This window comes from Streptomyces sp. NPDC041784 (genome assembly GCF_055591025.1).
This window is the reverse complement of the sequence record NZ_JBVJAB010000002.1, coordinates 59,963-117,633: the sequence shown is the minus strand read 5'-3', so window position 1 is coordinate 117,633 and position 57,671 is coordinate 59,963. Positions and strand designations below refer to the sequence as shown.

Genomic DNA, 57,671 nt, shown 5'->3' with positions numbered 1-57,671 from the left:
AGCGCCTGGAGCGGGCCGCCAACGACATCGAGAAGGAACTGGGCGAGCGCCTGGCCGAACTGGAGAAGCAGGGCAAGCTCCTGGAGGCCCAGCGGCTGCGGATGCGCACCACGTACGACCTGGAGATGCTCCGCCAGATCGGCTCCTGCTCCGGCGTCGAGAACTACTCGATGCACTTCGACGGCCGCCTCCCCGGCTCCCCGCCGAACACCCTGCTCGACTACTTCCCGGACGACTTCCTGCTCGTCATCGACGAGTCCCATGTCACCGTCCCGCAGATCGGCGCCATGTACGAGGGCGACGCCTCCCGCAAGCGCACCCTCGTCGACCACGGCTTCCGCCTGCCCTCCGCCCTCGACAACCGGCCCCTGAAATGGGAGGAGTTCCAGGAGCGCATCGGGCAGACCGTCTACCTGTCGGCGACACCCGGCAAGTACGAGCTCTCCCGCGGGGACGGCGTCGTCGAGCAGATCATTCGTCCCACCGGCCTCATCGACCCGGAGGTCGTCGTCAAGCCCACCGAGGGCCAGATCGACGACCTGGTGCACGAGATCCGTCTCCGGGTGGAGAAGGACGAGCGCGTCCTGGTCACCACGCTCACCAAGAAGATGGCCGAGGACCTCACGGACTACTTCCTGGAACTGGGCATCCACGTGCGCTATCTGCACAGCGACGTCGACACCCTGCGCCGCATCGAGCTGCTGCGCGAACTGCGCGCCGGCGAGTTCGACGTGCTGGTCGGCATCAACCTCCTGCGGGAGGGCCTCGACCTGCCCGAGGTGTCCCTGGTGGCGATCCTCGATGCCGACAAGGAGGGCTTCCTGCGCTCCGGCACCTCGCTGATCCAGACCATCGGCCGAGCCGCGCGCAATGTCTCCGGCCAGGTCCACATGTACGCCGACAAGATCACCCCGGGTATGGAGCGGGCCATCGAGGAGACCAACCGCCGCCGCGAGAAGCAGGTCGCCTACAACACGGCGAACGGCATCGACCCGCAGCCGCTCCGCAAGAAGATCAACGACATCGTCGCCCAGATCGCCCGCGAGGAGGTCGACACCGAGCAGCTGCTCGGCAGCGGCTACCGCGCGAAGAAGGACGGCCGGGGCACCAAGGCCCCGGTGCCGTCGCTCGGCGACAAGGCGGCCAAGGGAGCGAAATCCGCCAAGTCCGCCAAGGGGAAGGCCAAGGAGACGGTTCCGACTGACCGCCCCGCGGCCCAACTCGCCGAACAGATCGAGGAGATGACGGAGCGCATGCGGGCCGCCGCCGCCGATCTCCAGTTCGAGGTTGCCGCCCGGCTGCGTGACGAGGTCTCCGAGATGAAGAAGGAACTGCGTCAGATGAAGGAGGCGGGTCTGGCCTGACGGCCCGGCCCGGACGGATGCTGTGCCAGGGCTCCGCACGCGCTGTGTTGCAAGACCGACACAAATTGCGGGCCTGGGTACGGCACTGTCAGTGCCCTTGCGTAGGGTTTTGGACAACCGCGGGCGCCGCGGCAACAGGGGACAGTTCGAGAGGGGAATCAGCGCGTGACCGTCAACATGACCAAGGGTCAGGCCATCAGTCTGCAGAAGAGCGACGGCGGCAGCCTGACCGCGGTGCGCATGGGTCTCGGCTGGCAGGCGGCCCCCCGGCGCGGCCTGTTCGGCTCCCGCACCCGCGAGATCGACCTCGACGCCTCCGCCGTGCTCTTCGCGGACAAGCAGCCGGTCGACGTCGTCTTCTTCCGCCACCTGGTGAGCGACGACGGCTCGGTCCGCCACACCGGTGACAACCTGGTCGGCGGTGTCGGTCAGGGCGGCGACGACGAGGCGATCCTCGTCGACCTCGCGCGCGTCCCGGTCCACATCGACCAGATCGTCTTCACCGTGAACTCCTTCACGGGCCAGACGTTCCAGGAGGTGCAGAACGCGTTCTGCCGTCTGGTCGACGAGACCAACGGCCAGGAACTGGCGCGCTACACGCTCGCCGGCGGCGGCGCCTACACCGCCCAGATCATGGCCAAGGTGCACCGGGTCGGCACGGGCTGGAACATGACGGCCCTCGGCACCCCGGCCAACGGCCGTACCTTCCAGGACCTGATGCCGGCGATCCTGCCGGCGCTCTGAGGCGGCCGGGCGCACGCCACTCGACAACACCACACGCGACACAGGGGGACGACAGGCGATGACGGCCGAGCTGGTGCGGGGGCAGAACCACCCGCTCTCCCAGACCCGCCTCGAGATCAGGGTCTCGGCCGCCACGCCGATCGTGGCCGCGGCGACACTCAGCGACGAGAGCGGCAGGGCGCAGAGCGTCGAGTGGGTCGCCCACCCGGGCGCGCCCACTCTGCCGGGCCTGGAGGTCTCCCGGCAGGCCGCCGCGGACCACCGCCTCGCGGTGGACCTGGACGCCGTGTCCGCGGCCGTGCACCGCGTCAGCGTCCTGCTCGCCCTGCCCCTGGGTGTCGGCGGGCCGGTCTGCTTCGGCTCGGCCGCCGTCCCCTTCGTCGCGGTCACCGGCCTCGACGGCACCGAGGTCGCCAGCTACACGATCACCGGTCTGGACGCCGAGTCGGCCGTGGTCGCGCTGGAGCTGTACCGCCGTCAGGGCGCCTGGAAGGTGCGGGCCGTCGGCCAGGGCTACGCGGGCGGTCTCGCGGAGCTGCTCACCGACCAGGGCCTGCCGCAGGCGCATCAGCTCGCGACCGCCATCAACGAGGCCGTCGTCGAGGGCCTGGCCCGCTCGGTACCGGCCCCTCCGCCGCGCACCCCCGAGGGTGACCGCTCCCGGCAGACGGCCACCTCGGCCCTCGGCCCGGACCAGAGCGGCTCGCCGTTCGGCACCCAGGGCGCCTCAGGTCCGTACGCGGGCGCGCAGGGCGCCACCAGCCCCTACGGCGGTTCCCAGAGCCCGCAGGGCCCCGCGGGCCCGGACGGCGCCACCTCGGCCGCGGACCCGTCCGCCACCCAGCCGACGTCACCGGCCGCGCCCACCTCCGGCGGCCCGATCGACTACAGCCATCCGCGCCGGCAGAACGCGGCCCCGCCGCCGCCCCCGCCCACCGCACCCCCGGCCCAGCCGGGGCAGCCCGCCAGGCCCGTCGCCGGGGACGCGACCGGCTGGTCCATGGAGGAGCGGCTCTACAACCAGGTCTGGGGCATGTTCGAGGACCTGGCGCGCACCACGGCCGCCTACCGCAGCGCGGTGGACTTCGCCGACACGCGTCTGGAGAAGGAGCTGGACCAGGTCCTGTCCGACCCGCGCAGCCGTATCGGCGGCCAGGGCGACGCCGCGCGGGAGACCGCCCAGGCCAAGCACGTTCAGCTCGTCGACCAGGCCCGCGAGGCCCTGGAGCGCGACCTCGCCCAGCTCACGGCCGAGGTCGACGTCGTCGAACCGGCGCTGCCCGTGGCGTACGCCCGCTGGGACAACCCGGCCTGGCACGCCTACCGGGTGCCCATGGAGATGCCCATGGCGCTGCGCCTCGGGGACCTCCAGCTGCCCGAGAGCGATCCGCTGCGCATCCCGATGCTGGTCCGGCTCCCGCTCGAACGCGGTCTGTGGATCGACAGCGGGCGTACGGCCGCGTCCGACGGGTCGTTCGCGGACTCCCACGAGTTGCGGCACCTCGCCATGGAGTCGGCCGTGGCGCACACCGCCCGGCTGCTGGCCGTGCATCCGGCGGACGAGTTCACCGTCCATGTCATCGACCCGGCCGGTTCCGGCGCGCAGGCGCTCGCGCCGCTGGTGCGGACCGGCGTGCTCGCGGCCCCGCCCGCCGCCGGCGCCGCCGGTGTGGCGGACGTCCTGGCGCGGCTCACCCAGCGCGTCGACCTGGTGCAGATGGCGGTGCGCGGCGGCGCGGCCGACGCGCTCCCGCCCGGCTTCGACATCTCCCAGCAGCTCCTGGTCGTCAACGACTTCCCGCACGGCTTCGACGACCGCGCGGTGAACCAGCTGCGCTATCTCGCGGACGAGGGCCCGGCCGTCGGCGTCCACCTGATGATGGTGGCCGACCGGGAGGACTCCAGCGCCTACGGGCCGTTGCTCGACCCGCTGTGGCGCGGCCTGCTGCGGCTGACGCCGGTGCCCGACGACCACCTCGCCGACCCCTGGGTGGGGCACGCCTGGACGTTCGAACCGGCGCTCGTGCCGCCCGGCAGCCAGGTGCTCCAGCAGGTGCTCGCCCAGGTGGCCGCGGCCCGCGCCAAGTACAGGTAAAGCGCCCTGACCAGGTAATTTGATCCACCCTTTGCCAATCTCTTTACTGTTCCTTGGTGATTGGGGTATTGTCTTCCGTGCGGAGGGGAGTACTCCCTGACTGCGGCGTTCCCGTCAATACGGATCAGGCCAGATCCCGGGACGTCGGCCCATCACATGTGGGTGGAAGAGACCTCCGGCAGCGACGACGCTGACTTATGCCGTTACGTACTGCCGGAGGCGCAGTGGATGTTTCCCTGACCCTGTGGGTCCTGACCATCGTGGGCCTTGCCGCCCTGATCGCGGTCGACTTCTTCATCGGCCGCAAGCCGCACGACGTGTCCATCAAGGAAGCGGGCATCTGGACGGTCGTCTGGATCGCCCTGGCCGGGCTCTTCGGTCTCGGTTTGCTCGTCTTCGGCGGCGGCCAGCCCGCCGGCGAGTTCTTCGCGGGCTTCATCACCGAGAAGTCGCTGAGCGTCGACAACCTCTTCGTCTTCGTCCTGATCATGGCGAAGTTCGCGGTCCCGTCGCAGTACCAGCAGCGGGTCCTGCTCGTCGGCGTCCTCATAGCCCTGGTCCTGCGAGCGATCTTCATCGCCGCGGGCGCCGCGATCCTCGCCAACTTCGCCTGGGTCTTCTACCTCTTCGGCGCCTTCCTGATCTGGACCGCCTGGAAGCTCATCCAGGAGGCCCGGGCCGACGAGGAGGACGAGGAGTTCGAGGAGAACAAGCTGCTCAAGGCCGCCGAGCGCAGGTTCGGTGTCGCCGACCGCTACCACGGCACCAAGCTGTGGATCGAGCAGAACGGCAAGCGGGTCATGACCCCGATGCTGGTCGTGATGCTCGCGATCGGCACCACCGATGTGCTCTTCGCCCTCGACTCGATCCCCGCGATCTTCGGCCTCACGCAGGACCCGTACATCGTCTTCACGGCCAACGCGTTCGCCCTCATGGGCCTGAGGCAGCTGTACTTCCTCATCGGCGGCCTGCTGAAGAAGCTGGTCCACCTCAGCTACGGTCTGTCGGTCATCCTGGGCTTCATCGGCGTCAAGCTGGTGCTGCACGCCCTGCACGAGTCGGGCGTCCATGTCCCGGAGATCAGCATCCCCGTCTCCCTCGGCGTGATCTGCGCCGTGCTGATCGTGACCACGATCACCAGCCTGCGCGCCTCGAAGAAGCAGGCGGCGGCCGAGGCGGCGCAGTCCGCGAGTGAAGGCGCTCCGAAGGACAGCATCGGGGCCTGACCACGGACGACGTAGGAACAACCACCCCCGGGAGCGGTGCGCGGCTGATTGCCGGGCGCCGCTCCCGGTGCTTCCTTGGGTGCGGGGCGTTTCCAGCGCGGAACGCCACGACAGGGTGGAGGCAGTCGTGGGTGCATCGACGAAGTTCGTGCAGATCATCGAGTTCGAGACCGACCGCATCGAGGAGATGCGGGCCCTGGCCGACGACACGGACCAGCGGCTCTCGGACCGCTCCGGCGGCCCCTCGTACCGACTGGTCCTGAAGGACCGCAATCAGCCGAACCGCTACCTCGTACTCGTCGAGTTCGCCTCCTACGAGGAGGCCATGCGCAACAGCGAGGACCCCGAGACGAGCAAGTTCGCCGAGCAGATGGCCGTCCTCTGCACCAGGCCGCCGGTCTTCACCGACTGCGACGTCGAGGACACGACCACCTTCGGGTAACAGCCGCACGGCCGGAGTGCGAAGGCCATACGGCTCTGCGACGATCGCTCCCATGATCGCTCGGCTCAGGTCGCTCACCACCCGGTGGACGTCCCTCGTGCCGGTGCTCGCGGTCGTCCTGCTGGCTCTGACCTGGGGCCGAGACCTGCCAGGAGTGGTCGTCGCGCTGGCGACGCTGGTCCTCGCCGGAGCCGTACTGGCCGCCGTGCACCACGCGGAGGTCGTCGCCCACCGGGTCGGCGAACCCTTCGGCTCTCTCGTCCTCGCGATCGCCGTGACGATCATCGAGGTCGCCCTGATCGTCACCCTGATGGTGGACGGCGGCGACAAGACCTCGACGCTGGCACGGGACACAGTCTTCGCCGCCGTGATGATCACCTGCAACGGCATCGTCGGCCTGTGCCTCCTGGTCGCCTCCCTGCGCCACGGCACGGCGATCTTCAACCCCGAAGGCACCGGCGCCGCCCTGGCCACGGTCGCGACCCTGGCCACGCTCAGCCTGGTCCTGCCGACCTTCACGACCACCAAACCCGGCCCGGAGTTCTCCACCGTCCAGCTCACCTTCGCCGCGGTGTCCTCGCTGATCCTGTACGGACTGTTCGTGGCGACCCAGACCGTCCGGCACCGCGACTACTTCCTGCCGATCACCCGGGAGGGCGAGGTCATCACCGCGGACAGCCACGCCGACGCCCCGTCCGCCCGGACCGCCCAGGTCAGCCTCGGACTGCTCGGCCTGGCCCTGATCGGCGTGGTCGGCCTCGCCAAGGGGGTCTCGCCCACGATCGAGGACGGCGTGGAGGCGGCCGGCCTGCACCAGGCTGTCGTCGGCGTGGTCATCGCGCTCCTCGTGCTGCTCCCCGAGACGATCGCCGCCCTGCGCTCCGCCCGCCGCGACCGCGTACAGACCAGCCTCAACCTCGCCCTCGGCTCCGCGATGGCCAGCATCGGCCTGACCGTCCCCGCCGTCGCCCTGGCCTCCGTCTGGCTCTCCGGCCCGCTCGTCCTCGGCCTCGGCCCCACGCACATGGTCCTGCTCGCGCTCACCGTCGTGGTCAGCTCCCTGACGGTGGTGCCCGGACGGGCCACACCGTTGCAGGGCGGCGTCCACCTCGTGCTGTTCGCGGCGTACCTGGAGCTGGCGATCAACCCTTAGCGGCCGAAGAACAATCCACGACCTTTGGTGATCACTTCCCGGCCGTCGGCGATCATTCCCCGGCGTCGGACGGTCACTCCCCGGCGGTCGCCGGTCCCTCCATGACCGGCCGCACGGCCACCACCGGCACCGGTCGCGTCTCCGGCAGCAGGGCGAAACACCCCAGGCTGAGCAACGCGATCACGGTCAGGTACACGCCCACGCCCCACGGGACCCGCCCCGACTGCTCCGCGAGCGCCGTCGCCACGATCGGCGTGAGCGCGCCCCCGAGAACACCACCGAGGTTGTAGCCGACCGACGCGCCCGTGCAGCGCACCCGCGGCTCGTACAGCTCCGGCAGATAGGCCGCGATCACACCGAACATGGTGACGAACGAGATCAGCGCTCCGATCAGGCCCAGGAACATCGGCAGCGGCGCGCCCGTCGACAACAGCGCGACCATCGGGCACATCCACAGCGCCGCCGCAGCGCATCCGGCGAGGCACATCGGCCGCCGTCCGTAGCGGTCGCCGAGCATCGCCGCCACGGGTGTCAGCGCGCCCTTCACCACCACCGCGGACATGATGCAGGCCAGCATGACGGTCCGGCTCACCCCGAGCCGCTCGGTCGCGTACGCCAGGGACCAGGTCGTCACGGTGTAGAAGACGGCGTACCCGACCGCCAGCGCGCCGGCGGTCAGCAGGACCAGCCGCCAGTGGTCGCGCACGACCTCGGCGAGCGGCACGCGCGCGTGGTCGCCGATCTCCAGGAACCGCGGGCTCTCGGGGAGCGACGACCTGAGCCACAGCCCGAGCACGGCCAGCACCCCGGCCGCCCAGAACGGCACCCGCCACCCCCACTGCGCGAACTGCGCCTCGGTCAGCGTCGCCGACAGGACCAGCACCACCCCGTTGGCGAGCACGAAGCCCACCGCGGGCCCGACCTGGGGGAAGCTCGACCACAGCCCGCGCCGCCCGGCCGGCGCGTGCTCGACGGTGAGCAGCACCGCGCCGCCCCACTCCCCGCCGAGCCCCAGGCCCTGAAGGAAGCGCAGCGCGAGCAGCAGCAGGGGAGCGGCCGCCCCGATCGTGTCGTACGTCGGCACACAGCCGACGGCGACCGTCGACGCGCCGGTCAGCAGCAGGGAGACGACGAGGACCGGTCGGCGTCCGTGCCGGTCCCCGATGTGCCCGAAGAGCATCGACCCCAGCGGCCGCGCCACGAAGCCCACGCCGAACGTCCCGAACGCGGCCAGCGTTCCCGCCAGCGGCGAGAACGTCGGGAAGAACAGCGGCCCGAGGATCAGCGCGGCCGCGGTCCCGTAGACGAAGAAGTCATAGAACTCGATGGCCGTCCCGGCGAGGGAGGCGGCCGCGAGCCGCGGCATGGAGGGCGCCTTTACGGTGCGTACGTCGTGCATGCAGCGTCAACTACCCACGGTGACAGCCGGTTACGGGGGGCGCGCGGAGTGACGGGCGGGGTCAGTAGGTGACCGTGATGCGCCGCGCGGGGCCGTCGACGCGGACCGTCCCGCCGTACGGGATGACGAACTGCGGGTCCGTGTGGCCGAAGTCCACGTCGAAGACGGCCAGCGTGTCGGGGGCGTACTGCGCCAGCGCGCGCTCCACCGCCGCGCGCTGCTCGACGGCGTACCGGGCGGCCTCCTCCGGGCTGTTGGGGTGCTCGAAGGACCAGGTCTTGGCACGGCCCATCAGCAGCGCCGGGAAGCGCCGCAGCAGCCCGCGCTCACCCATGTTGCGCAGGATCCGGTAGACCTCCGTGGCGCTCGGCAGCTCCTCCGAGGTCTCCAGGAACAGCACGCCGCCGTCGTACACCGACGGGTCGCGCGCGATCTCGCGGTCGGCCATCAGCAGCCAGGAGAGGATCTCCAGGTTGCCGCCCCAACTGCGGCCCTCCACCACGCGGTCGGCGCCCCGCCAGGTCCAGCCGCCGCCCGGCCGGGTCTCCGGCTCCGCCTCGAAGGTCGCCGGGTCGGCCCAGTCGCGGTCGACGTCGTTCCAGTGCTCCACGGGCCGCAGTTCGTAGGGGCCCGAGGTGAACAGCGCGGCCCGCAGGGAGTGGGCGGTGAGCCGGTCCATGGCCACGGGCCGCCCGAGCTGGATCATCACGCTCGCGCCGTGGTAGCCGACGATCCCCGTGGTGTGGAGGAAGGCGAGCAGGTTGGTGTTGTCGCTCGTCCCGAAGAACGGCTTGGGGTGGGCCCGGATCAACTCCCGGTCCAGCAGCGGCAGCACGGTGATCTGGTCCTCGCCGCCGATCGACGCGATGACCGCCTTGACGTCCGGGTCGGCGAACGCCGCGTGGATGTCGTCCGCCCGCGCCTCGGGAGTCGCTCCCATCCTGCGCGTCGTCGGGTACTCGACGGGCTCCAGGCCGAAGTCCTTGCGCAGCCGTCGCAGACCGAGTTCGAACGGGTGCGGGAAGAGCCCGGGCAGGCCCGAGGAGGGCGAGAGGACGGCTATGCGGTCGCCGGGTGACGGCTTGGGCGGGTACACGGGCGTGGTCATGCCCGGAGGGTACGGGCTCTCGCCCCGCGGTTTCACCGTGATAAACCGGGTCCGAGCAGCGGTCCCGGACGGGCCGCCCCGACGGACCGGAGGAACCGTGCCCCGCACCCTGGCCAACGCCCCGATCATGATCCTGAACGGCCCCAACCTGAACCTCCTGGGCCAGCGGCAGCCGGAGATCTACGGGTCCGACACACTCGCCGACGTCGAGGCGATGTGCGTGAAGGCGGCGGCCGCGCACGGCGGCACGGTGGACTTCCGGCAGTCCAACCACGAGGGCCAACTGGTCGACTGGATCCACGAGGCACGCCTGAACCACTGCGGCATCGTGATCAACCCCGGCGCCTACTCGCACACCTCGGTCGCGATCCTGGACGCCCTCAACACCTGCGACGGCCTGCCGGTCGTCGAGGTCCACATCTCCAACATCCACCGGCGCGAGTCCTTCCGGCACCACTCCTACGTCTCCCTGCGCGCCGACGGGGTCATCGCGGGCTGCGGGGTGCAGGGGTACGTGTTCGGCGTGGAGCGGGTGGCGGCGCTGGCGGGCGCGGCCCAGGCCGACGCGTAAGCACCGGCCTCCAGGCGAACGCCCCTTACACCGCTCTCTGTACGTCGGGTTACAGACGCCCGGCCTCCACGATCCGCCGCAGGAAGCGCCGCGTGCGCTCCTGCCGCGGATCACCGAAGACCTGCTCGGCGGTGCCGCGCTCCAGCACGACCCCTCCGTCCAGAAAACAGACCTGGTCGGCGACCTCGCGCGCGAAGCCCATTTCGTGCGTGGCCAGCACCATGGTCATCCCGTCGTCCTTCAGGTCGCGCACGACGTTCAGGACCTCGCCCACCAGCTCCGGGTCGAGGGCCGCGGTGATCTCGTCGAGCAGCAGCAGCCGGGGACGTACGGCGAGGGCGCGCACGATCGCCACACGCTGCTGCTGGCCGCCGCTCAGCCGGTCGGGATACTCGCCGCCCTTCCCGCCGAGTCCGAGCCGCTCCAGCAGCTCCCTGGCCCGCCCCTCGGCCTCCGCACGGGCGACACCGTGCACCCGGCGCGGCGCGAGCGTGATGTTGTCCAGCACGGTCATGTGCGGGAACAGGTTGTACGCCTGGAAGACCACGCCGATACGGCGCCGTACCGCGTCCTGGTCCACACGCGGGTCGGTGATCTCCTCGGCGTCCAGCCAGATCGCGCCGTCGTCGATGTCCTCCAGGAGGTTGGCGCAGCGCAGCAGCGTGGACTTGCCGGAGCCGGAGGCGCCGATCAGCGCGGTCACGGTGTGCGGGGCGACCTCCAGGTCGACGTCCCGCAGCACGACCGAGCCGCCGAAGGTCTTGCGGACGGACTCCATCCGCAGCACCGGCGCGTCGCTCATGTCGTTCCTCCTTGCGCCCGCTGACGGTCCATCCGGGCCGTCACCCAGTCCGTGAAGCGGGTCATCGGAATGGTCAGCGCGACGAAGACCAGCCCCGCCACGATGTACGGCGTGTAGTTCAGGCTGCGGCCCACGATGATGTCCGCCGCGCGGACGGCGTCGATCGCGCCGCCGATCGACACCAGGCCGGTGTCCTTCTGGAGGGACACCAGGTCGTTCAGCAGCGGCGGCACCTGGCGGCGCACGGCCTGGGGCAGCACCACGTACCGCAGCGCCTGCCGGTTGGACAGGCCCAGGGAGCGGGCCGCGGCGCGCTGCGAGGGGTGCACGGACTCGATGCCGGCGCGGAACACCTCGGCGACGTACGCCGAGTACGTCAGAGTCAGCGCCGTACCGCCCAGCAGGACCGGATCCACCGTCACGCCCTGGAGCCGCAGCGCCGGGACGCCCAGCACCACGATCATCAGGTTGATGATCAGCGGCAGCCCCCGGAAGAAGTCCGTGTAGGCCGCCGCGAGCACCCGCAGCGGGAAGAAGACGGGACCGCGCAGGGTGCGGGCCACGGCGATCAGCATGCCGAGGACCAGCACGGCGGCGCCGCAGATCAGCAGCAGCCGGACGTTCAGCCAGAGCCCCTCCAGGACCTTGGGGAACGCCTCGCGCGCGTACTGCCCGTTGAAGAACGTCTCCTTGGTGCGCGGCCAGCCGGGCGCACCGACCACGACCAGGTAGAGGACGACTGCCGTGACCAGCGTCGAGAGCGCGGCGATCGCCGTCGCGCGGCGCGCCCGCGTGCGCTTGTAGCGCTCGCGCTCCAGCCGCCGCCGCGACGGCACGTACGCGTCACCGGGGCCGGCTCCGGACGCGTCGCCCTTGTCGTCCGCGCCTTCGTGGCCCGACTCCTCCTTGGTGAGGGTCACTTGAGTACCGGGGCGTCGACGGCGTCGGAGAGCCACTGCTGCTCGATCTTCGCCAGGGTGCCGTTCTCGCGGAGGGTGTCCACGGCGTCCGTCACGCACGGGGTGAGCGCGCTGCCCTTGTCGAGGACGAGTCCGAACTGCTCCGGCGCAGCGCCCTGGTTCTCGAACTGGCCGACGATCGTCGCGTCGGTCACCTCGGCCGCGGTGATGTAGAAGGCGGTCGGCAGATCGACCACGACGGCGTCGACCTGACCGTTCTTCAGCGCGGACTTGGCTTGGTCGTTCTTGGCGTAGACAGCCGCGTTCTGCGTCGGCTTCACCACGTCGTCGATGTAGTCGAGGCTCGTCGTGCCGACCTGGGCGCCCAGCTTGAGGCCCTTGAGGTCCGCGGCGCTCGTCGCCTTCGCGGCCTTCGAGTCCTTCAACGCGATGACGGCCTGGCGCACGTCGTAGTAGCCGGACGAGAAGTCGACGGCCTTCTTGCGCTCGTCGCTGATCGACACCTGGTTGATGTCGAAGTCGAAGGTCTTCTCCCCCGGCGCGAAGGCCTTGTTGAACGGCTCGCTCTGCCAGACGACGGCGCTCTTGTCGTACCCGAGCTGCTCCGCCACGGCGTACGCGACAGCCGACTCGAAGCCCTCGCCGTTGGACGGCTTGTCGTCCTTGAACCACGGCTCGTACGCGGGCTGGTCGGTGGCGATCGTCAGCTTGCCGGCGGTCTCGGTGGCCAACTCGCCCTTGGCGCAGGCCGTTCCGGCCGACGCGGAGGACGGGGCGGACGCGTCGGCCTCGGGCTGCGGAGCGCAGCCGACCGCGGTCGCGAGGAGGGCGACGGTGGCGCCGGCGACGGCGCGGCGCAGAACACGGGGGGCGAGGTGCATGGCGGGAGAGTGGCAGCGAAATCCCTGTTTGTCGAGGTCACACCATCAGGTGTCCGCATAGTGGGAGCGGGTGTTGCAGTCTCGTGAACAGGGGCGAGAAGTCTTGCCTGGGCCGCCGGCCGAGGGCGGGGATCGAAGACCGGCGGCCCATTCCGCGCCGGAGCCGTCATCCCGCGCGGGGCTGCCACCAGTTGACCGCGCAACCAGGTGTGTGGGGAGCGCGCGCGAGGGGCCGGAGTGTGCGCGCGATTCACACGGGGCGCGCGTTGGGCAACGCGCGCCCCCTGTGTGTCGGCAAGGCGCGCCCCCTGTACGGAGAAACACCCCGGCCGTGCGGAGACCTCACCACCCGCGCGCGTGCCACTCCGGAAGGTGCGGCCGCTCCGCGCCCAGCGTGGTGTCGTCGCCGTGCCCCGGGTAGACCCAGGTCTCGTCCGGCAGCGCGCCGAAGATCTTCGTCTCGACGTCGTGGAGCAGACTGGCGAACGCCTCGGGGTCCTTCCACGTGTTGCCCACGCCGCCCGGGAAGAGGCAGTCGCCGGTGAACACGTGCGGGTGCCCGTGCGGGTCGTCGTAGATGAGCGCGATCGAGCCCGGCGTGTGTCCGACCAGATGGCGCGCGGTCAGCTCCACGTTGCCCACCCGGATCACGTCGCCGTCGTCGACCGGCACGTCGGTCGCCACGGGGATGCCCGCCGCGTCCTCCCGGCCGGCGTACGTCCGCGCGCCCGTGGCCGCCACGACCTCGGCCAGCGCCTGCCAGTGGTCGCCATGCTGGTGCGTGGTGACCACGGACGCGATGCCGTCGTCGCCGATCATGCCGAGCAGTGCCCCGGCGTCGTTGGCCGCGTCGATCAGCAGCTGCTCGTCCGTGGCCCGGCAGCGCAGCAGGTAGGCGTTGTTGTTCATCGGGCCGACCGCGATCTTGGTGATCATCAGGTCCTTGAGCTCGTGCACGTCCGCAGGGCCGCCGACGGTCACCTCTCCGCTGTACGTCATGACGGCCAGCCTATAGCGGTGGAAGGGCCGGGAGCGGCCCGCCGACGACGATCAGGCCGGATCCGTCCCGGCGCCCGGCGAGCCACCCCAGGAGGTCGGCGGGGGAGCCCGTGACGGTCACCTCGGGACCCTCGGACGAGCGGCCGGTGTGCCACACGCGCGTGCCGTCCGTCAGACGGGTCGGTGCCACCTCGGGATGCCCGGTGAACCGCTCCGCGAGGAACGCGGTCTCCCGCTCGGTGAACTCCGCCGGCAGGTCCTCCAGCTCGTAGCCGATCCCGAGGTCCACATGGTGCAGCTCGACCTCCACCCAGCGTCGGAACGGCACCCGGGCCGCGGTGTCGGTGATGCCGTTGCGCAGCTCCACCGTGCGGGACCAGTCGGCGGGCACGGCCCCCGCGCGCTGGAAGCGGGCCGCGCTCTCCCGGACGTCCGTGAGCTGGACCTCCAGGGGGCGCGGGGCGTCCCGCTCGATGTCGGCGTCCCGGACGTGCGGGTCGGCGTACATGGGACGGCCCTCGAGGACGTTCACGAGGGCGTCCGCGTTGCGGGCGATGTGGGCGAGGACGTGGCCGCGGCTCCAGCCGGGCAGACGTGACGGCTCGGCCACCGACGCGTCGTCCGCTTTCGCGACTGCGGTGAGCAGTCGCTCGGTCGCGTCACGTACAGACACCAGGTCATGAGCGTGATCAATCATGGTGCTGACCCTAGTCCTGCCACACCTTCGGGTGAAGGTGGCGGACCGCGGCCCAAAATCGAATGCACGTGCTATATGGTCGGTGACGGCGTCGGGCATGCTGGATGTCCGGGGATTGTTGTCAACCAATGAATCCGACCGGCGTTGTCAGTGGCTCCCCCTAGTCTGAGAAAGACGGGGGCCCCGCCCCTGTCACTTCTCTCAAGAAAGGTGCGGACCGGCGTGGCCGACCGTCTCATCGTCCGTGGCGCGCGCGAGCACAACCTCAAGAATGTCTCGCTCGATCTGCCGCGCGACTCGCTCATCGTCTTCACGGGCCTGTCGGGGTCGGGCAAGTCCTCGCTGGCCTTCGACACGATCTTCGCCGAGGGGCAGCGGCGCTACGTGGAGTCGCTCTCCTCGTACGCCCGCCAGTTCCTCGGCCAGATGGACAAGCCGGATGTCGACTTCATCGAGGGCCTCTCCCCGGCCGTCTCGATCGACCAGAAGTCGACCTCGCGCAACCCGCGCTCGACGGTCGGCACCATCACCGAGGTCTACGACTACCTGCGTCTGCTCTTCGCGCGCATCGGCAAGCCGCACTGTCCCGAGTGCCGCCGCCCGATCACGCGCCAGTCGCCGCAGGCCATCGTCGACCGGGTCCTGGAGCTTCCCGAGGGCAGCCGCTTCCAGGTGCTGTCGCCGCTCGTGCGCGAGCGCAAGGGCGAGTTCGTCGACCTGTTCGCCGACCTCCAGACCAAGGGCTACTCCCGCGCGCGGGTGGACGGCGAGACCGTCCAGCTCTCCAACCCGCCCACCCTGAAGAAGCAGGAGAAGCACACCATCGAGGTGGTCGTCGACCGCCTCACGGTGAAGGAGTCCGCCAAGCGCCGGCTCACCGACTCCGTGGAGACCGCCCTCGGCCTGTCCGGCGGCATGGTCGTGCTCGACTTCGTCGACCTCCCCGAGGACGACCCCGAGCGCGAGCGCATGTACTCCGAGCACCTGTACTGCCCGTACGACGACCTGTCCTTCGAGGAGCTGGAGCCCCGCTCCTTCTCCTTCAACTCGCCCTTCGGCGCCTGCCCCGAGTGCACCGGCATCGGCACGCGCATGGAGGTCGACCCCGAGCTGATCGTCCCGGACGAGGACAAGTCGCTCGACGAGGGCGCCATCCACCCCTGGTCCCACGGCCACACCAAGGACTACTTCGGCCGGCTCATCGGCGCCCTCGCGGAGGCACTGGGATTTAGGACGGACATCCCCTTCGCCGGCCTGCCGCAGCGCGCCAAGAAGGCCCTGCTGCACGGCCACAAGACGCAGATCGAGGTCCGCTACCGCAACCGGTACGGCCGCGAGCGGGTCTACACGACCCCCTTCGAGGGCGCCGTCCCGTTCGTGAAGCGCCGGCACAGCGAGGCCGAGAGCGACGCCAGCCGCGAGCGCTTCGAGGGCTACATGCGCGAGGTGCCCTGCCCCACCTGCGAGGGCACGCGCCTGAAGCCGATCGTCCTCGCGGTCACGATCATGGACAAGTCCATCGCCGAGGTCGCCGCGATGTCCATCAGCGACTGCGCGGACTTCCTGGGCGAGCTGAAGCTCACCGCCCGCGACAAGAAGATCGCCGAGCGGGTGCTCAAGGAGGTCAACGAGCGGCTGCGGTTCCTGGTCGACGTCGGCCTGGACTACCTCTCCCTCAACCGCGCGTCCGGCACGCTCTCCGGCGGCGAGGCCCAGCGCATCCGCCTGGCCACCCAGATCGGCTCCGGCCTCGTCGGCGTCCTGTACGTCCTCGACGAGCCGTCCATCGGCCTGCACCAGCGCGACAACCACCGGCTGATCGAGACCCTGGTCCGGCTGCGGGACATGGGCAACACGCTCATCGTCGTCGAGCACGACGAGGACACCATCAAGGTCGCCGACTGGGTCGTCGACATCGGCCCCGGCGCGGGCGAGCACGGCGGCAAGGTCGTACACAGCGGCTCCCTGAAGGAACTGCTCGCCAACACCGAGTCGCAGACCGGCCAGTACCTGTCCGGCAAGAAGTCCATCCCGTTGCCCGACATCCGGCGCCCGCTCGACCCGTCCCGCCGGCTCACGGTGCACGGCGCCCGCGAGAACAACCTCCAGGACATCGACGTGTCCTTCCCGCTGGGCGTGTTCACTGCGGTCACGGGCGTGTCCGGCTCCGGCAAGTCCACGCTGGTCAACGACATCCTGTACACGCACCTGGCGCGCGAGCTGAACGGCGCGCGGAGCGTGCCCGGGCGGCACACGCGCGTGGACGGCGACGACCTCGTCGACAAGGTCGTGCACGTCGACCAGTCGCCCATCGGCCGCACCCCCCGCTCCAACCCGGCCACGTACACCGGCGTCTTCGACCATGTCCGCAAGCTGTTCGCCGAGACCACCGAGGCGAAGGTCCGCGGCTACCTGCCCGGCCGCTTCTCCTTCAACGTCAAGGGCGGCCGCTGCGAGAACTGCGCGGGCGACGGCACGATCAAGATCGAGATGAACTTCCTCCCGGACGTCTACGTCCCGTGCGAGGTCTGCCACGGTGCCCGCTACAACCGGGAGACCCTGGAGGTCCACTACAAGGGCAAGTCCATCGCCGATGTGCTGAACATGCCGATCGAGGAGGCCACGGAGTTCTTCGAGGCCGTCCCCGCGATCGCCCGCCACCTCAACACCCTCAAGGACGTCGGCCTCGGCTACGTCCGGCTCGGCCAGTCCGCGACCACCCTCTCCGGCGGTGAGGCCCAGCGCGTGAAGCTCGCCAGCGAGCTCCAGCGCCGCTCCACCGGCCGCACGGTCTACGTCCTGGACGAGCCGACCACGGGTCTGCACTTCGAGGACATCAGCAAGCTGCTGACGGTCCTCGCCGGCCTGGTCGACAAGGGCAACACGGTCATCGTCATCGAGCACAACCTCGACGTGATCAAGACCGCCGACTGGATCGTCGACATGGGTCCCGAGGGCGGCGCGGGCGGCGGTCTCGTGGTCGCCGAGGGCACGCCGGAGGAGGTCGCCGGGGTCTCGACCAGCCACACCGGCAAGTTCCTGCGGGAGATCCTCGACGCCGACCGGATCAGCGACGCGGCGCCGGTGAAGGCCCCGCGCAGGACGCCGGCGAAGAAGACGGTCGCGGCCCGGACGGCGGCGAAGAAGACGGCGACCGCCAAGACGACCACCGCCAACAACACGGCGACCGGCAAGGCCGCGGGTGCGACGGCGAAGGCCACGCCGGCCAAGAAGACGACCCGGGGCCGCAAGGCCACCTGACCGTCCGCGGCACAGGCTGCCGGACACGCTCGGAAAACAAACGGCGCCCCGTGGGAACTCCCCGCGGGGCGCCGTCCGTTGTCAGATCAGCCGCCGCGATTCCGTGGCCCGCCGAACGGCAGGCCGACCGAACCTTGACAACAGCACAGGAGAAGCAGGCGCAGAAGTCGGCCCGACGGCCGCTACAGATCGGCGAGTTCGGCCGCGTACGGCGGTTCCGCCCCCGCGCGGGAGCAGGTGATCGCCGCCGCGCGCGCGGCGAACCGCAGCAGGCCCTCCCAGTCGGCGGGCCCCATGTCCTCGACCGCCCCCGGGGACAGCGCGTCCCGCACCGAAAGACCGTGCAGCAGAGCGGCGTTGACCGTATCGCCGGCGCCGATGGTGTCCACGACGTCCACCTCCTCGCCCGGCATCACATGGACACCCCCGCCCCGCGTGAACGCGGTCAGCCCGTCGCCGCCCTGGGTGATCACCACGGCGGAGGGACCGGCGGACAGCCACTCCTGCGGGGAACCCCCCAGCCACTCCGCGTCCTCCTGGGACAGCTTCAGCAGGGACACCGAGGGCAGCCAGCCCTTGAAGCGCGCCCGGTAGGCGTCGGCGTCGGGGATCAGCCCGGGCCGGATGTTCGGGTCGAGAGCGGTGAACAGTCCCTGCGCCGCCGCGGTCCGCATCAGCTCCTCGTACGCGCTCGCGCCCGGCTCCAGGACCAGCGAGCAGGTACCGAAGGACACCGCGCGGGTGCCGGCCGGCAGCGCGGGCGGGGCCGTGAACAGCCGGTCGGCGCTGCCGTCGACGTAGAAGGAGTAGGCGGCCGAGCCGTTGCCGTCCACGGTGGCGACCGCGAGGGTGGTCGGTTCGGGGCCGCGCCGCACCGCGGACACGTCCACGCCCGCCGCACGCAGCCCGTCGAGCAGGGCCTCACCGAAGGCGTCGGACGAGATACGGGAGCAGAAGGCCGTGGGGGAGCCGAGGCGGCCGAGGGCGACGGCCGTGTTGTAGGGCCCGCCGCCCAGCGTGGGCCGCAGGGGAGCGAGGGCACCCGAGCCCTGCGGTACCAGGTCGATCAGGGCCTCACCGGCGACGACGATCACGGGGTGGTTCCTTTCGCGGACAGCGTGGACGGAGTGGCGGACGCCGTGGTGGAGGTGGCGGACGCGGAGGGGCCTGCCGGGCAGCCGCAGGAGGCGCGGTGGACGAAGGAGCAGGGGAGCCGCACGGTCCGGGCCGGCCGGTCCGGCGCGGCGAGACGGTCGAGGAGCAGCCGGACGGCGTGGGCGCCGATCTCCCGGCCGGGCTGGGCGATCGCGGTGAGACGGGGCGAGAACAGGTCCGCCCAGGCGAAGTCGTCGAAGCAGCACAGCGCGATGTCCTCGGGCACCGACAGACCGCGCTCACGCAGGGCGCGCAACGCGCCGATGGTCATCGCGTTGTTGGCTGTGACGATCGCGGTGGGCGGGACGGCCAGGGACAGCAGGGCCGCGGTGGCCCGTTCCGCGCCGGCCGACTCGGAGTCTCCGTGCACCAGGAGACGCTCGTCCTCGGGGAGCCCGGCGGCGGCGAGTCCCCGCCCGTAGCCGGTGACGCGCTCCTCGGTGGTGCTCAGACCGGGCAGCCCCGCGACCAGGGCGATACGGCGGTGGCCGAGGGCGGCGAGATGGGTCACCAGGTCGGCCGTCGGTGCGGTGTTCTCGGCACAGACCTGGTCGAAGCGAGTAGTGCCGTCCGCCGGGGTGTCCACGAGCCGGTCGAGAAAGACCGTGGGGACGGAGTGCCGGGTGAGGTAGGAGAGCAGCCCGCGCGGGTCGGCGGAGGGAGCGACGATCATGCCGTCCACCCGGCGTTCGTGGAGGAGCTGGACGACCTTGCGCTCGTGCTCGGGGTCGTCGTGCGGGTCGGCGATCAGCAGGCTGTGACCCGCCTCCAGGGCACCGGCCTCGACGCCCTGGAGGATCTCCGTGAAGTACGGGTTGCCGACCGTCGGCACGGCGAGCCCGATGGAGCGGGTGCGGGAGGTCACCAGGGAGCGGGCGAGGGTGTTGGGCGTGTAGCCGAGCGCGTCCATGGCGTCGAGGACGGCCCGGCGGGTGTCGGGCAGTACCGGGCGGGTGTCGTTCAGTACGTGGGACACGGTGGCCACGGACACGCCCGCGTGCCGGGCGACGTCGGCCATGGTCGTCATCGCGTCCCTCCCTCGGGCGGCCCGCCGGAAACGGAAACCTGGCCCGGAAGCTCCGGAACCTGGCCAGGAAGCTATCGCATCCGACGGCACGCGTAAACGCTTGCGCAAGCGTTTACGCGCACCGCCGGGCTGCCCCAGGTCCGGCCGGACCAGCCGGACCAGCCGGACCAGCGGGACGCAGGGTCACCCCGAGACGCGCACACCCCCGCGCGCAGGCGCCGAGGCAGGTCAGGGACGACGCCCCGTCACTCCCAATCCCACCCGATGCCCACCATCCCCGACCGCACCCGGGGCTCGACAAGGTGGACCGAGCGGTGGTGGTCGCTGAGGGGGAGTTCCTGGCGGCCGCCACGGGGGGCGGCCGGTGAGTGCTGGGTGAAGCGGTGGCAGCGCAGGGGCAGCGCGCCTGCGTCGAAGCGGATCTGGAGGGCGTACTGGCCGCCCGCCGCGCCGAAGCCGCGGACGTACTCACAGGAGGCGCCGGCGGTGCCGTCCTCGACGGCGTAACGGAACAGGAAGGTGTCGCCGGCCCGCAGCCGGGTGTCGAAGAGCAGCTCGGCCACGAGGACCCCGGTGCCGTGGTGCCGGCGGATCCGGCCCGCGCGGCAGTTCTCCAGGGCGTGCACGGTCATCCGTCCGGGTGCGCAGCCGGGGTCGCCGTGGTGGACGGCCACGAAGCGGTCGACGCCGTCGCGGTGGGCGCGCACGATGTGCTGGGACTCGCGCCCCAGCAGCTCGCGACGGGCGCCGATCCGGACCCGCTCGTGGTGGCCCAGGGTGTGCAGTCCGTCGTCGGGAGGGCACTCCAGTTCGGCGTGCAGCCGTTCGAGGGCGTCGGTGGCCTCCAGGAGCGAGCGGTAGGAGCGGCTCGCAGGCTGCCCGGGAGTGTCCCCGTCCGGCGCGGCGGTGTCCGCGAGCAGCCGGATCAGGGACTCGTCCGGCAGGTGCAGGATCTCCTCCAGCGCGCGGACGGCGCGCAGCGACTCGGGGCGCTGGGGCCGCCGGGCGCCCTGCTGCCAGTAACTCAGGCTCGTGACACCGACTTTGACCCCGTGACGTGACAGATGGTGCTGGACACGCTGGAGGGGCAGTCCACGGGCGGCGATCGCGGCACGCAGCGCGACATGGAACGGTCCGCCCCGCAGGACCGTGTCCAGTTCCGCGACGACGACATCGTCGGCGGCGTCCGCGTGCTGTGTGGCGTGCGGCATGCAGGGGCCTCTCTGTGAATGCTCGCGACGGCTGGTCGGACCGTCGCGTGGTTGTCGGGGCCTCCCCGGTGACGCCGGGCCTCCTTCACATCCGAACGGCGTCGTTCATGGCCCCGAGCTCCCCCGCATTGAAGCGTGTTGACCAAGTCCCGACAACACCTGATGCCCGAGTGGCACATGCGCTCGGCCGGTGTGCCAGGCTCGCCCCCGTGAGGGAGATCTGGACGCTCCGGGAGGGCTCGGCGCCCGTGACGGCCGAGGGCGTCGCAGGCCTGCTGCGGGAGCGGATCTCGGCCGGCAGCCGGGAAACGTGGCTGGCCGGCTCCACGGGCCGCCTGCTGGCCGTGGTGAGCAACACCGAGCGCGCCATGGTGATGCTGCTCGACGGCGAGGGCGATCCGGGGGCGCACGCCGTGGACCCCGGCGCCGAGGGCGACAGCGGAGGCTACGTCCTCGCGAACGGGCAGTGCGACTCCTACCCGGACGCGGACACCGTGCCGCTCGCCGAGGCCCTGCGCATCGTGGGCCGGATCCTCGCCACCGGGGCCCCGCCCGCCGACGCCGCATGGTCGGTCGACCGGTGAGCCCCGAGGCGGGCGCGATCCGGATCCCTGTTCCGAATCCGCCGGCCCGAATCCGCCGGCCCGGGTCCCCGGCCCGAGTCTGCGATCGGGGTCCGCGATCGGGGTGCCCGCCCCAGGTTGTCCACAGGGCGACGGACACCCCCGACGGTTGTCCACAGGCCCGCCGGAGTGTCACTCCGCGCCAGTAGGGTGTGAGACATGGCCGACCCCTCCAGCTACCGCCCCAAGCCGGGACAGATCCCGGACTCCCCCGGGGTGTACCGATTCCGCGACGAGCACCGCCGGGTGATCTACGTCGGAAAGGCGAAGAGCCTGCGCCAGCGCCTGGCGAACTACTTCCAGGACCTGGCGGGCCTGCACCCGCGCACCCGCTCGATGGTCACCACCGCCGCGTCCGTGGAGTGGACGGTCGTGTCCACGGAGGTCGAGGCGCTCCAGCTGGAGTACTCCTGGATCAAGGAGTACGACCCCCGGTTCAACGTGAAGTACCGCGACGACAAGAGCTACCCGTACCTCGCGGTGACGATGAACGAGGAGTTCCCGCGCGTCCAGGTGATGCGCGGCCACAAGAAGAAGGGCGTCCGCTACTTCGGGCCGTACGCGCACGCGTGGGCGATCCGCGACACCGTCGACCTCCTGCTGCGCGTCTTCCCGGTCCGCACCTGCTCCGCCGGCGTGTTCAAGAACGCCTCCCGCACCGCCCGTCCCTGCCTCCTCGGCTACATCGGCAAGTGCTCGGCGCCCTGTGTCGGCCGGATCCCGGCCGAGGAGCACCGCGAACTGGCGGACGAGTTCTGCGACTTCATGACGGGCCGCACCGGCACCTACCTCCGCCGTCTGGAGAAGCAGATGATGGAGGCGGCCGAGGAGATGGAGTACGAGCGGGCCGCCCGTCTGCGCGACGACATCGAGGCCCTGAAGAAGGCCATGGAGAAGAACGCGGTCGTGCTCGCCGACGCGACCGACGCCGACCTGATCGCGGTCGCGGAGGACGAGCTGGAGGCGGCCGTCCAGATCTTCCACGTCCGCGGCGGCCGGGTGCGCGGCCAGCGCGGCTGGGTTACCGACAAGGTCGAGGAGATCACCACCGGCGCCCTCGTCGAACACGCACTCCAGCAGCTCTACGGCGAGGAGACCGGGGACGCCGTGCCGAAGGAGGTTCTCGTCCCCGCCCTGCCCGACCCGGTGGAGCCCGTCCAGGAGTGGCTCACCGGCCGCCGCGGCTCCGGGGTGTCGCTGCGTGTCCCGCAGCGCGGCGACAAGCGGGCCCTGATGGAGACCGTGGAGCGCAACGCGCAGCAGGCCCTCGTCCTGCACAAGACCAAGCGGGCCTCCGACCTCACCACCCGCTCGCGCGCCCTGGAGGAGATCGCCGACGCCCTCGACCTGGACAGCGCGCCCCTGCGGATCGAGTGCTACGACATCTCCCACCTCCAGGGCGACGACGTCGTGGCCTCCATGGTCGTCTTCGAGGACGGCCTGGCCCGCAAGAGCGAGTACCGCCGCTTCCAGATCAGGGGCTTCGAGGGCCAGGACGACGTCCGCTCCATGCACGAGGTGATCACCCGCCGGTTCAGGCGCTACCTCGCCGAGAAGGAGCGCACGGGGGAGTGGGTGGACGAGGAGCCGGACGGCGACCTCGGCAGGGACCTCAAGGACGACGACGGCCGCCCCAAGCGCTTCGCCTACCCGCCCCAGCTCGTCGTCGTCGACGGCGGGCAGCCCCAGGTCGCGGCCGCCCGGCGCGCCCTGGACGAGCTGGGCATCGACGACATCGCGGTCTGCGGCCTCGCCAAGCGCCTGGAGGAGGTCTGGCTGCCGCACGACGACGACCCGGTCGTCCTGCCCCGCTCCAGCGAGGGCCTCTACCTCCTCCAGCGCGTCCGCGACGAGGCGCACCGCTTCGCGATCACCTACCAGCGCACCAAGCGGGCCAAGCGCTTCCGGGCCGGCCCGCTGGACGACGTACCGGGTCTCGGCGAGACCCGCAAGCAGGCTCTGATCAAGCACTTCGGCTCCGTGAAGAAGCTGCGGGCCGCGACGATCGACCAGATCTGCGAGGTCCCCGGCATAGGCCGCAAGACGGCCGAGACGATCGCCGTGGCCCTCGCCCAGGCGGCACCGCCCGCCCCCGCCGTGAACACGGCGACCGGAGAGATCATTGATGACGAGGAACCCGACACGACGGCGGGTTCCCCCGGAGAGCCCGTCCCGGCGGGCGCTCCGGAAGAACGACGGGGGCAGGAGACATGAGCGAGCACGACGCACACCCCAGGGACGAGCGAGATCAGGCGCCCGAGGCGGCAGCCCAGCCGGCGCACAGGGAGACGGGCGAGAATCGCCCCCAGCCCCCCGCAGACCACGGGCCCACGGGCCCCGCAGGCCCCCACGACCCCACGGGGACCGACCCGGCCCCCGACAGCGCCGAGCAGGACGCACGCCACGAAGACGGAGCACAGGTGAGTACGGACAGCACGCCGCCCGGCATCCCCGAGGCGGCCATCCCCGAGCTGGTGATCATCTCCGGCATGTCCGGGGCCGGCCGTTCGACGGCCGCAAAGTGCCTGGAGGACCTCGGCTGGTTCGTGGTCGACAACCTCCCGCCGGCCCTGATCCCCACCATGGTGGAGCTGGGTGCCCGCTCCCAGGGCAACGTGGCGCGGATCGCGGTCGTCGTCGACGTCCGCGGCCGGCGCTTCTTCGACAACCTCCGCGAGTCCCTCGCCGACCTCGAGTCGAAGAACGTCACGCGGCGGATCGTCTTCCTGGAGTCCTCCGACGACGCCCTGGTGCGCCGCTTCGAGAACGTGCGCCGCCCGCACCCCCTCCAGGGCGACGGCCGGATCGTCGACGGCATCGACGCCGAGCGCGAGCTGCTGCGCGAGCTGCGCGGCGACGCCGACCTGGTGATCGACACCTCCAGCCTCAACGTGCACGAACTGCGCGCCAAGATGGACGCCCAGTTCGCCAGCGAGGAGGAGCCCGAGCTGCGGGCCACCGTCATGTCCTTCGGCTTCAAGTACGGCCTCCCGGTCGACGCCGACCTGGTCGTGGACATGCGCTTCCTGCCCAACCCGCACTGGGTCCCGGAGCTGCGCCCCTACACCGGCCTCAACGAGGAGGTCTCGGCGTACATCCTGAACCAGCCCGGCGCGAAGGAGTTCCTCGACCGGTACGCGGAACTCCTCCAGCTGGTTGCCGCGGGCTACCGCCGGGAGGGCAAGCGCTATGTGACCATCGCGGTCGGCTGTACGGGCGGCAAGCACCGTTCGGTCGCGATGTCGGAGAAGCTCGCCGCGCGCCTCGTCGCCGAGGGCGTGGAGACGGTGGTCGTCCACCGGGACATGGGACGGGAATGACAGGACGTACTCCACGGATGGGCCGGCTGCGCAGGGTGGTGCCCGAGGGACGGGCGAGCCGGCCGGTGGAGGCCCGGGGCGCCAGACCGCGCCGCCGCGGCACCCAGCCCAAGGTCGTCGCCCTCGGCGGCGGCATGGGCCTGTCCGCCTCGCTCACCGCGCTGCGCCGGATCACCGGCGATCTCACGGGCGTCGTCACGGTCGCCGACGACGGCGGCTCCAGCGGACGCCTCAGGGACGAGTTGGGCGTGCTGCCGCCCGGTGACCTGCGCAAGGCCCTGGCCGCGCTGTGCGGCGACGACGACTGGGGCCAGACCTGGTCCCGTGTCATCCAGCACCGCTTCCAGTCCCAGGGCGAGATCAACGGCCACGCGGTCGGCAATCTGCTGATCGTCGCCCTGTGGGAGCAGCTCGGCGACCACGTCCAGGCCCTGGACCTGGTCGGCAAGCTGCTGGGCGCGCACGGCCGGGTACTGCCCATGTCCGCCGTACCGCTGGAGCTCCAGGCCCTGGTCAAGGGGCACGACCCGCGGCGGCCGGAGGACGTGGACACCGTCCGGGGCCAGGCCACGGTGGCCCTCACCCCGGGCGAGGTGCAGTCCGTGCACCTCGTGCCGCACGACCCGCCCGCCGTCCCCGAGGCGGTCGCGGCCGTCCTCGACGCGGACTGGGTGGTCCTGGGCCCCGGCTCCTGGTTCTCCTCGGTCATCCCGCACCTGCTCGTGCCCGAACTGCTGGACGCCCTCATGGAGACGAAGGCGCGCCGGGTACTCTCGCTGAACCTCGCGCCGCAACCGGGAGAAACCGAGGGCTTCTCCCCGCAGCGTCATTTGGAGGTTTTGGGACGACACGCCCCTAAACTCGCCCTGGACGTGGTGCTGGCCGACGAGGCCGCCGTGCCCGACCGGGACTCCCTGACCGACGCCGCCAGGCGGTTCGGGGCCGCGGTCGAGCTGGCGACGGTGGCCCGGACGGACGGAACGCCCCGGCACGACCCGGAGCTGCTCGCCGCCGCGTACGACCGTATTTTTCGGATGCATGGAAGGATCGGCCCATGGCGATGACGGCAGCGGTGAAGGACGAGATCTCCCGGCTACCCGTCACCCGGACCTGCTGCAGAAAGGCGGAGGTCTCGGCCATCCTGCGGTTCGCCGGCGGCCTCCACCTGGTGAGCGGTCGCATCGTGATCGAGGCGGAGCTGGACACGGCGATGGCGGCCCGTCGGCTCAAGCGGGACATCCTGGAGATCTTCGGCCACAGCTCGGAGCTGATCGTGATGGCGCCCGGCGGTCTGCGCCGCGGCTCGCGCTACGTCGTCCGGGTGGTCGCCGGCGGTGACCAGCTGGCCCGGCAGACGGGACTGGTCGACGGCCGGGGCCGCCCGATCCGGGGCCTGCCCCCGCAGGTGGTCTCCGGCGCCACCTGCGACGCCGAGGCCGCCTGGCGCGGGGCCTTCCTGGCGCACGGCTCGCTCACCGAGCCCGGCCGCTCCTCCTCGCTGGAGGTGACCTGCCCGGGTCCCGAGGCCGCGCTCGCGCTGGTCGGCGCCGCCCGCCGGCTGTCGATCGCCGCGAAGGCCCGCGAGGTGCGCGGGGTCGACCGGGTCGTCGTCCGCGACGGCGACGCGATCGGCGCGCTGCTCACCCGCCTCGGCGCCCATGAGTCGGTGCTGGCCTGGGAGGAGCGCCGGATGCGCCGCGAGGTGCGCGCCACGGCGAACCGTCTCGCCAACTTCGACGACGCCAACCTGCGCCGCTCCGCCCGCGCCGCCGTCGCCGCCGGAGCCCGCGTCCAGCGCGCCCTGGAGATCCTCGGCGACGAGGTCCCCGAGCACCTCGCGGCCGCCGGTCGGCTGCGCATGGAGCACAAGCAGGCCTCCCTGGAGGAGCTGGGCGCGCTCGCCGACCCGCCGCTCACCAAGGACGCCGTCGCCGGCCGGATCCGCAGGCTGCTGGCGATGGCCGACAAGCGCGCCTCCGACCTCGGCATCCCGGGCACGGAGGCCAACCTCTCCGAGGAGCTGGCCGACAACCTGGTCGGCTGACGAATCATCACCTTGCTGCCGCGGTAGTCCGATTGGGCTACCGCGGCAGTGTTTGTCTCGCCTTGAGGCGCCCTTGACTCGATCATGAACTGTCACGAGCCTGACATCTGTTCGCCAGAAGTGGCGGACCACTGCTAGGGGGGTTCATGAGACACAGAGCGAGATCGATCCTCGCTGTCGGCGCGCTCCTGATCGCCGGAGCCGGCTTCGCACCCATCGCCCAGGCACAGAACGGCGCCCCGGACCCGACGTCCGACGCCGACGAGGTCAAGGTCTTCCGCGCCGAGGTCACCAAGAAGCAGGTACCCCTGCTGCTGGAGGCCGGCCAGGACGGTCACGAACTCAGTGAGCAGGCGCCCGAGAAGGGCACCGCCACCGTCGAGGTCTACCTCACCGACCAGCAGGCCCGGAAGCTGGAGAAGCAGGGGGTCGAGCTCACCGAGCACACCCTCACCGCCAAGGCCGAGAACCGCGTCGAGGCGGCCGCCGACGGGGTGTTCCGCCCGTACAGCGGCAGCGGCGGCCTGAAGGAGGAGATCCTCCGCGTCGGTCAGCAGAATCCGGGGCTCACCAAGGTCGTCTCCATCGGAAAGGCGACCAAGGGCCAGGACATCCTCGCGGTCAAACTGACCAAGAACGCGAAGACCTCCAAGGACGGCTCCAAGCCCTCCGTCCTGTATGTGTCCAACCAGCACGCGCGTGAGTGGATCACCCCGGAGATGACCCGGCGGCTGCTCCACCACTACCTGGACAACTACCGGACCGACCAGCGCGTCAAGAAGATCGTCGACTCCACCGAGCTGTGGTTCGTCCTGTCGGCCAACCCCGACGGCTACGACTACACCTTCGAGAACACCGACAACCGCCTGTGGCGCAAGAACCTGCGGGACGTCAACGGCGACGGCGCGATCTCCACCGGCGACGGCGTCGACCTCAACCGCAACTTCCCCTACAAGTGGGGCTACGACGACGAGGGTTCGTCCCCCAACCCCACCAGCCAGACCTACCGCGGCGCGAGCCCCGGCTCCGAGCCCGAGACCAAGGCGCTCGACGCCTTCGAGAAGCGGATCGGCTTCACGTACGGCATCAACTACCACTCCGCCGCCGAACTCCTCCTCTACGGCGTCGGCTGGCAGGTCGCCACCGAAACCCCGGACGACGTCCTCTACAAGGCGCTCGCCGGTACCCCTGACAACTCCGCGATCTCGGGCTACCACCCGCAGGTCTCCTCGGAGCTGTACACCACCAACGGCGAGGCGGACGGCCACGCGGCGAACGTCAACGGCACCGCGATGTTCACCCCGGAGATGTCGACCTGCCAGACCGTGTCGAACATCGACCCGAACGACGAGTGGAACGCCTCCGACTGCCAGTCGGTCTTCAACTTCCCGGACGACGAGAAGCTGATCCAGGACGAGTTCGCCAAGAACATCCCGTTCGCCCTCTCCGTCGCCGAGTCCGCCGCCCGGCCCGACCAGCCGAAGTCCTCGGTCGGCCTGACCGCCGCCGACTTCACCCCGGCGCCGTTCACCACGTCGTACGGGCGCGGCGCGGACCAGGAGGTCTCCGTCGTCGTACGCAAGGCGGTCCGGGACAAGGAGCTGAAGTACCGCGTCAACGGCGGCCGCACCTACGACCAGGCGCTGAAGCCCTGGAACGGCGGCGAGACCTACGGCGGTGAGGACAACCTCCACTTCGACGAGTACCGGGCCAAGGTGCAGGACGGCGAGCCGGGCGACAAGGTCGAGGTGTGGTTCAGCGGTGAGACCAAGGCCGGCAAGAAGGTCTCCAGCGAGCACTTCACCTACACCGTCGCCGCGCGCCCCAAGGCCGACACCCTCGTGGTCGCCGAGGAGGGCGCGGCCGCCACGCAGGCGCAGGTCTACGTCGACGCGCTGAAGGCGAACGGCCGCAAGGCGATCGTCTGGGACGTCGCCACCCAGGGCGCGCCCGACGCGCTCGGTGTGCTCGGCCACTTCGACACGGTCGTCCACTACACGGGCGCGAGCGTCCCCGGCAACCCGACCCAGCTCGAACTGCGCGCCTTCCTCAACGAGGGCGGCACGCTCCTCGAGGCGGGCGAACTGGCCGGCGGCAACGTCGACCTCGGCGAGGGCACCCCGTCGAACGACTTCAGCCAGTACTACCTGGGCGCCTACTCCCGTACGTCGACCCCCGGCGCCACCGGCTTCACCGGCTCCGGGGAGCTCGGCGGCTTCAGCGGGGCCCTCGGCGCCGCCACCGGCAACCCGCTGGACCGGGCCGGCACCTACGGCGTCACCTCGGACGAGCTGCCGGCCGACCGGTACCCGCAGTTCGCCAGCGCGGGCGCGGGTCAGTTCGCGGGCACCGTCAACCCGTACGGCCCGTACGCGGGTTCGTACATGGCCGCCGCCGTGCACACCGACGACGCCTACAAGCGCCTCACCCGCACCGTCGACCTCACCGGTGTCACCGCCGCCGACCGGCCGGGCCTGCGCACCCAGCTGCTGTGGGACACCGAGCCCGGCTACGACAACGCGCTCGTCGAGATCCACACCGTCGGCGGCGACGACTGGACCACGCTGCCCGAGGCGGGCGGCGCCACCAGCACCGCCGTACCGGAGGAGTGCGGGGCCGGCTTCTACATCGGTGAGCACCCGTGGCTCCAGCACTACCTGACCCTCGGCTCGAACACCTGCTCCGCCACCGGCACCAGCGGCTCCTGGAACGCGCTCACCGGCGCCTCCAGCGGCTGGCAGCAGGTGAACTTCGACCTGAGCGCCTACGCGGGCAAGCAGGTCGAGATCTCGATCGCCTATGTCACCGACCCGGGCTCGGGCGGCCATGGCGTCCTCGCCGACGACGCCTCGCTGGTCGTCGGCGGCACCGCCACCGGGACCGAGGGCTTCGAGACCTCGCTCGGCGCCTGGAAGGCCGGCGGTCCGCCGGCCGGCAGCCCGGCCGTACTGAAGGACTGGACGCGCGCCGGAGTGCTCTTCCAGACCTACGGCGCGGTCACCACCGACGACACCGTGCTGCTCGGCTTCGGCCTGGAGCACGTCACCTCGGCGGCCGACCGCAAAACGCTCATCGGAAAGGCCCTCGCATCACTTGATCAGTGACGCTGAGGTCAACTCCCTTTGACGTTCCGTAGTAAAAACGGGCGTCAGAGGCCTCCGACCAGGGCGGTCCGTACCCCTACTGGCGGGTACGGACCGCCATGCCGTGTATGGGCGAAGTCGATGTCACCACGGGGCCCTCGGAGAGGTAGGGTCAGGGGTGGTCGGGGACATCCCAAATACAGCTCGCCGGCACCGCATGGCCGGCGTACCAACGAGGAGATCGGTTCGTGACGATCCGCGTAGGCATCAACGGCTTTGGCCGCATCGGTCGTAACTACTTCCGCGCGCTGCTGGAGCAGGGTGCTGCCATCGAGATCGTGGCTGTCAACGACCTGGGTGACACCGCCACCACCGCACACCTGCTCAAGTACGACACCATCCTGGGCCGCCTCAAGGCCGAGGTGTCGCACACCGCCGACACGATCACCGTCGACGGCCACACCATCAAGGTTCTCTCCGAGCGCAACCCCGCGGACATCCCGTGGGGCGAGCTGGGCGTCGACATCGTCATCGAGTCGACCGGCATCTTCACGAAGAAGGCCGACGCCGCCAAGCACCTCGCCGGCGGCGCCAAGAAGGTCCTCATCTCGGCTCCGGCCAAGGACGAGGACATCACCATCGTGATGGGCGTCAACCAGGACAAGTACGACCCGGCGAACCACCACGTCATCTCCAACGCCTCCTGCACCACCAACTGTGTGGCGCCGATGGCCAAGGTCCTCGACGAGAACTTCGGCATCGTCAAGGGCCTGATGACGACGGTCCACGCCTACACCAACGACCAGCGCATCCTGGACTTCCCGCACTCGGACCTGCGCCGCGCCCGCGCCGCCGCCGAGAACATCATCCCGACCACGACGGGCGCCGCGAAGGCCACCGCCCTGGTCCTCCCGCAGCTCAAGGGCAAGCTGGACGGCATCGCGATGCGCGTCCCGGTCCCCACCGGCTCGGCCACCGACCTCGTCGTGACGCTGCAGCGCGAGGTCACCAAGGACGAGGTCAACGCCGCGTTCAAGAAGGCTTCCGAGGACGGCGACCTCGCGAACTACCTGGCCTACACCGAGGACCAGATCGTCTCCTCGGACATCGTGAGCGACCCGGCCTCCTGCACCTTCGACGCCTCCCTGACCATGGTCCAGGAGGGCAACACGGTGAAGATCCTCGGCTGGTACGACAACGAGTGGGGCTACTCCAACCGCCTCGTCGACCTGACGGTCTTCGTCGGCGAGCAGCTCTGATCGCCGGATCAGGCACCTCGATGTGACAGCAGGGCTCGGGCAGCGCAAGGACGCGCCGCCCGGGCCCTGCGTCACGTGCAGAACGGCCCTGTCTACGATCACGGAGCATCACCAGCCCTCGGGAGTCCCTTTTCATGAAGACGATCGACGAACTTCTCGCCGCAGGCGTGGCCGGCCAGCGGGTCTTCGTCCGCGCCGACCTCAACGTGCCGCTGGACGGCGCCACCATCACCGACGACGGCCGGATCCGCGCCGTCCTGCCGACCGTCAAGGCCCTCGCGGACGCGGGCGCCAGGGTGGTCGTCGCCTCCCACCTGGGCCGCCCCAAGGGCGCCCCGGACCCGGCGTTCTCCCTCGCCCCCGCCGCCGCCCGGCTCGGTGAGCTGCTCGGCTCCGCCGTCGCCTTCGCCACCGACACGGTCGGAGACTCCGCCCAGGAGACGGTCGCGGGCCTCGCCGACGGCCAGGTCGCCGTCATCGAGAACCTGCGCTTCAACGCGGGCGAGACCGCCAAGGACGACGTCGAGCGCGGCGCCTTCGCCGACGAGCTCGCCCAGCTCGCGGACGTCTACGTCGGCGACGGCTTCGGCGCGGTGCACCGCAAGCACGCCTCGGTCTTCGACCTCCCGGCCCGGCTGCCGCACTACGCCGGCCACCTCATCGCCACCGAGGTCGGCGTCCTGAAGAAGCTCACCCAGGACGTCAAGCGCCCCTATGTCGTCGCGCTCGGCGGCGCCAAGGTCTCCGACAAGCTCGCCGTGATCGACGAACTGCTCGGCAAGGCCGACCGCATCCTCATCGGCGGCGGCATGGCCTACACCTTCCTGAAGGCCAAGGGCCACGAGGTCGGCATCTCCCTGCTCCAGGAGGACCAGGTCCCGGCGGTGCGCGAGTACATGGAGCGTGCGGAGAAGACCGGCGTCGAGCTGGTCCTGCCGGTCGACGTCCTGGTCGCCGGCGAGTTCCCGGACCTGAAGACCAAGGCCCCCGCGAACCCCACCACCGTCGCCGCGGACGCGATCCCCGCCGACCAGGAGGGTCTGGACATCGGTCCCGAGACCCGCAAGCTGTACGCCTCGAAGCTCGCCGACGCCGCCACCGTCTTCTGGAACGGCCCCATGGGCGTCTTCGAGCACCCCGACTACGCCGAGGGCACCAAGGCGGTCGCCCAGGCCCTCCTCGACTCCCCGGCCTTCACGGTCGTCGGCGGTGGCGACTCCGCCGCGGCCGTCCGCCTGCTGGGCTTCGACGAGAACGCATTCGGCCACATCTCGACCGGTGGCGGCGCCTCCCTCGAATACCTCGAGGGCAAGACGCTCCCCGGCCTCGCCGCACTGGAGGACTGACCCTCAATGACCACCCGTACGCCGCTGATGGCGGGCAACTGGAAGATGAACCTCAACCACCTCGAGGCCATCGCCCACACCCAGAAGCTCGCCTTCGCCCTGTCCGACAAGGACTACGAGGCCGTCGAGGTCGCCGTCCTGCCGCCCTTCACCGACCTGCGCTCCGTCCAGACCCTGGTCGAGGGCGACAAGCTCGCCATCAAGTACGGCGCCCAGGACATCTCGGCCCACGAGTCCGGTGCCTACACCGGCGAGATCTCCGGCCCGATGCTGGCCAAGCTGAAGTGCGCCTACGTGGCGGTCGGCCACTCCGAGCGCCGCCAGTACCACGGTGAGACCGACGAACTGGTCAACGCCAAGGTCAAGGCCGCCTTCAAGCACGGCATCACGCCGATCCTGTGCGTCGGCGAGGAGCTGGAGGTCCGCGAGGCGGGCAACCACGTCTCCCACACCCTCGCCCAGGTCGAGGGCGGCCTGAAGGACCTCCCCGCCGAACAGGCCGAGACCGTCGTGATCGCCTACGAGCCGGTGTGGGCCATCGGCACCGGCAAGGTCTGCGGAGCCGGTGACGCGCAGGAGGTCTGCGCCGCCATCCGCGGCAAGATCGCCGAGCTGTACTCGCAGGAACTGGCCGACAAGGTCCGCATCCAGTACGGCGGCTCCGTCAAGGCCGGCAACGTCGCCGAGATCATGTCGCAGGCCGACATCGACGGCGCGCTGGTGGGCGGCGCCTCGCTGGACGCCGACGAGTTCGTCAAGATCGTGCGCTTCCGCGACCAGTGAGTCGGGCCGCGAGTAGGCGGTAAGGCCGATCCGTCGTACCCTTGCGGGGGCACAGCCCAGGTGCTGTGCCCCCGTCGTTATCCGAATCCGAGGAAGTTGGTCCAGCCGTGGTTTTGGGGTTCTCGATCGCCCTGATCGTCTTCAGCCTGCTGCTGATGCTGCTGGTGCTGATGCACAAGGGGAAGGGCGGCGGTCTCTCCGACATGTTCGGTGGCGGCATGCAGTCGTCCGTCGGTGGCTCCTCGGTCGCCGAGCGCAACCTCGACCGCATCACCGTGGTGATCGGTGTGCTCTGGTTCGCGTGCATTGTCGTTCTCGGCATCCTGATGAAGACGAACAGCTGATCAGCGTCTCACAGGCACGCACAATCCGTACGTAAGGCCCCATGTTCGGTACGCGCAGCTGAGCGCGGCCTATCATGGGGCTTGCGTCTAGGTGCGGGAGCTGTAACTCCAATCACTGGACGCGCGTTGGGCCTTACGTAGACTGAGGCGCTCGCAGCGAAGCGAAACGCCGACTCGCTTTGCGGCACCATCACGCAGGGAGTTACGACCGTGGCAAGTGGCAACGCGATCCGAGGAAGCCGGGTCGGGGCGGGGCCGATGGGCGAGGCCGAGCGGGGCGAGTCCGCGCCCCGTCTGCGCATCTCCTTCTGGTGCTCCAACGGGCACGAGACGCAGCCCAGCTTCGCCAGCGACGCGCAGGTTCCCGACACCTGGGACTGTCCGCGCTGCGGCTTCCCGGCCGGACAGGACCGGGACAACCCCCCGGCACCCCCGCGCACCGAGCCCTACAAGACGCACCTCGCCTATGTGCGGGAGCGCCGCAGCGACGCGGACGGCGAGGCGATCCTCGCCGAGGCGCTCGCCAAACTGCGGGGCGAGATCTAGAAATTGAGACCGGCCGGGTGTCCGTGAGGCGCCCGGCCGGACCTTTTCGCCCGTCCCGCTGTTCGTCGCCGCCCGCACCGCCTGTCGCGGCCGGCCTTCGCCCGACCGATTGTCAGTGGTCTCCTCTACGGTTTTCCGTGTGGGTTCACCGTGTACGCGGTGAACCGGCCGACCGGGAGGGGGAGTCGTGGCGGGGGAGGTGCGCACGCCCGCGTGGCGTGGGGGATTCGGGCGGCTGTGGAGTGCCGCCGTGCTGTCCAGCTTCGGTGACGCCCTGCGCGCGGCGGCCCTGCCGCTGCTGGCCGTCGCACTGACCGACGACCCCCTGCTCATCGCCTCGGTCACCGCCTGCGGCTACCTGCCGTGGATCGTCTTCGGACTGCTTGGCGGCGCCGTCGCCGACCGCGTGGACCAGCGGCGCGCCATGGGCGCGGTGGACACCGTACGCGGACTTCTCGTCGCGGGCTTCGCGGTGGCCGTCGCCCTGGGGCACGCCTCGATCGCCCTGCTGATCGTGCTGGCCCTCACCCTGACCACGCTCCAGACGCTGTTCGACAACGCCTCCACGGCCCTGCTGCCCGCCCTGGTCGACCACGCGGCGCTGAGCAGTGCCAACGCCCGCCTGATGACCGGGCAGCGGATCGCCGGCGGACTGGTGGGGGCGCCGGTCGTGCCGCTGCTGATCACCATCGGGGCGGCCGTCCCGTTCGCCGTCGACGCGGTGACCTTCCTGCTGGCGGCCGCACTGGTGGCCTCGCTGCGCACCGCCGCGCCCGAGCGGGAGCCGAGAGCGGCGGGCAGCACCCTGCGCCGCGAGATCGCCGAAGGACTGCGCCACCTGTGGCGGGACGCCCCCCTGCGGGGCCTGTGCGCCGCCACCGCCCTGTGCAACATCGGCATGGGTGCCCAGCTCGCCACGCTGGTCGTCCTGGTGACCGGCTGGCTGGACGCGGGCCCGGCGGGCTACGCGGCGGCGGCCACCGCCGTCACCCTGGGCAACCTCGCCGGGGGACTGGTCAACGGCCGGCTCGTGCAGCGCCTCGGCCCCGTCCGTGCCGTGCTCCTCGCCGGCACGGTGCAGACCGGAGCCCTCGTCGTCATGGGGACCGTGCGCAGCCTGGCCGCCCTGGTCGCCGCCCTCGCCGTCTTCGGGTTCATGGGCATGGTGTGGAACGTCAACACGACGACCCTGATGCAGCGGCGCAGCCCCGCCGAGCTGCTCGGCCGGGTGAGTTCGGCCTTCCGGACGCTGGCCTACGCCGGAGTGCCCCTGGGCGCCCTGGCGGGCGGGGCCGTCGCCGGAGCCTTCGGCCTGAACACCCCGCCCTTGCTCACGGCCGGCTTCTTCGTGCTGGCCGTCGCCGCGCTGATACCCGCGGGCCGCGCGGACGTACCTGTTGTTGCACCGCACGACGGCGTCACAACGGGTCAGGCAGCACGCTGATCAATTAGGTTGGGACCGGCAGCGGGGCAGGTACACAGCAGGACAGGCGCACGAAAGAAGGCTGAAGTCCGACATGAACGCAGACGTCCGTACGAGGCTCAACCAGACGCCCGAGTGGACCGCTCTGGTCAAGCACCGCGAGGAACTCGGCGAGGTGCGGTTGCGAGAGCTGTTCGCCGCCGACCCCGGGCGCGGCAGCGGATACACGATGCGGGTCGGTGACCTGCACATCGACTACTCCAAGCACCTCGTCACCGACGAGACGCTGCGGCTGCTGCGTGAGTTGGCCGCCGCCACCGGCGTCTTCGGCCTCAGGGACGCCATGTTCCGCGGCGAGAAGATCAACACCACCGAGGACCGCGCGGTGCTGCACATCGCCCTGCGCGCCCCGCGCGACGCGGTGATCGAGGTCGACGGGGAGAACGTGGTCCCCGCGGTGCACGCCGTCCTGGACAAGATGGCCGGCTTCGCCGAGCGGGTCCGTTCCGGCGAGTGGACCGGGCACACCGGCAAGCGCATCAAGAACGTGGTCAACATCGGCATCGGCGGCTCCGACCTGGGCCCGGCCATGGCCTACGAGGTGCTGCGCAGCTACACCGACCGCGACCTCACGGTCCGCTTCGTGTCGAACGTGGACGGCGCCGACCTGCACGAGGCCACCCGCGACCTGGACCCGGCCGAGACGCTGTTCATCATCGCGTCGAAGACCTTCACCACCATCGAGACGATCACCAACGCCACCTCCGCCCGCACCTGGCTGCTGGCCGCCCTCGGTGACCAGTCGGCCGTCGCCAAGCACTTCGTGGCGCTGTCGACCAACGCCGAGAAGGTCGCGGACTTCGGTATCGACACGGCCAACATGTTCGAGTTCTGGGACTGGGTCGGCGGCCGCTACTCCTACGACTCGGCCATCGGCCTCTCCCTGATGATCGCCATCGGCCCCGACCGCTTCCGCGAGATGCTCGACGGCTTCCGGACGGTCGACGAGCACTTCAGGACGGCCCCCGCCGAGTCCAACGTCCCGCTGCTGCTGGGTCTGCTGGGCATCTGGTACGGCAACTTCCACGACGCCCAGTCGCACGCGGTGCTGCCCTACAGCCACTATCTGTCCAAGTTCGCCGCCTACCTCCAGCAGCTGGACATGGAGTCCAACGGCAAGTACGTCGGCCGGGACGGCAAGGAGGTCGACTGGCAGACCGGCCCGATCGTCTGGGGCACCCCCGGCACCAACGGGCAGCACGCCTACTACCAGTTGATCCACCAGGGCACGAAGCTGATCCCGGCGGACTTCATCGGCTTCGCCCGGCCGGTCGCCGAGCTGAGCGGTGAACTCGCCGCGCAGCACGACCTGTTGATGGCGAACTTCTTCGCCCAGACGCAGGCCCTGGCCTTCGGCAAGACGCCGGAGGAGGTCCGCGCGGAGGGCGTGCCGGAGGAGCTGGTCGCGCACAAGACGTTCAAGGGCGACCACCCCACGACGACCGTTCTCGCCCGTGAGCTGACCCCGTCGGTCCTCGGCCAGCTCATCGCCCTCTACGAGCACAAGGTGTTCGTGCAGGGCGCGGTGTGGAACATCGACTCCTTCGACCAGTGGGGCGTGGAGCTGGGCAAGGTCCTCGCCAAGCGCGTCGAGCCCGCGCTGACCGAGGGTGCCGAGGTGCCTGGCCTGGACGCCTCCACCAAGGCCCTGGTCGCCACCTACCGGGAACTCCGCAGCCGTAGCTGAGCCGGTTCTTGTAGACTCCCGGGCGATCATGAACACGATCGCTCGGGGGAGCTCAAGGTGACAAGTACACACAGGAGTTGGACCGGCGGGACGCTCAGTGCCCGCTCGTTCCTGAAGCCTCATCACGTGGCGCGGGCGGTGTTCCACCCGACGTGGATCCCGGAGTCGCTGGATCCGACCGTGGACCAGCTCAAGCGGGTCCGGGTCATCGCCGGAGGGGTCGCCGCCCTCGGTGTCTACTCCTTCGTCCAGGGCGGGTTCGCCTTCGAGGAGATGCTGGACAACGCGGCGACCGCCTCCGCCGTCCTGTTCTTCCTTACGCCGTTCACGGTCGGTGTGATGCTCTACGTCTGGCGGCGCGGCGGCACCGTACGGCAGCTGAAGGTGCCGCTCCTCAACTCGCTGAAGCTGCTGCTGCTCTTCATCGGCTCGGTCTTCGCGACCCTGATGCTCTTCTGGAGCAGCGGCTCGTTCGGCCTGCTCCCGCAGATGGTCCTCAGCCTCGCGGGCCTGTGGATGGCCGTCTTCGTGATGGCCGGAGCGTTCCGGCTCACCGGGAACTTCTTCGGCACCGCCGCCGTGCACCGCTGTCTGCCGCCCCTGCTGGCCACGGTGACGACTTGGCTGATGGCCCTCCCCGACCTCATCACGGGCGACCTGCACGGTCTGAGCCTCACCCTGGGCGTCCTCTTCATCCTGGGCGCGCCGGTGACGGTCACGGCGATCTCCCTGCTGGAGACCCGCCGCCTCCAGCAGCGCTACGGCATCCGCCTGACGGCCCACCCGGCCACGCTCCCGCCGCCCCCGCCGCCGGCCCCGTCCATGCCCCCGACGGCACCGCCGACCGTCCCGCCGCAGTATCCGTACTACGGCACCCCGTACCCGCAGGGGGCGGGACAGCCGTACCCGCAGGGACAGCCGTACCCGCAGGGACAGCCGGGCAGCCCGTACCCGCAGGGCAACCCGTACGCCCCGGGCGCGGGGCAGCCGTATCCGCAGGGCAACCCGTACCCGCAGGGTCCCGGCCACCCGTACGGCCCGCCGCCCGGCAACCCGTACGACCCGCGTCCGCCGTACAACCCGCAGAACTTCCAGGGCGGCTGACGGGCGGCGCCGGTGCTCGGCCGCGTCCTGCGGTCAGGCCACGGCGCTCAGCGTGTCCGCCAGCCGTCGCCGGGCGGCGCGCGCCGCGGGCAGGGCGGCGAGCGCGGCCGCTCCCAGCACCGCCGCCGCAGCGAACAGCGCCAGCAGGACCGGGGACGGGCCCGCCGCGATCCCGGCACCGATACCGCTCGACCTGCCCTGCGCGTCGATCAGCCAGTGCGCCAGGGGTGCTCCCAGCAGGGTGGCGACCAGGACCGCGGCCAAGGCGGTGCCGCCGGTGGCGGTCACGGTGATCGCGGTGATCTGACGCGGGGACAGACCGATGGCCTTGAGGGCGAGCAGGTCCCGCTCGCTCTCGCGCACGGTGCCGCCGATCGCCGTCAGCAGCTCGATGAGCCCGATGAGGGCGAGGACGACGATCAGTCCGACGACGACCGCGCGCAGCGCCGAGAGCCCGTCGGCCGGGTTGGTCACGGTGTGCACGTCCAGGTGCCCCTGCCCGGCGGTGGTCAGCCGGTCGGTGACCTTGCCGGGGTCGGCGTCCGGGTGCAGCCGTACCTGGTAGAGGGTGGGGGCCAGCCTCGGGTCGTTCTCGCGGAGGGTGTCGAGCGAGGTGGAGATGACCCGGCCGGCGTTCTCCGGTTCGATGCTGCGGCCCACGATGTGCAGGATCTGCGGCTGGTCGCCCACCGTCATGCGCACCCAGTCGCCGACCCGCACGTCCAGCAGGTCGAGGAGACCCTGTCCGGCCACCGCCTCGTCCTTCTCGCGGGCGGCGCGGCCCTCAGCCAGCGTGTACGGGTACGGGTCGTCGTGGACGCCGAGGCCGCGCAGGGCGATCGTGGCCGTCTGGCCGGGGACCAGCGCCGCCACCTCGACGCCGGGATAGGCGGCGGCGACCTGCGGGTCGCGTTCCAGGAGGGCACGGGTGTCCCGGTCGCTCAGCCCGGCGTCCGCGTGGACGGTCAGCGCCGTCGGCAGTCCGATCCGCTCGGGGCTGCGGTGGAAACGGTCGATGGTGGTCCAGGCGCTCATCGCGACCACGATCAGCAGCAGCGGCAGTGCGAGCCGGGTGATCGTGGCGAGCGAGCGCAGCCGCCGGGTCCACGTCTGGTGCCAGCCCAGCACGAGTGCGGGCGGCACCCGTGCCGCGAGCGCCCACCGCGCCGCACCGGACAGCTGCCCGGCCGGACCAAGAGGCCGAGGAGGACGAGGAGGGTGAGGAAGGTGAGGAGGGTGAGGGCGCGAGGCGGGCCGCGGTTCGAGGACGTCACGCGCCCCGTCCGGTGTCCGGTCGGCGGGCCGAGGCGCGTGCCGCGGCCGGACGATCCGGCGCACCGCGCCCCTCAGCAGTCCTCCCCGGGTGTCCGCCGCGGGACGGGGCACCGGTACCGGAGGCACGCGCCCCGCCCGCCAGGCCGCGAGCCCGGTGGTCGCCCCGATGAACAGCACGGCGGCCACCGGCACCGCGAACAGCGCCGATGTGTGCCCGGGCAGCCCCTGCCACACGCCGACCGCGTCGCCGAGCCGGCCCGGGATCCGGCTCCCCAGCAGCTGGGCGAGTGTCGCCGCGGCCGCGGCGCCCAGCACGGCGTACGCGATGTGCTGGAACAGGAAGACGCGGACGACCTGGCCGGGCGTGAAACCGATCGCCTTCAGGACGGAGATGTCCCGCAGATGGCCGCGGATGCGGGTGCCGATCGCCCCGTGCACGGCGAGCCCGGCCGCCACCAGCGCGCCGAGCCCGAACAGCCCCAGCACCTGTCCCAGCAGCCGGTTGTCGCCCTGTGCCTCGGCACGCGCCTGCTGCCAGGTGGAGACCTCGCCGACCGTGCCCGCGCCCAGCACGGTGACGGCCCGCTGCACGGCGTAGTCGGTGTCGTCGGGGTCCGTCAGGCGCAGACCGATCACCTGGCCGCCCGGGTTCCGTACGGCGGACGGCAGCGCCCACACCAGGCCCGGCTCCTCGCCCGGCCGGTAGCGCGGCTCGGCGCTGTCGGCCACGCCCAGGACGGTCAGCGACCGGGAGGCGCCGGGCAGGGTGAGGGTGTCGCCGGGCCCGGCCAGCAGGGCGCGGGCGAGCCGGCTCTCCAGGACCACTCCGTCGGGGGTGGCGGGGTCCAGCCAGTGCCCGGAGGTGATCAGCGGCCGGCCGACGGCGGGCCGTTCGGCGGTGCCGCGCAGTTCGACGGAGGCACGGGCGCCGCGGGAGGCGAGGGTGGTGGAAGCGGTGGGGTAGGGGCCGGCGACGGACTCGACGCCGTCCAGCCCGGTCAGCTTCCCCGCGGGGGCGGACGGGTCGGTGTGGAGCCACACGTGGGCGCCGCGCGCCTGGGTGAAGACGCGCTGCCAGGGGTTGGTGGCGTACCCGAAGAGCGCCGTGGCCAGCAGCAGCGAGGCGACGATGCCGGCGGTGGCGAGCACCAGGAACAGCGCCTCGCCGCGGTGCGTGCGCAGATCGGAGTGGGCCCAGCGCAGGGTGGCTCGCACGCGCCTCAGCCTCTCTGCCCGCGCGGAGCGCGACCGCCACCGGCCGGCCCGCCGGGCACCCGCATGTCGGTCACCCGCATGTCAGTCCCTCAGCTCCAGCACCCCGGATATCCCGGCGCGGCGCGAGGGCGTGGTGCCGTCCAGTTCCGCGTCGTCGGCGATCCGGCCGTCGAAGAAGCTGATCACCCGGTCCGCGGCGCTCGCCAGCCGGGCGTCATGGGTGACCAGCACGATCGTCTGGCCACGCCGGTGGAAGCGGGACAGCAGCCGCATCACCTCACGGGTGCCCTTGCTGTCCAGGCTGCCCGCGGGCTCGTCGGCCAGCAGCAGCGGCGGGTGGTTGACCAGCGCGCGGGCCAGCGCGACCCGCTGCTGCTCGCCGCCGGACAGCTCGCCCGGCATGCTCCGCTCCTTGCCCGCCAGCCCCAGTTCGGCCAGCAGCTCCTCGCGCTCGGCCCGCGCCCGCCGCGGCGCCGTCCCGGCGAGCAGGGCGGGCAGCTCCACATTGTCGGCGACGGACAGGTTCGACACCAGGTTGAAGAACTGGAAGACGATCCCGATGCGCTTCCTGCGCTCCACGGCCCAGCGCGCCTCGCTGTAGCCGTCCGTGCACCGGCCGTCCAGCCAGACACTCCCACTGTCCGGCCGCTGCAACCCGCCCAGCAGGTGCAGGAGTGTCGACTTGCCGGCCCCGGACGGACCGGTGACGGCGACGAACTCGCCCTGCCGTACGCACAGGTCGACCCCGCGTACGGCGTGCGCCGGGGCGCCCTCGCCGTAGTGCGTCTTGACCAGGCCCTCGGCACGCAGCAGCACAGGCCGGTCCTCGGCGCGCGGCACCGGAGCCTCGCCGGCGCGGGGCGCGGAGGCGGGACGGTCGCTCACTCCAGCTCCTCCAGCTCTTGCAGCTCTTCCAACTCTTCCTGGCACCGTTCCAGCCAGTCGAGGTCGGCCTGGAGGTGCAGCATCGCGCCCTCGATCAGCAGGTGGGCGATGCGGTTGTCCCGGTTCTCGGCGGCGGCCAGCTTCGACAGATCGCGCATGGTGGTGAGGTACTGGCGCCGCTGCTTGTTGATGAGGGAGATCTGGTCGGCGAGACCGGTCCGCGGAGCGAGAGCCAGTTTCATGAAGAACTCGTCCCGCACCCGTGGCTCGTCCTCGGGCTCCTCGAACCAGGTGCGCAGCGCCGCCCGCCCGGTGTCGGTGAGGTGGTAGACCTTTTTGTTGGGCCGGCTGGACTGCTCGACGTCCTCGCCCTCGATCAGTCCCGACTTCTCGAGGCGGCCGAGGGTCACATAGATCTGGCCGACGTTCGGCTGAGGGTACGCGGAGCCCAGCATCTGCTCAAGGTCCTGCTTGAGCTCGTAGCCGTGGGCCGGGCCGCGTGCCAGCAGGGCCAGGAGGGGCAGCCGCACTCGTGCTCTCCTCCTCGCATCCTGGGTAATGTGCCGCGGGCCCTAGTATCGCGCATACCTAACAGGTATACATGGCCTCTGACTCCGGGCGACGACGCCCGGCGCCGGTGTACAAGGGTGTACAAGGAGGAACCTATGCGGTGGATACACGCCGCGGGTAGGGGCCTCCTCGTCCTGGTCGTGGTCATGACCGGTTACCTCGCCTCGGGCGCCCGTGCCGACGAGGGCCCGGCATCCGGCCGCGGGCCGCTGACCCTGGCCACCGCCGGCGACCTCACCGGCTATCTCGGCCCCCTGCTCGAGGGCTGGAACCGTACGCACCCCGGCGAGCGGGTCACTCTCGTCGAGCTGCCGGACTCCGCCGACGAGACCCACGCGCAGATGATCACCGACCTGCGCGCCGACGGCGGCCGCTTCGACCTCCTCAACATCGACGTCAGCTGGACCTCGGAGTTCGCCGCGGCGGGCTGGATCAGACCGCTGCCGCGCGACCGTTTCCCGCTGGGGACCTTCCTGCCGCCGGTCGTCGACACGGCGACCTACGACGGCCGGCTGTACGCCGTCCCGTACGTCACCAACGCCGGACTGCTCCTGTACCGCAAGGACGTCCTCGCCCGGGAGGGCGTCCCGCCGCCGCGCACCTGGGCCGAGCTGGAGCGGGCCGCGAGGACCATCGCGCCGAAGTACGGACTGGACGGCTACGCGGGCCAGTTCCTGCCGTACGAGGGCCTCACCGTGAACGCGGCGGAGGCCGTGTACTCGGCGGGCGGCACGATCCTCGGCGACGAGGGCGAACGCGTCACCGTGAACTCCACGGCGGCCCGCGAGGGCATCGAGTTCCTCGCCCGCGGGGTGCGCGAGGGCTGGATCCCGAAGCGGGCGCTCACCTACAAGGAGGAGGAGTCCAAGCAGGCCTTCCAGGACGGCCGGCTGCTCTTCCTGCGCAACTGGCCGTACGCCTACGCCGTCGCGTCGGCCGAGGGCTCACCCGTCGCCGGCCGGATCGGCGCCGTACCGCTGCCGGGCCCCGACGGGCCGGGAACGAGCGTGCTCGGCGGCTCCAACCTGGCCGTCAGCACCCATGCGCGGCACCCCGACTCCGCCGCGCGTCTGATCGCGTACCTGACCAGCGCGCCCGTCCAGCGCCAGGTGCTCACCCGCGGCGCGCTGCCACCCGTGCGCGCCGCGCTGTACGAGGATCCCGCGCTGGTGCGGGAGTTCCCGTACCTGCCGACCCTGCGCGCCAGCGTGCTCTCGGCCGCGCCGCGCCCCAAGAGCCCGTGCTACGACCAGGTCAGTCTGGTCGTGCAGGCGGTCGTGCGGGACGCGATGGCCGGGCACCAGACGTCCGCCACGGCGGTGCGCCGACTGGCGCGAGAACTCGACGTCCTCGCCGACTGCTGAACCCCTTCCTAGTTACTTGTTAGGTAACGCCAGGGTCTCTTCTTGACTCTCTTTCGCCCGATAAGTCCCGATATCACAGGGCAACTCTCCGGTAGCTTCCGTTCTGTTCATTGACACCCTCGCGACACGCCTACCTAACATGCATGCATAACGGTTGCCCTCCGCAGAGACAGGTCAATGGGTTGAACAGGCATCACTGGTGGCGCGACGCGGTGATCTACCAGGTCTACGTCCGCAGCTTCCTGGACAGCACCGGCGACGGCGTCGGCGATCTCGCCGGGGTCAGGGCCGGGCTGCCGTACCTGAAGAAGCTGGGTGTCGACGGGATCTGGCTGAGCCCCTTCTACCCCTCGCCGCAGCACGACCACGGCTACGACGTGGCCGACTACCGCGACGTCGACCCGCTCTTCGGCGACCTCGCCGAGTTCGACCTGCTGATGGCGGCCGCCCGGCGGCTCGGCGTCAAGGTGCTCCTGGACATCGTCCCCAACCACTGCTCCAGCGAGCACCCGTGGTTCCGCGAGGCGCTGGCCGCCGAACCCGGCAGCGCCGCCCGCGCCCGCTTCCACTTCGCCGACGGGCGCGGCCCCGAAGGCGCCGAGCCGCCCAACAACTGGCACGCCATGTTCGGCGGACCGGCCTGGAGCCGGGTGACCGAGGCGGACGGCCGGCCCGGCCAGTGGTACCTGCACATGTTCACGCCCCAGCAGCCCGACTGGAACTGGCGCACCCCCGAGGTCGCCGACGAGTTCGAGCGCACCCTGCGCTTCTGGCTCGACCGGGGCGTCGACGGCTTCCGCATCGACGTGGCAGCCGGCCTCTTCAAGCACCCGGAGCTGCCCGACTCCCCGGACCCCGAGGCCGACGCCCGCACCCGCGACTCCGTCAACCCGCTCGCCTGGAACCAGCCCGAGGTGCACGACGTGTGGCGGCACTGGCGGTCGGTGTGCGAGGAGTACACGGCCCGCGACGGCCGCGACCGGCTCCTGGCGGCGAGGTGTCCGTGCCCACGGCCCGCGAGCACGCCCGGTACGTCCGGGCGGACGAGCTGCACCAGGCCTTCTTCTTCGACCTGCTCGGCGCCCCCTGGGACCCCGACGCCTTCCGCAAGGTCATCTCCGAGGCGATGCAGGACATCGCCGGCACGGGCTCGACGGTCACCTGGGTCCTCAACAACCATGACCAGGTCCGCACCGTCACCCGCTACGGCGAACCCGCCACCGAGGGCAGCGGCCTCGGCGCCGCCCGCGCCCGCGCCGCCGCGCTGCTGATGCTGGCGCTCCCCGGAGCCGCCTACATCTACCAGGGCGAGGAACTGGGCCTGCCCGAGGTCCTCGACCTGCCCGACGACGTGCTCACCGACCCGATCTTCCACCGCACCGGAAGCCGCGCCCGGATCCGGGACGGCTGCCGCGTCCCGCTCCCGTGGTCGGGCCAGGCGTCCCCGTTCGGCTTCACCTCCGGCGCCGAGAGTGCCAAGCCCTGGCTGCCGCAGCCCGAGTACTTCGCCGAGTACGCCACCGACCGCGCCCTCGCCGACACCCGCTCCTTCTGGCACCTGTACCGCGACGGCCTCCAGCTTCGCGCGGCCCTGACCCAGTTGGGCGAGGGCACGCTGCGCTGGCTGGACACCCCGCCCGGCGTTCTCGCCTTCGCCCGCGGCGACGACCTCGTCTGCGCCGTCAACTTCGGTACGGCGCCCACCCCCGCGCCGGTCTCCGGCACACCCCTGCTGGCCAGCGGCCCCTGCCCGGCCAGGGTGCTGCCCGGCTCGACGGCCGCCTGGTGGATCGACGACCGACGACTCTCCTGAACCTCCGTCAACTCCCCATCCCCGAAGGGACATCAACGATGATGCGACGACGTACCCCCGCCACCCTGCTCACCGGCTGCACCGCCCTCGCCCTGGCGCTCGGCGCGACCGCCTGCGGCGGCGGGCCGGTCTCGGCCGGCGGCGACAAGGCGCTCGACGGCCAGACGGTCACCGTGGCCGGCGTCTGGTCCGGCAGCGAGCAGAAGAACTTCCAGAAAGTGCTGGACGCGTTCGCCGAGAAGACCGGCGCGAAGACGCAGTTCGTGTCGACCGGGGACAACGTCTCCACCGTCGTCGGCAGCAAGATCGAGGGCGGCAACGCCCCCGACGTGGTGATGGTCCCGCAGGTCGGCGTGCTCAAGCAGTTCGCGCAGCAGGGCTGGCTCAAGCCGCTGTCCGCCACCACCGAGAAGGCCGTGGACGCGGGATACGCGCCCGTGTGGAAGACGTACGGCAGCGTCGACGACACCCTGTACGGCCTCTACTTCAAGGCCGCCCACAAGTCGACGGTCTGGTACAGCCCCGACGCCCTCGCCCAGGCCGGCGTCGAGCCGCCGAAGACGTACGACGCGATGCTGGAGGCCGGACGCACCGTCTCCGACTCGGGCCTCGCCGCCTTCTCCGTGGCCGGACAGGACGGCTGGACCCTCACCGACTGGTTCGAGAACGTCTACCTCTCCCAGGCCGGCCCCGAGAAGTACGACGCCCTCGCCGCGCACGAGCTGAAGTGGACGGACGCCTCCGTGGTCGAGGCGCTCACCACGCTCGGCAAGGTCTTCGCGGACGAGCAGCTGACCGCGGGCGGGCAGAAGGGGGCCCTGAACACCGACTTCCCGGGCTCGGTGGAGAAGGTGTTCGGACCCGAGCCCGAGGCCGGCATGGTCTACGAGGGCGACTTCGTCGCCGGCGTCGCCAAGGACCAGTTCGGCAAGAGCATCGGGGAGGACGCCGACTTCTTCCCGTTCCCGGCGGTCGGCTCCGGCAAGGCGCCGGTGGTCAGCGGCGGCGACGCCGCGGTCGTCCTCAAGGACGGCAAGAACGCCGACGCCGGCATGCAGCTGCTGGAGTACCTCGCGACCCCCGAGGCCGCGGCCGTGTGGGCCGAGGCCGGCGGCTTCCTGTCCCCGAACAAGAAGCTCGACCTCGCCTCCTACGGTGACGACGTCACCCGTGCGACCGCCGAGTCCCTCGTCGCGGCCGGGGACTCGGTCCGCTTCGACATGTCCGACCAGGCGCCGGCGGCCTTCGGCGGCACCAAGGGCGCCGGCGAATGGAAGATCCTCCAGGACTTCCTGCGCGACCCGTCCGACCCGAAGGCGACCGCGGCCCGGCTGGAGAGCGCGGCGGCCAAGGCGTACAAGGGCTGATCGGCCATGACCGCGACCCTGGTGAAAGAGGCGCCCGCGCCCTCGGCCGGCCTCGCCGGGCGGGCCCGGAGCATGCGACGGCGCGGCCGGCTCGTCGCCGTGCTGTTCGCCCTGCCCGCACTGCTCCTGCTCGGCGCGCTCGTCGTCTACCCCGTGCTGTTCTCCGTCGGGCGCAGCTTCTTCGACGCGTCCGGCACCCGCTTCGTGGGCGGCGAGAACTACACCGAGATGTTCCGCGACCCGGCGACCCTCAAGGCGGTGCGGAACACCGCCGTCTGGGTCGTCGTGGCGCCGGCCCTGCTGACCGGCCTCGGACTCGTCCTCGCGGTGCTGGTGGAGAAGATCCGCTGGGCCACCGCCTTCAAGCTGCTGCTGTTCATGCCGATGGCGGTGTCCTTCCTCGCCGCCGGCATCGTCTTCCGCCTCGCCTACGAGGAGGACCCGGACAAGGGCGTGCTGAACGCGGCCGTGGTCTCCGTGCACGACGCCTTCACGGGCACGTCGGCCTATCCGACGGCGCGGGCCCGCGACGGCCAGGGGCTCACGGCGGATCCGGACGGCTCGTACCGGACGAGCGCGAGCGTCTCCCCGGGGGACGCGGTGACGCTCGGCCTGGTCGGTGTCCCGCCCGCCCAGCTGCCCGACGGCGCCGAACCGGCCCAGGCGGCCGCCGGCCGCACGGCGGCGCCCGACGAACTGCGCGGGGTGGTCTACCTGGACTTCACGCCCGGCGGGGGAGGGCGGCAGGGCGAGGTCGACCGGCGCGAGAGCGGGCTGCCGGAGATGAGGGTCGAGGCGGTGCGCGACGGGAAGGCGGTCGCGTCCGCCACCACGGCGGCGGACGGCTCCTTCCGCCTCTCCGGACTGGACGCGGGCTCGTCGTACACCGTGCGGCTGCCCGCCTCGAACTTCGCCGCACCCTACGACGGCGTCTCCTGGCTCGGACCGGCGCTCGTCACACCGGCGATCATCGGGGCGTACCTGTGGATCTGGACCGGGTTCGCGATGGTGCTGATCGGCGCGGGCCTCGCGGCCCTGCCGCGGGACGCGCTGGAGGCGGCGCGGATGGACGGCGCGAACGAGTGGCAGATCTTCCGGCGGATCACGGTGCCGCTGCTGGCACCCGTACTGACCGTGGTCTTCGTGACCCTGGTGATCAACGTGATGAAGGTCTTCGACCTCGTCTACATCATCGCGCCCGGCCCGGTGCAGGAGGACGCCACCGTGCTCGCCACACAGATGTGGCTGGTGTCCTTCGGCGGCGGCAACGACCAGGGGCTCGGCAGCGCGCTGGGTGTGCTGCTCCTGCTCCTCGTGGTCCCGGCCATGGTCTTCAACATCCGTCGCTTCCGGAGGAGTCAACGATGAACGCGGTCAGGCGTGGCCTGGGCAACGGGCTGGTGCAGGCCTTCCTCGTGGTGATCGGTCTTGTGTGGCTGACTCCGCTGGCGGGACTGCTGCTGTCGTCGCTGCGGTCGGCCGAGGACACGGCGAAGGGCGGCTGGTGGACGGTGTTCGCCAGTCCCGGACAGCTGTCCTTCGACAACTACTCGGCACTGCTGGAGAACGCCGGCATCACCCGGGCGTTCTGGAACACCGTACTGATCTCGGTGCCGACGACCGTGCTGGTCGTCGTCCTCGCGGCGCTCGCCGGATACGCCTTCGCCTGGCTGGACTTCCCGGGCCGCGACGCGGTCTTCCTGGTGGTGGTGGCCCTGCTGGTGGTGCCGGTACAGATCGGGCTGCTGCCCGTGGCCAAACTCTTCGGGCAACTGGGCCTGTTCGGCACGATTCCCGGAGTAGTCCTCTTCCACGTGGCGTACGGCCTGCCCTTCGCCGTGTTCCTGCTGCGCAACTACTTCGCCGAGATGCCGAAGGAGATGCTGGAGGCGGCCCGCATGGACGGCGGCAGCGAATGGCGGATCTTCACCCGGCTCGTCCTGCCGGTGGGCCGGCCCGCGATCGCCAGCCTGGCCATCTTCCAGTTCCTGTGGGTGTGGAACGACATGCTGGTGGCGCTGCTCTTCGCGGACAGCTCCGCCCAGCCCCTGACGGTCCAGCTCCAGTCGCAGATACGACAGTTCGGCAGCAACATCGACGTCCTGGCGCCCGGCGCGTTCCTGTCGCTGGTGGTGCCGGTGGCCGTGTTCTTCGCCTTCCAGCGGCACTTCGTACAGGGGGTGATGGCGGGTTCGGTGAAGTAGGGGCGGCGGGAGGCGCGGTCACCCGAAGGTGCCGTCACCCCCCCACCGCTCCGGCGGCCTCAGGGAGAGGCCGGCGGGTACAGCGATCGCGGCAGGCGGGAGGCCGCCGCCGTGTCCAGCAGCCACAGGGTGCGGGCCCGGCCGCGGGCGCCCGCCGCCGGGGCCTGGATCTCGCCCGCGCCGGAGAGGGCCATCGCCGCGGCGTTCGCCTTGTCCTCGCCGGCCGCCAGCAGCCACACCTCACGGGCCGCCCGGATCGCCGGCAGGGTCAGGCTGACCCGGGTCGGCGGGGGCTTGGGCGCGCCCCGGACGCCGACCACCGTGCGCTCGGTCTCCCGTACGGCCGGCAGCTCCGGGAAGAGCGAGGCCACATGGGTGTCCGGGCCGACGCCCAGCATCAGGACGTCGAAGGTGGGCACGGCGCCGTGGTTCTCGGGGCCGGCCGCACGGGCCAGCTCCTCGGCGTACGCCTCCGCGGCCGCCTCCACGTCGGTGCCGTACGGGCCGTCGGACGCGGGCATGGCGTGCACGCGCTTCGGGTCCAGGGGCACCGAGTCCAGCAGGGCCTCGCGGGCCTGCGTGACATTTCGCTCCGGATCGCCCTCGGGCAGGAACCGCTCGTCGCCCCACCACAGGTCGAGCCGGCCCCAGTCGATCGCGTCCCGGGCCGGCGCGGCGGCCAGCGCGGCCAGCAGGCCGTTGCCGTTGCGGCCGCCGGTGAGGACCACGGACGCGGAGCCCCGGGAGGCCTGCGCGTCCACGATCTTCGTGATGAGCCGGGCCGCGGCGGCCTGCGCCATCAGTTCCTTGTCGTGGTGCACGACGAGCTGGGGAGCACTCACTTCGCCGCCGCCTTCTTGGAGGGGGCCTTCTTCACCGGTTCCGGCGCCGCCACTTCCCGTGCGGGACCTTTCGCAGCGGTTTCGCCGGCGTCCTTCGGTTCTCCTTTGGCGACGGCGGGCTCCTCGGCGTGCTGCTCGGAGGCCACCGGCTGCTCGGAAGCCACCGGCTGCTCGGAGGCCGCAGGCTTCTGGGAGGCCACGGCCCCCGGCACGGCCGTCGACGCGTTCAGCCGCTCCACCCCGAACCGCAGGGCGGACGCGTACGTGTCGTCCGGGTCCAGCCGGCGCAGCTCCTCCGCGATCAGCTCGGCCGTGTCGCGGCGCTTGAGCGCCACCGCGCGGTCGGGCTGGCCCTGGATGGAGAGCGTGGCCAGCGAGCCGTCGGCCCGGTCCAGCACGATCGGACCGGCGTCGGTCGCCATCCGGACCGCCGTGAGCCCCGGCCCGCCGGACAGCGAGCGCTTGACGGGCACGTGCAGCCGGTCCGCGAGCCACATCGCCAGCAGCTCGCAGCTCGGGTTGAACTCCTCGCCCTCCACCTCGACCGAGTTCACCGTGCAGGTGACCTGGTCCAGGGCCGCCGCCAGCATCGAACGCCAGGGCGTGATGCGGGTCCACGACAGATCCGTGTCACCGGGGGTGTAGGTGTCGGAACGGGCGCCCAGCTCGCGCACCGGCTGCTCGGAGGCGTAGGTGTCGGTGACCCGGCGCTGGGCCAGCGCGCCGAGCGGGTCGGCGGCCGGGTCCAGCGGCGCGTTCACCGGCCACCAGACGACCACGGGGGCGTCCGGCAGCAGCAGCGGCAGCACGACCGACTGCGCGTGGTCGGCCACCTCGCCGTACAGCCGCAGCACGACCGTCTCGCCGGTGCCCGCGTCCGCGCCCACGCGCACCTCGGCGTCGAGGCGGGACTGGGTGCGGTCACGGGGGGAGCGGGAGACACGCTTGATGACCACGAGCGTGCGCGAGGGGTGCTCGCGCGACGCGTCGTTGCCGGCCTTGAGCGCGTCGTACGCGTTCTCCTCGTCCGTGACGATGACCAGGGTGAGCACCATGCCCACGGCCGGCGTGCCGATCGCCCGCCGGCCCTGGACCAGCGCCTTGTTGATCTTGCTGGCGGTGGTGTCCGTCAGGTCTATCTTCATGGCCGGCGCCAGCTCCGTCCGTCTCGTTCGAGCATCTGGTCCGCCTCGACGGGCCCCCAGGTGCCGGCCGGGTACTGCGCGGGCTTGCCGTTGCTGTCCCAGTACCGCTCGATCGGGTCGAGGATCTTCCAGGACAGCTCGACCTCCTCCGTGCGCGGGAAGAGGTTGGAGTCGCCGAGCAGCACGTCGAGGATGAGGCGCTCGTACGCCTCGGGCGAGGACTCCGTGAACGACTCGCCGTAGGCGAAGTCCATGGACACGTCCCGGATCTCCATCGAGGTGCCCGGCACCTTGGAGCCGAAACGGACCGTCACGCCCTCGTCGGGCTGGACGCGGATGACGATCGCGTTCTTGCCCAGCTCCTCCGTCGCCGTGTGGTCGAAGGGGGAGTGCGGGGCGCGCTGGAAGACCACCGCGATCTCGGTGACCCGCCGGCCCAGCCGCTTGCCGGTGCGCAGATAGAAGGGGACGCCCGCCCAGCGGCGGTTGTCGATCTCGACCTTGATGGCGGCGTAGGTGTCGGTCTTCGACTTCGGGTCGATGCCGTCCTCTTCGAGGTAGCCGATGGCCTTCTCGCCGCCCTGCCATCCGGCCGCGTACTGGGCGCGCACGGTGTCACGGCCGAGGTCCTCGGGCAGTCGTACGGCCCCGAGCACCTTGGTCTTCTCCGCGGCCAGCGCGTCCGCGTCGAAGGAGGCGGGCTCCTCCATGGCGGTGAGCGCCATCAGCTGCAGGAGGTGGTTCTGGATGACGTCACGGGCGGCGCCGATGCCGTCGTAGTAGCCGGCGCGGCCGCCGATGCCGATGTCCTCGGCCATGGTGATCTGCACATGGTCCACGAAGGACCGGTTCCAGATCGGCTCGAACATCGTGTTGGCGAAGCGGAGCGCCAGGATGTTCTGGACGGTCTCCTTGCCCAGGTAGTGGTCGATGCGGAAGACCTGGTCCGGGGCGAAGACCTCGTGGACGACCTGGTTCAGCTCCTTGGCCGACTCAAGGTCGTGGCCGAAGGGCTTCTCGATGACCGCGCGGCGCCAGGAGTCCTTCGTCTGGTCGGCCAGCCCGTGCTTCTTCAGCTGCTGGATGACCACCGGGAAGGAGCGCGGCGGCACCGAGAGGTAGAAGGCGAAGTTGCCACCCGTGCCCTGCGCCTTGTCCAGCTCCTGGATCGTGGCCCGCAGCCGCTCGAACGCGTCGTCGTCGTCGAAGGTGCCCTGCACGAAGCGCATGCCCTGGATGAGCTGCTGCCAGACCTCCTCACGGAAGGGCGTGCGCGCGTGCTCCTTGACGGCGTCGTGGACCTCCTGCGCGAAGTCCTCGTTCGCCCATTCGCGGCGGGCGAAGCCGACCAGCGAGAAGCCCGGCGGCAGCAGACCCCGGTTGGCGAGGTCGTAGACGGCGGGCATGAGCTTCTTCCGGGACAAATCGCCCGTGACGCCGAAGATGACCAGGCCCGACGGCCCCGCGATACGCGGGAGCCGTCGGTCTGCGGGGTCACGCAGCGGGTTGCTGCTCGACAAGATTTCAGCCCTCCGAGGGGGCGAGGCGCTCCAGCTCCGCCTCGGTCGACTTGAGCAGGTCGTTCCAGGACGCCGCGAACTTCTCGACGCCCTCGTCCTCCAGCAGCTGCACCACGTCGTCGTACGAGATCCCGAGCCGCTCGACCGCGTCGAGTTCGGCGCGGGCCTGCTCGTACGTACCGACGATGGTGTTGCCGGCGATCAGGCCGTGGTCGTCGGTGGCCTGAAGGGTGGCCTCCGGCATGGTGTTCACCGTGTTCGGCGCGACCAGGTCGTCGACGTACAGGGTGTCCTTGTACGCCGGGTCCTTCACACCGGTGGAGGCCCACAGCGGACGCTGCTTGTTGGCGCCGGCGCTCTGCAGCGCGTCCCAGCGGCCGCCCGCGAAGACCTCCTCGTACGCCTGGTAGGCGAGCCGGGCGTTGGCGAGGGCCGCCTTGCCGCGCGCGGCCTTGGCCTCGTCGGTGCCCAGCGCGTCGAGGCGCTTGTCGATCTCGGTGTCCACGCGGGACACGAAGAAGGACGCCACCGAGTGGATCAGCGAGAGGTCGAGGCCCTTCTCACGGGCCTTCTCCAGGCCCGCCAGGTAGGCGTCCATGACCTCGCGGTAGCGCTCCAGCGAGAAGATCAGCGTGACGTTGACGCTGATGCCGTTGCCGATGACCTCGGTGATCGCCGGCAGACCCGCCTTGGTGGCCGGGATCTTGATCAGCGTGTTGGGGCGGTCGACCAGCCAGGCGAGCTGCTTGGCCTCGGCGACCGTCGCCCGGGTGTGGTGCGCCAGGCGCGGGTCGACCTCGATCGACACCCGGCCGTCCTGGCCGTCGGTGGCGTCGTAGACCGGGCGCAGGATGTCGGCGGCGTCCCGGACGTCCGCCGTCGTGATCATGCGGATGGCCTCGTCGACGGTGACCTTGCGGGCCGCGAGGTCGGCGAGCTGCTGCTCGTAGCCGTCGCCGCCGCTGATCGCCTTCTGGAAGATCGACGGGTTGGTGGTGACGCCCACGACGTGCTGCTGGTCGATCAGCTCGGCGAGGTTGCCCGAGGTGATCCGCTTGCGCGACAGGTCGTCCAGCCAGATCGCGACGCCTTCTTCGGAGAGGCGCTTCAGTGCGTCTGTCATGGAAAATGCATCTCCTACGTGTCGTATGTGAGCGTCAGCGCTGGGCCGCGGCGATGGATTCCCGGGCCTGGGCGGCCACGTTCTCCGCAGTGAAGCCGTACTCCCGGAAGAGGACCTTGCCGTCGGCGGAAGCACCGAAGTGCTCCAGGGAAACGATGCGGCCGGCGTCCCCGACGTACTTGTGCCAGGTCAGACCGATACTCGCCTCGACCGAGACACGGGCCTTCACCGACGGCGGCAGGACGCTGTCCCGGTACCCCTGGTCCTGCTCCTCGAACCACTCCACGGACGGCATGGACACGACCCGCGTCGGCACACCGTCGGCCTCGAGCCGCTCGCGCGCCTCGACGGCGACGTGCACCTCGGAACCGGTCGCGATCAGGATCACCTCGGGCGTCCCCGAGGAGGCCTCGAACAGGACGTAACCGCCCTTGGCCGCGTCCTCGTTGGACTCGTACGTCGGCACGCCCTGGCGGGTCAGCGCCAGACCGTGCGGGGCGCCCTTGCCGAAGACCTTGGTGTGACGCTTGAGGATCTCGCGCCAGGCGATCGCGGTCTCGTTGGCGTCCGCCGGGCGGACCACGTTGAGCCCCGGGATCGCGCGCAGCGACGCCAGGTGCTCGACCGGCTGGTGGGTCGGGCCGTCCTCGCCGAGGCCGATGGAGTCGTGCGTCCACACGTACGTCACCGGCAGGTGCATCAGCGCCGACAGCCGGACGGCGTTGCGCATGTAGTCGGAGAAGACGAGGAACGTACCGCCGTAGATCCGGGTGTTCCCGTGCAGCGCGATGCCGTTCATCTCCGCGGCCATGGAGTGCTCGCGGATGCCGAAGTGGATCGTGCGGCCGTACGGGTCGGCCTCGGGCAGCGGGTTGTCCGCCGGGAGGAACGACGACGTCTTGTCGATCGTCGTGTTGTTGGAGCCCGCGAGGTCGGCGGAGCCGCCCCACAGCTCGGGGATGATCGCACCGAGCGCCTGGAGCACCTTGCCGGACGCGGCACGGGTGGCGACACCCTTGCCGGGCTCGAAGACCGGGAGCTTCTCCTCCCAGCCGGCCGGCAGTTCGCCCGCGGCGATCCGGTCGAACTCGGCGGCGCGCTCGGCGTTGTTGTCCCGCCAAAGCTGGAAGGACTTCTCCCACTCGGCCTTCGCCTGCGCGCCGCGCTCCAGCGCGCCGCGGGTGTGGGCGATGACCTCGTCGGCGACCTCGAAGGACTGCTCCGGGTCGAAGCCGAGGACGCGCTTGGTCGCGGCCACCTCGTCGTCGCCGAGCGCCGAGCCGTGCGCGGCCTCGGTGTTCTGCGCGTTCGGGGCGGGCCAGGCGATGATCGAGCGCATCGCGATGAAGGACGGCTTGTCCGTCACCTTCTTCGCGGCCTCGATCGCGTTGTAGATGGCGTGCGGGTCGAGGTCGCCGTCCGGCTTCGGGGCGATCCGCTGCACGTGCCAGCCGTACGCCTCGTACCGCTTGACGGTGTCCTCGGAGACGGCCGTCTCGGTGTCGCCCTCGATCGAGATGTGGTTGTCGTCCCACAGCAGGACCAGGTTGCCCAGCTGCTGGTGGCCGGCCATCGAGGACGCCTCGGCGGAGATGCCCTCCTGGAGGCAGCCGTCACCCGCGATGACGTACACGAAGTGGTCGAAGGGCGACTCGCCCTGCGGGGCCTCCGGGTCGAACAGACCGCGCTCGTAGCGGGCGGCCATCGCCATGCCGACGGCGTTCGCGACACCCTGGCCCAGCGGGCCGGTGGTCGTCTCGACGCCCGTGGTGTGACCGTACTCGGGGTGACCCGGGGTCTTCGAGCCCCACGTACGGAACGACTTCAGGTCGTCCAGCTCCAGGCCGAAGCCGGCCAGGTACAGCTGGGTGTAGAGGGTCAGGGACGAGTGGCCCGCGGACAGCACGAAGCGGTCGCGGCCGACCCAGTCGGCGTCCGCCGGGTCGTGCCGCATCACCTTCTGGAAGAGGGTGTACGCGGCGGGCGCCAGGCTCATCGCCGTACCGGGATGGCCGTTGCCGACCTTCTGTACGGCATCGGCGGCCAGGACGCGGGCAGTGTCCACGGCCCGCTGGTCCAACTCGGTCCACTCGAGGTCTGTGGTGGTCGGCTTGGTGCTCACCCTGGGTCAGGGCTCCTCTCCACATGTCGAAACCGGCTGCTTCGGGCGCACGCCCACCGGCTGCCGGTGCACTGGATGCCCACCGGCCGCTGTCGAGCCTACCCCTGCGAAGACGTGCGTTTTTTCGAGTCATTCCAGACTGCCGGGCCAGGCTGGGATCCGCCTCCCGACTGGCCCGTTCCGCATTCGGCACATGAATACGGAGCCGCTCATCTGACTGCTCAATCGAGCTTCAGTACGACCTTTGAGCGACCACCGATCGGACCCTCGCGCCGCTGGTGGGCGACCCCCGCCAACACGACCCCACCCCCGCGAAGGCCGGGGTATGGGCAACGTCTACAGTGGCGTGGTACGCGCGAGCCTTTACCCCGTATTCACATGGGGAGGCTCGCTGGGAGTCTCTGTCAGGGGTGTGCGTGACGGCCGTTGAATCCCGTCCAGTGGGGATCGTCGGGACGAGCCAGAGCCCGAGCCGACGGCCGGTCGGGGCCCGGGTCAAGGCGTTCGTGGCGCTGACCAAGCCGCGGATCATCGAGCTGCTGCTGATCACCACCGTTCCGGTGATGTTCCTGGCGCAGCAGGGTGTGCCCGACCTCGGCCTGGTCCTCCTGACCTGCCTCGGCGGCTATCTCTCCGCAGGTGGCGCCAATGCGCTGAACATGTACATCGACCGCGACATCGACGCGCTGATGGACCGCACCTCGCAGCGGCCGCTGGTGACCGGGATGGTCAGCCCGCGTGAATGTCTCGCCTTCGGCATCACCCTCGCGGTGGTCTCCACGCTGCTGTTCGGCCTGACCGTCAACTGGCTGTCGGCCTGGCTCGCCCTCGGCGCACTCCTTTTCTACGTCGTCGTCTACACGATGATCCTCAAGCGCCGTACCTCGCAGAACATCGTGTGGGGCGGCATCGCCGGCTGCATGCCGGTCCTGATCGGCTGGTCCTCGGTCACGAACTCCCTGTCGTGGGCGCCGGTCGTCCTCTTCCTCGTCATGTTCTTCTGGACGCCGCCGCACTACTGGCCGCTGTCCATGAAGGTGAAGGACGACTACGCGCGCGTGGGCGTGCCGATGCTGCCGGTCATCGCCTCCAACAAGGTGGTCGCCAAGCAGATCGTGCTCTACAGCTGGGTGATGGTCGCGGTCTCGCTGCTGCTCACCCCGCTGGGCTACACCGGCTGGTTCTACACCGCGGTCGCGCTGGTGGCGGGCGGCTGGTGGCTCTGGGAGGCGCACGCCCTGCACACCCGCGCGAAGGCGGAGGTGACGGGCGGCAAGCTGAAGGAGATGCGGCTGTTCCACTGGTCCATCACGTACGTGTCGCTGCTGTTCGTGGCGGTGGCGGTGGACCCCTTCCTGCGGTAAGCCCCTGCCTGCGGTGGCCCTTCTTCACCTGCGGTACCCCTTCTTCTGCGGTGGGGGGGGGGGGGGGGGGGGGGGGGGGGGGGGGGGAGGGGGGGGGGGGGGGGGGGAAGGGTACATGAAGTGTGCGCTCGCTTCGCTGTGTGCGGTAGCGGCGGTCACGGGGGTCGTCGCGACCGGATGCGGCC

At 71.0% G+C, this 57,671-nt stretch carries 45 protein-coding genes and 1 pseudogene (1 of these 46 cut by a window edge); 28 read left to right on the top strand and 18 right to left on the bottom strand.

Going from position 1 to position 57,671, the window contains the following annotated elements:
* The 6 genes from uvrB to ACZ6D7_RS04170 all read left to right on the top strand — a co-directional run.
* On the top strand, positions 1–1,364 hold the 3' portion of the coding sequence (gene uvrB / locus ACZ6D7_RS04195; protein ID WP_469483228.1) for an excinuclease ABC subunit UvrB. Its footprint begins 784 nt before the window's first position; 1,364 of the gene's 2,148 nt are visible here — the last part of the coding sequence; the start codon falls outside the window, past its left edge; its stop codon occupies positions 1,362–1,364.
* Between the two features lie 165 nt (positions 1,365–1,529).
* Positions 1,530–2,108 carry a TerD family protein gene (locus ACZ6D7_RS04190; protein WP_469483226.1) on the top strand — a complete coding sequence of 193 codons (579 nt, stop codon included), beginning with the start codon at positions 1,530–1,532 and terminating at the stop codon, positions 2,106–2,108.
* A gap of 58 nt (positions 2,109–2,166) precedes the next feature.
* Positions 2,167–4,203, top strand: a complete 2,037-nt coding sequence (locus ACZ6D7_RS04185; RefSeq protein ID WP_469483224.1) for a TerD family protein — start codon at positions 2,167–2,169, stop codon at positions 4,201–4,203.
* Between the two features lie 224 nt (positions 4,204–4,427).
* A complete protein-coding gene (locus ACZ6D7_RS04180; protein WP_469483221.1) occupies positions 4,428–5,429 on the top strand; it encodes a TerC/Alx family metal homeostasis membrane protein in 1,002 nt (333 codons plus the stop codon).
* Positions 5,430–5,556: 127 nt separating this feature from the next.
* Positions 5,557–5,871 carry a hypothetical protein gene (locus tag ACZ6D7_RS04175; RefSeq protein ID WP_469483219.1) on the top strand — a complete coding sequence of 105 codons (315 nt, stop codon included), beginning with the start codon at positions 5,557–5,559 and terminating at the stop codon, positions 5,869–5,871.
* Between the two features lie 52 nt (positions 5,872–5,923).
* Positions 5,924–7,024, top strand: coding sequence for a calcium:cation antiporter (locus ACZ6D7_RS04170; protein ID WP_469483217.1), 1,101 nt, complete (start codon positions 5,924–5,926; stop codon positions 7,022–7,024).
* Between the two features lie 73 nt (positions 7,025–7,097).
* Here ACZ6D7_RS04170 and ACZ6D7_RS04165 read toward each other — a convergent pair whose 3' ends face one another.
* Entirely contained in the window at positions 7,098–8,390 is a 1,293-nt protein-coding gene (locus ACZ6D7_RS04165) for an MFS transporter (protein ID WP_469483215.1), read from the bottom strand.
* Between the two features lie 94 nt (positions 8,391–8,484).
* Positions 8,485–9,531 carry a S66 family peptidase gene (locus tag ACZ6D7_RS04160; RefSeq protein ID WP_469483213.1) on the bottom strand — a complete coding sequence of 349 codons (1,047 nt, stop codon included), beginning with the start codon at positions 9,529–9,531 and terminating at the stop codon, positions 8,485–8,487.
* Between the two features lie 97 nt (positions 9,532–9,628).
* Between ACZ6D7_RS04160 and aroQ the strand changes: the two genes are divergently transcribed.
* Positions 9,629–10,102 (top strand): type II 3-dehydroquinate dehydratase, encoded by a 474-nt coding sequence (gene aroQ / locus ACZ6D7_RS04155; RefSeq protein WP_469483211.1) that lies wholly within the window; start codon positions 9,629–9,631, stop codon positions 10,100–10,102.
* A 49-nt stretch (positions 10,103–10,151) separates the two neighbouring features.
* Here the strand turns inward: aroQ and ACZ6D7_RS04150 are convergent, their stop codons facing one another.
* The 5 genes from ACZ6D7_RS04150 to ACZ6D7_RS04130 form a co-directional block, all read right to left on the bottom strand.
* Entirely contained in the window at positions 10,152–10,904 is a 753-nt protein-coding gene (locus ACZ6D7_RS04150; RefSeq protein ID WP_469483209.1) for an amino acid ABC transporter ATP-binding protein, read from the bottom strand.
* The gene (locus ACZ6D7_RS04145; RefSeq protein ID WP_469483207.1) at positions 10,901–11,824 is read right to left on the bottom strand and encodes an amino acid ABC transporter permease; all 924 of its coding nucleotides are present in this window, start codon (positions 11,822–11,824) and stop codon (positions 10,901–10,903) included. Before ACZ6D7_RS04145 ends, ACZ6D7_RS04150 begins: the two co-directional genes overlap by 4 nt.
* A complete protein-coding gene (locus ACZ6D7_RS04140; RefSeq protein WP_469483205.1) occupies positions 11,821–12,705 on the bottom strand; it encodes an ABC transporter substrate-binding protein in 885 nt (294 codons plus the stop codon). Before ACZ6D7_RS04140 ends, ACZ6D7_RS04145 begins: the two co-directional genes overlap by 4 nt.
* Before the next feature lie 342 nt (positions 12,706–13,047).
* Positions 13,048–13,704 (bottom strand): MBL fold metallo-hydrolase, encoded by a 657-nt coding sequence (locus tag ACZ6D7_RS04135; RefSeq protein ID WP_469483204.1) that lies wholly within the window; start codon positions 13,702–13,704, stop codon positions 13,048–13,050.
* A 10-nt stretch (positions 13,705–13,714) separates the two neighbouring features.
* The gene (locus ACZ6D7_RS04130) at positions 13,715–14,401 is read right to left on the bottom strand and encodes a maleylpyruvate isomerase family mycothiol-dependent enzyme (protein WP_469483202.1); all 687 of its coding nucleotides are present in this window, start codon (positions 14,399–14,401) and stop codon (positions 13,715–13,717) included.
* A 222-nt stretch (positions 14,402–14,623) separates the two neighbouring features.
* Between ACZ6D7_RS04130 and uvrA the strand changes: the two genes are divergently transcribed.
* Entirely contained in the window at positions 14,624–17,662 is a 3,039-nt protein-coding gene (gene uvrA / locus ACZ6D7_RS04125) for an excinuclease ABC subunit UvrA (protein ID WP_469483200.1), read from the top strand.
* A 182-nt stretch (positions 17,663–17,844) separates the two neighbouring features.
* Here uvrA and ACZ6D7_RS04120 read toward each other — a convergent pair whose 3' ends face one another.
* From ACZ6D7_RS04120 to ACZ6D7_RS04110, 3 genes are all read right to left on the bottom strand, one after another.
* Positions 17,845–18,756 carry a carbohydrate kinase family protein gene (locus ACZ6D7_RS04120; RefSeq protein WP_469483198.1) on the bottom strand — a complete coding sequence of 304 codons (912 nt, stop codon included), beginning with the start codon at positions 18,754–18,756 and terminating at the stop codon, positions 17,845–17,847.
* Positions 18,753–19,844 (bottom strand): LacI family DNA-binding transcriptional regulator, encoded by a 1,092-nt coding sequence (locus tag ACZ6D7_RS04115; protein WP_469483196.1) that lies wholly within the window; start codon positions 19,842–19,844, stop codon positions 18,753–18,755. Before ACZ6D7_RS04115 ends, ACZ6D7_RS04120 begins: the two co-directional genes overlap by 4 nt.
* Positions 19,845–20,089: 245 nt before the next feature.
* Complete coding sequence (locus tag ACZ6D7_RS04110; RefSeq protein WP_469483193.1) at positions 20,090–21,055, bottom strand: hypothetical protein; 966 nt, start codon at positions 21,053–21,055, stop codon at positions 20,090–20,092.
* Between the two features lie 209 nt (positions 21,056–21,264).
* Here ACZ6D7_RS04110 and ACZ6D7_RS04105 point away from each other — a divergent pair, with 209 nt between their 5' ends.
* The 14 genes from ACZ6D7_RS04105 (at position 21,265) to ACZ6D7_RS04040 (ending at position 38,677) form a co-directional block, all read left to right on the top strand.
* Positions 21,265–21,639 (top strand): hypothetical protein, encoded by a 375-nt coding sequence (locus tag ACZ6D7_RS04105; protein ID WP_469483190.1) that lies wholly within the window; start codon positions 21,265–21,267, stop codon positions 21,637–21,639.
* Between the two features lie 198 nt (positions 21,640–21,837).
* Positions 21,838–23,892, top strand: a complete 2,055-nt coding sequence (gene uvrC / locus ACZ6D7_RS04100; protein WP_469483188.1) for an excinuclease ABC subunit UvrC — start codon at positions 21,838–21,840, stop codon at positions 23,890–23,892.
* Positions 23,889–24,998 carry an RNase adapter RapZ gene (gene rapZ, locus ACZ6D7_RS04095; protein ID WP_469483186.1) on the top strand — a complete coding sequence of 370 codons (1,110 nt, stop codon included), beginning with the start codon at positions 23,889–23,891 and terminating at the stop codon, positions 24,996–24,998. The genes uvrC and rapZ overlap by 4 nt, the downstream gene beginning before the upstream one ends.
* A complete protein-coding gene (locus tag ACZ6D7_RS04090; RefSeq protein ID WP_469483184.1) occupies positions 24,995–26,062 on the top strand; it encodes a gluconeogenesis factor YvcK family protein in 1,068 nt (355 codons plus the stop codon). Before rapZ ends, ACZ6D7_RS04090 begins: the two co-directional genes overlap by 4 nt.
* Positions 26,053–27,042, top strand: a complete 990-nt coding sequence (whiA, locus tag ACZ6D7_RS04085; RefSeq protein ID WP_030347991.1) for a DNA-binding protein WhiA — start codon at positions 26,053–26,055, stop codon at positions 27,040–27,042. The genes ACZ6D7_RS04090 and whiA overlap by 10 nt, the downstream gene beginning before the upstream one ends.
* A 146-nt stretch (positions 27,043–27,188) precedes the next feature.
* The gene (locus ACZ6D7_RS04080) at positions 27,189–30,146 is read left to right on the top strand and encodes a M14 family metallopeptidase (protein WP_469483182.1); all 2,958 of its coding nucleotides are present in this window, start codon (positions 27,189–27,191) and stop codon (positions 30,144–30,146) included.
* Positions 30,147–30,373: 227 nt separating this feature from the next.
* Complete coding sequence (gene gap / locus ACZ6D7_RS04075; RefSeq protein ID WP_469483180.1) at positions 30,374–31,384, top strand: type I glyceraldehyde-3-phosphate dehydrogenase; 1,011 nt, start codon at positions 30,374–30,376, stop codon at positions 31,382–31,384.
* A gap of 134 nt (positions 31,385–31,518) precedes the next feature.
* A complete protein-coding gene (locus ACZ6D7_RS04070) occupies positions 31,519–32,730 on the top strand; it encodes a phosphoglycerate kinase (RefSeq protein ID WP_469483177.1) in 1,212 nt (403 codons plus the stop codon).
* Positions 32,731–32,736: 6 nt separating this feature from the next.
* Positions 32,737–33,513, top strand: a complete 777-nt coding sequence (gene tpiA / locus ACZ6D7_RS04065; protein ID WP_469483175.1) for a triose-phosphate isomerase — start codon at positions 32,737–32,739, stop codon at positions 33,511–33,513.
* 113 nt (positions 33,514–33,626) lie between these two features.
* Positions 33,627–33,857, top strand: a complete 231-nt coding sequence (secG, locus tag ACZ6D7_RS04060; protein WP_469484520.1) for a preprotein translocase subunit SecG — start codon at positions 33,627–33,629, stop codon at positions 33,855–33,857.
* 210 nt (positions 33,858–34,067) lie between these two features.
* A complete protein-coding gene (locus tag ACZ6D7_RS04055; protein WP_010352468.1) occupies positions 34,068–34,403 on the top strand; it encodes an RNA polymerase-binding protein RbpA in 336 nt (111 codons plus the stop codon).
* 250 nt (positions 34,404–34,653) lie between these two features.
* Positions 34,654–35,847: an MFS transporter gene (locus ACZ6D7_RS04050; RefSeq protein WP_469483173.1), complete on the top strand. Its 1,194-nt coding sequence runs from the start codon at positions 34,654–34,656 to the stop codon at positions 35,845–35,847.
* A 73-nt stretch (positions 35,848–35,920) separates the two neighbouring features.
* Entirely contained in the window at positions 35,921–37,573 is a 1,653-nt protein-coding gene (gene pgi, locus ACZ6D7_RS04045; protein WP_469483171.1) for a glucose-6-phosphate isomerase, read from the top strand.
* A gap of 57 nt (positions 37,574–37,630) precedes the next feature.
* The gene (locus ACZ6D7_RS04040; protein WP_469483169.1) at positions 37,631–38,677 is read left to right on the top strand and encodes a hypothetical protein; all 1,047 of its coding nucleotides are present in this window, start codon (positions 37,631–37,633) and stop codon (positions 38,675–38,677) included.
* Positions 38,678–38,710: 33 nt separating this feature from the next.
* Here ACZ6D7_RS04040 and ACZ6D7_RS04035 read toward each other — a convergent pair whose 3' ends face one another.
* The 3 genes from ACZ6D7_RS04035 to ACZ6D7_RS04025 form a co-directional block, all read right to left on the bottom strand.
* Positions 38,711–41,167 carry an ABC transporter permease gene (locus ACZ6D7_RS04035; RefSeq protein WP_469483167.1) on the bottom strand — a complete coding sequence of 819 codons (2,457 nt, stop codon included), beginning with the start codon at positions 41,165–41,167 and terminating at the stop codon, positions 38,711–38,713.
* Positions 41,168–41,248: 81 nt separating this feature from the next.
* On the bottom strand, positions 41,249–41,980 hold the full coding sequence (locus ACZ6D7_RS04030; RefSeq protein WP_469484517.1) for an ABC transporter ATP-binding protein: 732 nt from the start codon (positions 41,978–41,980) through the stop codon (positions 41,249–41,251).
* Between the two features lie 68 nt (positions 41,981–42,048).
* Positions 42,049–42,582, bottom strand: a complete 534-nt coding sequence (locus ACZ6D7_RS04025) for a PadR family transcriptional regulator (protein WP_469483165.1) — start codon at positions 42,580–42,582, stop codon at positions 42,049–42,051.
* A 135-nt stretch (positions 42,583–42,717) separates the two neighbouring features.
* Between ACZ6D7_RS04025 and ACZ6D7_RS04020 the strand changes: the two genes are divergently transcribed.
* The 5 genes and pseudogenes from ACZ6D7_RS04020 (at position 42,718) to ACZ6D7_RS04000 (ending at position 49,370) form a co-directional block, all read left to right on the top strand.
* Positions 42,718–43,986, top strand: a complete 1,269-nt coding sequence (locus ACZ6D7_RS04020) for an ABC transporter substrate-binding protein (protein ID WP_469483163.1) — start codon at positions 42,718–42,720, stop codon at positions 43,984–43,986.
* Positions 43,987–44,129: 143 nt separating this feature from the next.
* Positions 44,130–45,799 (top strand): annotated as a pseudogene (locus tag ACZ6D7_RS04015) (glycoside hydrolase family 13 protein).
* 38 nt (positions 45,800–45,837) lie between these two features.
* Entirely contained in the window at positions 45,838–47,166 is a 1,329-nt protein-coding gene (locus ACZ6D7_RS04010; RefSeq protein WP_469483161.1) for an ABC transporter substrate-binding protein, read from the top strand.
* A 6-nt stretch (positions 47,167–47,172) separates the two neighbouring features.
* On the top strand, positions 47,173–48,534 hold the full coding sequence (locus ACZ6D7_RS04005) for a carbohydrate ABC transporter permease (RefSeq protein WP_469483159.1): 1,362 nt from the start codon (positions 47,173–47,175) through the stop codon (positions 48,532–48,534).
* Entirely contained in the window at positions 48,531–49,370 is an 840-nt protein-coding gene (locus ACZ6D7_RS04000) for a carbohydrate ABC transporter permease (protein ID WP_469483157.1), read from the top strand. The genes ACZ6D7_RS04005 and ACZ6D7_RS04000 overlap by 4 nt, the downstream gene beginning before the upstream one ends.
* 59 nt (positions 49,371–49,429) lie before the next feature.
* Here the strand turns inward: ACZ6D7_RS04000 and pgl are convergent, their stop codons facing one another.
* Genes pgl through tkt form a run of 5 tightly spaced genes read right to left on the bottom strand, consistent with a single transcriptional unit; the run spans position 49,430 to position 56,122 of the window.
* On the bottom strand, positions 49,430–50,212 hold the full coding sequence (pgl, locus tag ACZ6D7_RS03995) for a 6-phosphogluconolactonase (RefSeq protein WP_469483155.1): 783 nt from the start codon (positions 50,210–50,212) through the stop codon (positions 49,430–49,432).
* Positions 50,209–51,357, bottom strand: a complete 1,149-nt coding sequence (gene opcA, locus ACZ6D7_RS03990) for a glucose-6-phosphate dehydrogenase assembly protein OpcA (protein WP_469483154.1) — start codon at positions 51,355–51,357, stop codon at positions 50,209–50,211. Before opcA ends, pgl begins: the two co-directional genes overlap by 4 nt.
* Entirely contained in the window at positions 51,354–52,880 is a 1,527-nt protein-coding gene (zwf, locus tag ACZ6D7_RS03985) for a glucose-6-phosphate dehydrogenase (RefSeq protein ID WP_469484515.1), read from the bottom strand. The genes opcA and zwf overlap by 4 nt, the downstream gene beginning before the upstream one ends.
* A gap of 1 nt (position 52,881) precedes the next feature.
* Positions 52,882–54,000: a transaldolase gene (gene tal, locus ACZ6D7_RS03980; RefSeq protein ID WP_469483151.1), complete on the bottom strand. Its 1,119-nt coding sequence runs from the start codon at positions 53,998–54,000 to the stop codon at positions 52,882–52,884.
* 34 nt (positions 54,001–54,034) lie between these two features.
* Complete coding sequence (gene tkt, locus ACZ6D7_RS03975; protein ID WP_469483149.1) at positions 54,035–56,122, bottom strand: transketolase; 2,088 nt, start codon at positions 56,120–56,122, stop codon at positions 54,035–54,037.
* 410 nt (positions 56,123–56,532) lie between these two features.
* On the opposite strand from tkt, the gene ACZ6D7_RS03970 reads away from it, so the two are divergent.
* Positions 56,533–57,486, top strand: coding sequence for a heme o synthase (locus tag ACZ6D7_RS03970; RefSeq protein ID WP_469483147.1), 954 nt, complete (start codon positions 56,533–56,535; stop codon positions 57,484–57,486).
* Positions 57,487–57,671 lie beyond the last annotated feature (185 nt).

Excerpts from the sequence above, each read along its gene's own strand:
- ACZ6D7_RS04185 (WP_469483224.1), top strand. The coding sequence starts at position 2,167 with ATGACGGCCGAGCTGGTGCGGGGGCAGAACCACCCGCTCTCCCAGACC.
- ACZ6D7_RS04170 (WP_469483217.1), top strand. The coding sequence starts at position 5,924 with ATGATCGCTCGGCTCAGGTCGCTCACCACCCGGTGGACGTCCCTCGTG.
- ACZ6D7_RS04165 (WP_469483215.1), bottom strand. The coding sequence starts at position 8,390 with ATGCCGCGGCTCGCGGCCGCCTCCCTCGCCGGGACGGCCATCGAGTTC.
- ACZ6D7_RS04160 (WP_469483213.1), bottom strand. The coding sequence starts at position 9,531 with ATGACCACGCCCGTGTACCCGCCCAAGCCGTCACCCGGCGACCGCATA.
- ACZ6D7_RS04150 (WP_469483209.1), bottom strand. The coding sequence starts at position 10,904 with ATGAGCGACGCGCCGGTGCTGCGGATGGAGTCCGTCCGCAAGACCTTC.
- ACZ6D7_RS04140 (WP_469483205.1), bottom strand. The coding sequence starts at position 12,705 with ATGCACCTCGCCCCCCGTGTTCTGCGCCGCGCCGTCGCCGGCGCCACC.
- ACZ6D7_RS04135 (WP_469483204.1), bottom strand. The coding sequence starts at position 13,704 with ATGACGTACAGCGGAGAGGTGACCGTCGGCGGCCCTGCGGACGTGCAC.
- ACZ6D7_RS04130 (WP_469483202.1), bottom strand. The coding sequence starts at position 14,401 with ATGATTGATCACGCTCATGACCTGGTGTCTGTACGTGACGCGACCGAG.
- ACZ6D7_RS04115 (WP_469483196.1), bottom strand. The coding sequence starts at position 19,844 with ATGACGACCATGGCCGACGTCGCCCGGCACGCGGGCGTGTCCGTGGCC.
- ACZ6D7_RS04110 (WP_469483193.1), bottom strand. The coding sequence starts at position 21,055 with ATGCCGCACGCCACACAGCACGCGGACGCCGCCGACGATGTCGTCGTC.
- uvrC (WP_469483188.1), top strand. The coding sequence starts at position 21,838 with ATGGCCGACCCCTCCAGCTACCGCCCCAAGCCGGGACAGATCCCGGAC.
- rapZ (WP_469483186.1), top strand. The coding sequence starts at position 23,889 with ATGAGCGAGCACGACGCACACCCCAGGGACGAGCGAGATCAGGCGCCC.
- ACZ6D7_RS04090 (WP_469483184.1), top strand. The coding sequence starts at position 24,995 with ATGACAGGACGTACTCCACGGATGGGCCGGCTGCGCAGGGTGGTGCCC.
- whiA (WP_030347991.1), top strand. The coding sequence starts at position 26,053 with ATGGCGATGACGGCAGCGGTGAAGGACGAGATCTCCCGGCTACCCGTC.
- ACZ6D7_RS04080 (WP_469483182.1), top strand. The coding sequence starts at position 27,189 with ATGAGACACAGAGCGAGATCGATCCTCGCTGTCGGCGCGCTCCTGATC.
- ACZ6D7_RS04070 (WP_469483177.1), top strand. The coding sequence starts at position 31,519 with ATGAAGACGATCGACGAACTTCTCGCCGCAGGCGTGGCCGGCCAGCGG.
- tpiA (WP_469483175.1), top strand. The coding sequence starts at position 32,737 with ATGACCACCCGTACGCCGCTGATGGCGGGCAACTGGAAGATGAACCTC.
- pgi (WP_469483171.1), top strand. The coding sequence starts at position 35,921 with ATGAACGCAGACGTCCGTACGAGGCTCAACCAGACGCCCGAGTGGACC.
- ACZ6D7_RS04020 (WP_469483163.1), top strand. The coding sequence starts at position 42,718 with ATGCGGTGGATACACGCCGCGGGTAGGGGCCTCCTCGTCCTGGTCGTG.
- ACZ6D7_RS04010 (WP_469483161.1), top strand. The coding sequence starts at position 45,838 with ATGATGCGACGACGTACCCCCGCCACCCTGCTCACCGGCTGCACCGCC.
- ACZ6D7_RS04005 (WP_469483159.1), top strand. The coding sequence starts at position 47,173 with ATGACCGCGACCCTGGTGAAAGAGGCGCCCGCGCCCTCGGCCGGCCTC.
- ACZ6D7_RS04000 (WP_469483157.1), top strand. The coding sequence starts at position 48,531 with ATGAACGCGGTCAGGCGTGGCCTGGGCAACGGGCTGGTGCAGGCCTTC.
- opcA (WP_469483154.1), bottom strand. The coding sequence starts at position 51,357 with ATGAAGATAGACCTGACGGACACCACCGCCAGCAAGATCAACAAGGCG.
- tal (WP_469483151.1), bottom strand. The coding sequence starts at position 54,000 with ATGACAGACGCACTGAAGCGCCTCTCCGAAGAAGGCGTCGCGATCTGG.